This is a genomic window from Anoxybacteroides rupiense (assembly GCF_014196195.1).
GTDB classification, from domain to species: domain Bacteria; phylum Bacillota; class Bacilli; order Bacillales; family Anoxybacillaceae; genus Anoxybacteroides; species Anoxybacteroides rupiense.
Genome location: NZ_JACIDF010000001.1, coordinates 1 through 57,671 on the forward strand (window position 1 = coordinate 1; position 57,671 = coordinate 57,671).

Sequence of the window (57,671 nt, forward strand, 5' to 3'; positions counted from 1 at the left end):
AGCCTGTCCTTGTCCGAAGTCGATTCATCTCCCACTTTCATCAAGCTTCGCAAGATTTAGAAGTGGGAGACTTCTCGACTGAAGAATGTTAAAAGGCGACTATCCGGTAGATTTTAAAGACGTAAACGCTAAGTTCTGGGCATATTCCTATATCGATAAATTGGCCGCAAACGAGGTCACTAACGGATATATGGATTTAACCTTCAAGCCCAACCATTATGTCACGCGAGCCCAAATGGCAGCGTGCATTTATCGCGCTTTAACGGGCAGTCCTTTTAATCCGGAAAAATACAAAGACCATCTCTCATTTGAAACCTTCCAAGTGAAAAATGGCGCTTTCTATTTTGACAACATGAATCCAAAATTGCCTGGCAGCAAAATCAACCCGTACATCCAGCGGCAAATTTACAGTGTGGTACAGGCACTGATAGATACCCGCTATTACACAAAAGTATCCTACAATTCTAGCAATGCGGCAGAGTCGAGAGTGGCGATTCAATTTGGGAGAAATCCTGCCTTTATAGCAAAAGCTAATTATAATTTTTCTTTTCTAATGTGGGACCAAGCCTATCAAAAGCCCCATTATTCTAATCACAGTGATAAAATTGTCATCTCCTTGTTCATCAATCGTCTTTGGGATGACTATCACAATCGGATAAAAGGGGAATACGCCGAAACATACATCAAAGACAAATTAAAAAACAGTTTGGAAGCCTTGTTTGGACAAGGAACAGGGGAAAAGGTATTTGCGTATGTGTACCCTCTTTATCACTCACATCAGGAGTTTTGGATGAATTACAATAGCCGAGAGACTTTCATGAAAAATTTAGGAACTAAAAAAATTGATAACCTTCAAGTAAACGTTGAAGCTTTTCAGTCCGAAATCATTGTTACATTTAGTTATAGATAAGAGGAGAAGAAATGGGTCAAATTCATACAATAAACGAGGAATCGAAAAGCAGAATTGTTATCTAACTTTCCCATCATATATGATCCCTAATTGGTTATTTTTCTTTTATAAACTAAAATCCATGTTTTAAAAAAAACTTGACAGGAGCAAATAAGCTTCCTGTCTTATTTATTTAGGAATGGCCAAATCGTGCTTAATCCATAATTAAAAGTAGTATGCATAAACGACATGATTTTTATTTATGTTATTTTATAAATCAACGGGAATAATACCACATATGAGAAATCTGTTTCTGTGCATAATAATACATACACGAAACAAAGAATGGTGGAGGGATACAACATATGAACCAGGAGATTGACAATGTAAGCAAACAAACACCCCATTATATAAGGCTAACCGCCCCAGAAATTGCTGCCCTTTGGTCGCAATATCAAAGTGACACAATGGCCATTTGTGTTTACAAATACATGTTGAATATTGTGAAGGATGCATCTATTTGTCCTATTCTAGAGTTTGCCTTTAAATTAGCAGAGAGCCACATAACAAAAGTAAAGGACTATTTAAGTCAAGATGAGTTCCCGATTCCTCACGGATTTAATGAGGCCGATGTCAATCTGAGTGCTCCTAGGCTGTTTTCAGACGAAATTTGTTTAACTTACACGTACTTGATGGCGGTTAACGGGATGGCTTTGTATGCTGGTGCCATCGCCACAGCGATACGTAAAGATGTAAGGGATTACTTTATTCAATGTGAAGATGAATCGATGGAACTCTTTAATCAGTCCATCGATCTACTATTGCAAAAAGGATTTGTATCAAGGCCCCCATACATCTATCCTCGTAAAGAGGTGGAGTTTATTGAAAGTAAACGTTTTATGGGAAGCTTTCTAGGAGGAAAAAGGCCGCTCAGCTGTATAGAGATTAGCCATGTATATTGGGATTTGAAAAAAATTCAGCTAAGCAAAGCCTTTACGATGGCTTTCGCTCAAGTAGCTCAATCCAAAGAAGTCAGCAAACATTTATGGAGAGGGGTAGAAATTTACACGAAACAAGTTGAAGTCATGGAATCCATCTTATCTCAAGAACAGCTCTCTACTCCAAAATCAGAGGAAGCGGAAATTACAAATTCTACCGTTGCCCCTTTTTCTGATCGCTTGATGATGTATCATAAGACCCTTTTTGGTTCTACTACCTTGTCTCTGTATGGAACAGCGATAGGATCTTGCCAGCGCGCGGACTTATCCCTTCATTATGCAAGGTTCATGGCGGAACTTGCGCAGTATATGAAGGATGCGTTTAGTTTGATGATTAAAAACAAATGGGTGGAACAGCCACCAATGGCGGAGGATAGAGAAGCACTTGCCACAGAACAATAATAAAAGAAGAGGAATGTGATGTGATTTCAAAAAAGCAAAAGTCACCAAATTAACCATCGCGTGATTACTTTTCAAGACGTTCACCATTAGCAGTTGATGTTTTTTAGCTTCGTTTATATTTTTAGCCATGCGGAGGTTCCCTTCAAATAGGCAGAAGGGAACTATAATTGTATTTAAAGGGAGATGCTAAAGAAGCAAAAAGTTTGATAAACAAATTAGAACATGAATGAAGTTATATGAATGGTCAAAGTGTATATCATGTCGAAAAAGATATCTTAACAAAAATTAAGATTAAAATAATGACATAATGCTTACAAATTTAACGAAAATGAAAATAAGGAGGGATTTTTAATATAGAGGATTGCTGCAAGTTAAGGAAATTTACAAGCAAGGAATTGCGGCAGGACAAGCAACGTTGAAACGACAGTACCGTCATTAGAAAAATGGGAATCGACTATTGCCGCAAATTTATGTGTAGTCGCTGAAGATGAAGAAGGCATTAAAGGCTGGTGTAAAAGTAAGGTATCAGATCGCTGAGAGGTGAGTGCGTATGTTCGAGATGTGAGCCGGGGAAAGGGAGTTGGAAAACAACTTCTTAAGACGAAATAATAATTCTTGTTCCTTTTTACCTTCCTTGCCACTTACCGTCTTGACAAGAAATAACAGACAGAATATTATAAAAATGACTTCGTTGTTGGTGTTTCAATCTGAGGGCAATGCTTGTTTTCATTGATTGGAGATGGAAACACAACCCCGTCGTATCTTTATTGATATGACGGGGTTTTTATATATTAGGAGGTGAGGTCATCCTTAGCAACTCTACCATTTTAAAAGCTATTATTAAGTATAAGGAGGATCATTGCATGAAAAGATGGCTTTCGGTGGTTTTGAGCATGTCACTTGTATTCAGCGCATTTTTTTTGGTTTCTGATACACAGAAAGTTACCGTTGAAGCAGCTGGAAATCTTAATAAGGTAAACTTTACATCGGATATTGTTTATCAAATTGTGGTAGACCGCTTTGTGGATGGAAATACATCTAATAATCCAAGTGGATCCTTATTTAGCTCAGGATGTACGAATTTACGCAAGTATTGCGGTGGTGATTGGCAAGGTATTATTAACAAAATTAACGATGGATATTTAACAGAAATGGGTGTAACAGCGATATGGATATCCCAACCAGTGGAAAATGTATTTGCTGTTATGAACGATGCCGATGGCTCTACATCATACCACGGTTATTGGGCACGTGACTTTAAAAAGACGAACCCCTTCTTCGGTACCCTAAGTGATTTCCAACGCTTAGTCGATGCCGCACATGCTAAAGGAATAAAAGTAATCATTGACTTTGCACCGAATCATACTTCTCCTGCTTCAGAAACTAATCCTTCTTATATGGAAAATGGTCGTCTTTATGATAACGGTACGTTAATTGGTGGTTACACAAATGATACCAATAGTTATTTCCATCACAATGGCGGAACGACGTTTTCAAACTTAGAGGATGGTATTTATCGGAATTTGTTTGATTTGGCAGACTTTAATCATCAAAATCAATTTATTGATAAATATTTAAAAGATGCGATAAAATTGTGGCTCGATATGGGGATTGACGGTATCCGCATGGATGCGGTTAAGCACATGCCATTCGGCTGGCAAAAATCGTTCATGGATGAGGTTTATGACTATCGTCCTGTCTTTACATTTGGGGAATGGTTTTTGTCAGAAAATGAAGTTGATTCCAATAATCACTTCTTCGCGAATGAAAGTGGAATGAGTTTACTTGATTTTCGTTTCGGACAAAAGCTTCGCCAAGTATTGCGCAATAACAGCGATGATTGGTATGGATTTAACCAAATGATTCAAGATACAGCATCGGCATACGATGAGGTTATCGATCAAGTAACATTCATAGACAATCATGATATGGATCGGTTTATGGCTGACGAGGGAGATCCACGCAAGGTTGATATAGCACTCGCCGTTTTATTGACATCCCGTGGTGTGCCGAATATTTATTATGGTACGGAACAATATATGACTGGAAACGGTGATCCTAATAACCGTAAAATGATGACTTCATTTAATAAAAATACCCGTGCTTATCAAGTAATTCAGAAACTATCTTCCCTTCGACGAAGCAATCCGGCGCTCTCTTATGGCGATACAGAACAGAGATGGATTAATAGTGATGTATACATTTATGAGAGACAGTTTGGAAAAGATGTTGTGTTAGTCGCTGTTAATCGCAGTTTAAGCAAAAGCTATTCGATTACTGGCCTATTTACAGCATTACCATCAGGAACCTATACGGATCAGCTTGGCGCTCTTTTAGACGGAAATACAATTCAAGTCGGTTCAAATGGGGCAGTTAACGCATTTAACTTAGGACCAGGGGAAGTTGGTGTATGGACATATAGTGCAGCAGAAAGTGTGCCAATTATTGGTCATATTGGACCGATGATGGGGCAGGTCGGTCACAAATTAACCATTGACGGTGAAGGATTCGGAACAAATGTTGGTACCGTGAAATTCGGAAACACAGTCGCATCCGTAGTGTCTTGGTCTAACAATCAAATCACTGTAACTGTACCGAATATACCTGCAGGAAAATATAACATTACCGTCCAAACATCCGGAGGGCAAGTGAGCGCTGCCTATGATAATTTTGAAGTATTAACGAATGACCAAGTATCTGTTCGTTTTGTTGTAAACAACGCCAACACAAACTGGGGAGAAAACGTTTATCTTGTCGGTAATGTGCATGAACTTGGCAATTGGAATACAAGCAAAGCAATTGGTCCATTATTTAACCAAGTTATTTACTCCTATCCTACATGGTATGTTGATGTCAGCGTACCAGAAGGAAAGACAATTGAGTTTAAGTTTATTAAAAAAGACGGAAGTGGCAATGTTATTTGGGAAAGCGGTTCCAATCACGTTTATACTACACCTACGAGTACAACAGGAACAGTAAATGTAAACTGGCAGTATTAATTAAGAAAGATATACAATCCTTTGTCCGAAGAATAGCTGAAGCTTCCTTGTATCCTCACAAACATATAAGCAGTAAGATATCAAAATCCCCTTTAGGCTAACTAAAGGGGAGGTCTTTTATCTTTGCTTCTCTTTTTCATTGGGATAAAACTCATGAAACATCTTCATCAGTAACTCATCGAGATCGAGATTATTTATGTAAACATTAGCAAATGCGTTCTTATTTGTCTATATACAAGATAGTAAAATATGTAAAATTCAGAAACTAAAAAGAACAAAACAGGCTGTTGATTATAAAGAAAGGGAAGTTAAGTAGCGAATAACTATTTTTATATTTTCAGATTTTAGTTTACATAATATAAATTATAGGAAGTTATACGAGAATTATCTCAAATATGAAGTAAACTCATTAAATTGAGACAAAAAAACTCATTAAATTGAGACAAAAAAGAAAAATGAAACGTGCAGCGGCTTTCCATGATGATTTCTACACGGATCCACTGCACGTCAATGTCTTTTACGCTGTTGATGTATGGATGCGTTTGAAGCATTGCGATTCAATCCTTCCAAGAGAATTAAGCAATATCGATACTGTGGTAGCGCACACCTTTATATTGAACACGAACGGAAGCCTGTTTTTCTTTTTCGTATGCTGCTAAAAGTTTTTTTGCTTTTAAAAACGCTTCCATCATGCCAGCTGCATGAATTGTTTCTTCCCACATCGATCCCTTCGGATGATCTGTATAAAAAACAAATACATACTGTTTCAATAATCTCACCTCCTATCTACTATTATAGAGAAAATCTGTGTCCATTAAAACTAATAAACTGTTACAGTTGTGTTAACTTTTTATCAACCATTTTTACATTAAAGCATTTTTCCTAATGGAGACTGCTCGTTAATGAGCGGTTGAATTTCATACACAGAAATCGGAAAGTAAGGGATTCCATATGCATAGGCGGTCAATTCATACAATTGATAAAAAAGCACAAGAGCCTTATCTGAGATATAAAAGTCTTGATTTGAAGATATCTCCTTAAAAGGCGGATTTAAAAGAAAAATATCCCGCTCTTTAATTTGTTTTGCTACGATACTTGATAATGCCTTAACATAATCGGTTTGAGGTAAAAATAACTCATGAAGGGAATATTTCTTGCCTGTTTTCGTATCAAAGGTCAGACCTTTTACGACGGTCATTCCATGAGCTCCTCCTGAATAAGCATAGTTGCTCATAGTTAAGCTTAACACGCCTCTTTCGTTCGTTTTCAACTCATAGCTTCCTGTGATCTCCGTTAGCGGATTTTGATAAAATCCTTGCTGAACCATTAATTTTTTCATTAACAACGTAATTTCATAATTGATTTTGTGCTCTGCCTCTTTATTTGGCAATCCGTATACAATCGGATAATATAACTCCATTCGCTTTTGTTTTACATGTGCAGTCCGAATTTGGACAGGTATATCTACAACCATATGTGGTTTCCTCCCTTTCCATTATTTATTATTTAATATTAAGAAAAAAACGATCTCTTCCGCTCCAAGCTTTTCGTGTTGTGCTACTTCCCTGTTTTCCACCATATTCAATCGCAATAAAAAACGTGTAGCGAAAGCGCCACACGTTAAAAAAGTTGCTGAGATCTTTTCACTCTCAGTTGTGTTGGTTTTTATATTGTTCCACAGCTTCTGTATAGCGGGCCATTACTTCATCCTTTGACCACGATAATTGCTGGCATAAATAATCGATCACCAACGCATCATCCGCTATGCCTGCAGCAAAGCTTCGTTTCATCCATCGTTCCGCTTCTTCAAACGTAGAAAAAGAAACCGCAGGCACTAAAGCAGCTCCCCATACCTTCCATTTTTTCTGCTCATCGCAAAAAGCAGCCAAAAGCCACTGATCTTGATGATTTTTAAAGAAGATTCCCGCAACATGCTCCTTCTGATTGAAACGGTTTTGTTCAGCATCAAGATAAACCGGAGGAAGCTGAAAAGCAGGTGCGGCAAAGCGCAGAAACGCATCCGCATCGGCTGAACAGCCTGAAGCTTTTGGATGGCCGCCTCCGCCAAATCTTTGGGCAAATTCTGCGACGTTCACCTCATCATGGGTAGTGCGAAAGCCGATATGCTTTGTTCCCGGATTGACCATCGCAATCATATCTAGATGAGGAAGTCGTTTAGATAAAGCATTTCCTAATTCTGATATATACTGTTCTGCAAAAACAATCCCGACACAACGACCTTCAATCCATGTTTGAACGATTTGCTTTTGTTTAAGGCGAATATAGCGTTGGATTTTCTTTTCTTCGATTTGCAGCACAAACGCTTCTAAATCAGTAAACGCAAACGATGACTCCTTTTGTAGTCGTTCGAGCATTTGCCTAACAAACTCATCAATGCCAAGCATAGATAATAAATCATTTAAATGCTTCGCCTGTACATTGTTATTTTCATCCCATTCCCACGTGTCATATTGACGGACAAGTTCAACGAATTCATCCAATATTTCTTTTCTTTCTAATCTTTGTTCCCGGATGAGATATTCATAAAACAAAGAAGTAGCACATGTCTTCTTTCCGCATTCATCTACAGGTACCACCCATCCCCATGGATGTCGATTAAAATGAAGAGCCGTGATGTGATGATCAATCATTTGTACATGCTTGCCGGTTTTAAATCGGTGGTCCAGCATTTCTTCTATCTCATGATTGACAGCTAAATCGGTGATCCATACAAATGCGGAATCATGCTGACGATTCTCAAGAAAACTCCTTACCCGTTCGTTCAAATTTCGATACGAACAGTAGGAAACATCAACCTCGCTTCCAAAGGCAAGAGTAGCTAATAAACCGCAACCTACCCCATCTAAATCGCTGTCAGTAAATAATTTCATCATCAGCGAAACATCCCCCTTATCTTCTTTATTTATACCAAGCTTTTATGCAGTAATTTTTTCAATAGAGGGAACAGAATGTCTGGCAGCTGTTCAACATTCGAGACGATGATGCAATGTTTTCCGTAAATATTCTGGATCGTTCGCTGCTGTTCTTCCGTAATTTCTCCATTTGCTAAAAATACATTCAGCACTTCAATTCCTCTTTTTCGTGCCTCAAGCACTGCTTCATGAGTGTCGATAATGCCGTTTTGTTCATAGTGATATGCCGCCGGCTCTCCATCTGAAAACACTAATAAAAATTTTTGTTTCTCCGTACGCCGCAGCAGCTTCTCTGTCATAAGCCGGATGGCAAAACCGTCGCGATTATCCTCTTGAGGCTCAAGCTGAAGAATTTCTGGTCCTGTCTGTTTCTTTAACGATTCGGAAAAGGAGATCACCGTTTGGAAATAATTCGGTTGCTTCGTTTCCATCGCTTCGTTGGAATCTTCCCAAAAGCCGACAACTTCGTGGAACACCCGCACGGATTTTAGTGATTCATGAAATAAAATAATTCCCCGCTTCGTTTCCTCCATCTTATCGTACATGGAGGCGGAACAGTCGACTAAAAGGGTAAAGACCGCGTCCAGTTCCGGAGAAGGGGTTCGCTTTTTATAAAAAAGGCGCGGCTGCTCATCTGTCCAAAGCCGGAGAAGCTTTTTATGCAAGCGGCCAAAGTGCAGATCGGTTCGTGGCAATGCTTGCTTATGCTCTAATGTTTTTTCTATCATTTTTTTCAACTTTTTTTGATAAGCGATAATCTCAAGCTTCTTTTTCTCATATTCTTCCTGTTCTTGGACAGAAGGAGAATGCGGAGTGAGAAAGATCGCTTCCGCATGCCGGTTTTCTTTGCCATAAGCTTCACCGCCGCCGGATTGTCGGACATCCTGCTTCCTCTCAAGGCTGATTGGTCTTGTGTACTCATTCCGGCTGCTTTTTTGCGCAGAGCCTTGAACCATTCCTAACGCCTGGTCACCATCTTCTCCCGGCCGGCCGCCTTTTCCTAACAAATGGGTCCGAGATCCTTGTTCCAATTCAAACTGCAAAAAGCTTTTTGTCATATCGCTCGTTTCGCGGTGCCACGTCGGCAACTCTTGATCGTGAATGTCTTCATCCCCGCTTTTTTGCTTATCAAGCACATCGCAGTTGTTTAAACGGCTGCTTCGTTTAAGATCTGCCAATGTCATATGTGCTTCTTCTTGATTATACGCATGCTGTGGCAAATAAAAATACGTGTTTAACATATCATGTTCCAACACATCCTCTAGTGCTTCCGTAAGCAACAAAACGAGACGAGCGATGTCTTTCGTGGAAGAAGCATCAAACAGATGGCCGATCGTCTGCCGAATCCATGGGATCATTGGATCGATGCGTTCATGGATGAACGGTACATCCTCAAGCGGGGATGCAGATGTCAAAAGCAAGTACAGCACTGCAAAAAGAGCATCCGTATAGACGCTCTTTATCAGGTTGGCTTGCGCTTGACTTTGAAAGTAGCGGCGATACACATCTCGGCGAGTATCAAACCACTTTTTCGTGCCGGGACGCTCTTTTTTGCAAAGCTCCTCTAGCCGCAAGTCTTCAGCCAGCATCAATAGTTGCTTCGCAAAGCTGGGAATCGATAATCGATTGGCTTTTTGGATAAATGCTGTCACTGCGTCGATATCGGTATAATAAAGGGTTCCGATGGCGCGAAGGCATACATCCGTTTTTAAGCCATGCAGCTTTTCTGTTTCCGGCCGATTATCCCAAAAATAGCTCACATACAGCTTTTGAGCTGGGAAGTCAACATATGATTGAAAGCCGAACTCAACTTCCCACTCACTTTGTTTTGTCAGCGTCTTAGCTAAATCGGACAGCTGCATGAATAAAAAGGAATCGATTTTTTTATCGTTAAATTGAATGAACCGTTTCATTTTCACACCCTCACTCAAAGAGAGTTTCTGCGATGTTTCTTACAGCCGCCTTTTCACGCTCGTCTTCAAGTTTATCGATAATGGCCCGTTCAATGGCTCTGAGCGGCGGCAAATAGACCGCTAAATCACACGCATCGATTAAAGCGCGGATCGAAGCGGCTTCTTCGGAAATTTGCCCATTTCTTACTTGAGCGATTAAGTCAGACGATAGAGTAACAAAACGATGGATTAAAGCCTCGTCTTTCAAAAGGCTCTGTGTCTGTAACACATCTTTTAATGCATCGCCTTGAACATATGGAACATCGATGACAACAAAACGGTTTTTCAACGCTTCATTAAGCGGAACCGTTCCCACATATCCTTCATTGATCGCCGCAATGACGCCAAATGTTTTTTCTGCCTTTACTACCTCTCCAGTAAACGGGTTCGTAATCATTTTTCGGTAATCAAGCACGCCATTTAAAATAGGGAGCGTTTCTGGTTTAGCCATATTAATTTCATCAATATACAATAAATGCCCCTTTTTCATCGCTTGGATCACTGGACCAGGAATAAACTCGATCGCTGTTTTTCCATCATGTTCATTAATCGTCTTAAAACCAAGAAGCGCTTCTGCATCCAAGTCCACCGAACAATTCACACTATGCATCGGCTGGCTGAATAAGTGGGACAGCGTCTCGGCAAGTTTTGTTTTTCCAGCCCCTGTGGGACCTTTTAACAACACGTTTTTCCCGAGTGCCAAAGCAATGATCGCATCGTACACAATCGTTTCATTTTCGGCTGTATAGCCGCCTTTTCCAATGAGATACGCATCTTTCTCACGAGCAAACTGCTCGTTTCGCTCTCGAATCATTTGCTCAATCATGGGAGGCAATGATAGAACGTTCATGGTGTCCGTCGCCCTTTCTTTATAAATACATACGATATCATTCTACTAAATGCCAAGCCTAGATGCAAAGAAACCGCAAGTATTACATAAACATATTATGTAAACAATTAGTGATATGGAGGAGAACAAGTCCTCCTCTCAACTAAAATTATCTTGAATGGCTTTGCGAATCAATGCCTCACAGCGGTCTAATTCGGCTTTTAATTGCCGCTTGTATAGCTTTGCTTTCTCATATCCTCCATCAGCAAAACGGTAATACACTACCTCTTGATACTTCATTCCTTCTTTTTTTTGTTTCATTTGCTTCAAAATTCCGTCCTCAATTAAATCATGAAGCGCTTTATATACTTCGGAGTGGTTCGGCTTATATCCATACGGTTTAAATTCTTGGCGCAGAACATCTAATATTTTGAGGCCATAAAGGCGTTCCTGCTCAGTTAATGTAATTAAGTACAGCTTTAAAAAGGCTCGCTGCTTCAGCAAAAACCCGCTTGACGTCCGCTTTTCCCGCATTCGCCCTCCTCCTTTTACTTTTCAGGTTGTATTTATATTCATTCCATTTTATTTATAGAAATCCTGCTTTTTTTTATGTTTTTATTTAGAACATAGTTTATTTTAACATAAAATAAAACGGAACGCCTCGATCATGGAGACATTCCGTTTTGGGTCAATATCAAGAAAATACAATGGTTTTATTTTCATGGATGATGACTCTGTCTTCTAAATGCCATTTCAAGGCTCTGGCAAGGACCGTTTTTTCAATAATGCGTCCAACCCGTTTTAAATCGTCTGGATGATAGCGATGATCCACTCTCGCCACATCTTGTTCAATAATCGGTCCTTCATCTAGGTCATCCGTAACATAATGAGAAGTGGCTCCGATCAGTTTCACCCCTCGTCTGTAAGCTTGTTCATATGGTCTGGCGCCAATAAAGGCCGGTAAAAATGAATGATGGATGTTAATAATTTGAAACGGGAATTCCGCTACAAAGGCTGGTGATAAAATTTGCATATAACGGGCAAGGACAATCGTATCTACCTTATGTTCCTTCAATAACGCGATTTGCTTTCTTTCCGCTTCGTTTTTTCCTTCCTTCGTCACGGGTATGTAATAGTAAGGAATCCCGAGAGCTTCCACGCTCTCGCGCATATGTTCATGGTTGCTTATCACAAAAGCGATATCGGCCAGCAGTTCTCCTGCCTCCCATTCCCATAACAGCTCGAGCAAGCAATGCTCTTCTTTTGAAACAAAAATGGCCATTTTTTTTAAATCGTTATGTAAACTTAAACGCCACTTCATTTCAAATGTCTCAGCAATTTTCGCAAATTCCTTTTCCATTTCTGCTTTCTTTGCCGTCATATCCGGGCAGTCAAATTCAATCCGCAAGAAAAAGGTGCCTCCCTGTGGATCGGTCGAATACTGGCTTGATTCGACAATATTGGCTCCTTGCTCATATAAAAAGCTCGTCACCGCCGCTACGATGCCCAGCTGATCTGGGCAAGCAATCAATAAACGGGCACGATTTTGATAGTTTTGCAGAAATGTCTGCAAACGACGTTCTCGAAAAATATGCATAAAAAAATCCCCCTCTTTTTTCATTTCTTCTCATCATACAAAAAAACAGTTGGCATGCCAACTGTTTTTACTGAAATAACGATACATATTCGCCATAGCCCTCTTTTTCCAAATCCTCTTTTGGAATAAACCGCAGCGCTGCTGAGTTGATGCAATAGCGCAGTCCAGTTGGCGCCGGCCCGTCATTAAACACATGCCCCAAATGCGAATCGGCTCCGCGGCTGCGCACTTCGGTCCGAATCATGCCGTGGCTTACATCTAGCTCCGTTTGGATATTTTCCGGACGAAGCGGTTGCGTAAAACTTGGCCACCCGCAACCTGAATCAAATTGGTCAAGCGTGCTAAATAACGGCTCTCCCGATACGATATCGACGTAAATCCCTTCGCGTTGGTTATTCCAGTAAGGATTATCAAACGGAGGCTCTGTCGCGTTGCGCTGTGTCACCTCGAACTGAAGCGGCGTCAGTTTTTTTCTTAGCATTTCCTCTCTTTTTTCATCACGCCAATGCTTTTTCAAAAACGCATCTCGGCCGGAACCGATCCGATAAAGCTTATAACGAAGCGGATTTTTTTTATGATAGTTTTGATGGTAATCTTCCGCCGGATAAAATATAGAAGCAGGCAAAATTTGCGTCACAATCGGTTTCGAAAACCGGCCGCTCGCTTCCAGCTCCCGTTTGGATTGCTCGGCTAATTGACGCTGTTGCTCATTATGATAAAAAATGGCCGTACGGTAGGATTCCCCTCGATCGTGAAATTGCCCGCCAGCATCCGTTGGGTCGATTTGCTGCCAATAAATATCCAGCAGTTTTTGATAAGGGAAAATAGCAGGATCAAATGTAATTTGGACAGCTTCGTAATGCCCTGTCGTATGCGTACACACTTCTTCATATGTAGGATTTTCTTTATGACCGCCTGTGTATCCAGATACGACCTTCATAATCCCCGGCTGCTCCTCAAACGGAGACACCATGCACCAAAAGCAGCCGCCAGCAAATGTAGCAAGCTCATATTCCATGTGGACCATCCTCCTTTATTTTTATCATACCAAAATAGGCAGCTTCCTTAAACAAAGAAGCTGCCTTAAACGTCACGCTATTTTGTTAAATCGCCGGCTGGACCGAAAAATTCGTAGTGAATCCTATCATCTGCTATGCCCCATTGTTTCAGTGCATGATAGACGGTTTTCATAAATGGGACGGGTCCGCATACATAAAAGTCAGCATGAGAATCTGGAACCATGGATTGGATCAGTGTCAAATCAACGAATCCTTCCTTCACAAAGTAAGGATTTTCGCGATCATGATTTTCAGGCGTTTGATAGCAAACTCCATATGAAAACGATGGATGTTCCTTCGCTAGGCGTGCAAGGTGAGCATCAAACGCGTGAACACGGCCATTGACAGCAGCATGAATGAACGTTACACATCGCTGTGGCTGTTTCGCTACTAATGTATTCGCCATGCTCAATAGCGGGGTCATGCCGACACCTCCGCTGATCAATACAACCGGTGTTTCTTTTGTCAAATCAAGGGTAAAATCGCCAGCTGGCGCGCTCAGCTCAAGCACGTCGCCTTCCTTCACCGAATCATGCAAATAATGAGACACAACGCCAGCCGGCTGAGCATCCGTTCCTGCTTCCCTCTTGACACTAATGCGGTAATATCCTGTTCCTGGGGCGTCAGACAAACTGTATTGGCGAATATGTGTATACTCTTCTCCAGGAATATGGACTTTCACGCTCACATATTGTCCCGGCAAAAAATCGCTAATGCCCCCGCCGTCTTCCGGTGCAAGATAGAAAGAGGTAATCAATGAGCTTTCTTTGACTTTCTTTTGTACGACGAATCTTCGAAAATCCTTCCATCCCCCTGCTTTCATCGCCGCTTCATCATATAATTGCTCTTCCACTTGAACGAAAACATTGGCGATCACTCCATAAGCCTCTTTCCACGCCTCGATGATCTCATCCGTCGCAGCATCTCCTAACACATCTTTAATTGCCAGCAATAAATGTTTCCCAACAATCGGATAATGCTCTTTTTTTACTCCTAAGCTGCGATGTTTATGGCCAATTTGCTTGACAACTGGCAAGATGGCTTCTAAGCGATCGATATGCTTGGCTGCCGCATAAACAGAAGCAGCGAGCGCTTTTTGCTGACGCCCTTGCTGTTGATGAGCATGGTTAAAGATGTTTAATAGCTCTGGATGATTGGAGAACATCAACTGATAAAATCGTTTCGTAATTTGCTCTCCGTATTTCTCCAACACTGGAACGGTTGATTGAATGATACGGATTGTTTTTTCATCTAGTAAGGAAGCTGTTTGATTCATCGTTCTTTCCCCTCCGCAAAAACATGTATTTTATATACATCTTTATTGAACCATAGGATTTTAGATAAAAGCAATATTTCAAATACACCTTTAACAAAATGTTCATATTCTTCTTTCGTTCAAAAAAAGAAAGCAAGTATGGTAAAATGACAATACGAAAAGTATTTAAAGGTGTGTGAAATCTTATGCAATTAACCAACTATACGGAATATGCCCTGCGCGTTCTGCTGTTTTTGGGAACACTTGAACCCGGGGATAAAACGAATATTAAAGAAATTTCCGAAGCCTACGCGATCTCTGAACATCATTTAAGCAAAATTGTATACGAATTAGGAAAGCATGGATGGATTGAAACCATTCGCGGGCGCAATGGAGGCATTCGCCTTGCCAAAAAACCGGAGGAGATTCGGCTAGGTGCGGTTGTTCGCCAAACGGAGGATAATTTATCACTCGTCGAGTGTTTTGCGGCTCATGGCAATCATTGTGTCATTACTCCTGCTTGCCAACTAAAGCACGTTCTTCACGAAGCATTAGAAGCGTTTTTGCATGTACTGGATTCTTATACATTAGCCGATCTCCTTGCCAATAAGCAACAGCTCCATCAAATATTTCATCGGCTTCCGTAATGCAAATCATAAAGCTTAGCCTTTCATCTCTTCTCGCATGTTTCCGCACCGAAAACCAGTTTCGCTTCCATTGAATTCATTTTTCCTCTCGATTCATATAAGCCGTTCTGTCCTTATGCACAGACGGCTTTTGATATTTTTGTTGCATTTACGACATACTATGAAAAATACGTGCCTCATACATAAAATAGAGGATCGAAAAAAAGGAGGAGAACGATGAACAAAAAAGGGACTCTATGGCTAATCACACTGCTTGCAGCAACGATGCTTACAAGCTGCAGCGGCGATCAAGAAAAGCAGCAGAAACAAAACCAATCAACGGATTCGACAGGAGGCGGCATGCACTCCTCTGATCATGGACAGTAGCTCTTTATTTCATGTTTTGATATTTGTCACATGAGGCAAAATGTATTACTATTAGAAAGGTGTGAAAAAAACGGAATATGCTTGAAGGAGGTTGCAATGAAGAAACATCTACACGATTCACTACCGCCTTATTTAAAAGTCGAAAATGAAGAGCTGTGGCTTACGGAGGATGATCGCGAAAATTTAAAAATCAGCTATCGCATAAAAGAAGTGATTTTTTCTCAGCAATCGGCTTTTCAGCACGTCATGATTTTGGACTCATACGATTTTGGGCGAATGCTTGTGCTTGATGGTGTTGTACAAACGACATCGATTGACGGACATATTTACAATGAAATGATTTCCCATATTCCGCTACAGCTTCATCCAGCTGCTAAAAAAGTGCTGATTATCGGCGGCGGCGACTGCGGCGCTGCAAAAGAAGCGGCCAAATATCAGCAGCTTGAGCAAATTGATATGGTAGAAATTGATGAAGTCGTCGTGCAGTCCTGCAAGGAGCATCTGCCGGCTGTTTCCGGAAACCTTTCTGATCCGCGCGTCCGCTTTATTTATACGGACGGAGTTGCGTTTGTCAAAGAGCGCACGAAAGAATATGATGTCATTATCGTTGATTCATCTGATCCAGTAGGACCGGCTGAGGCGCTATTTTCCCGCGATTTCTACGCTAGCATCCGTCAAGCTCTTAAAGACGATGGGCTGATGGTTTGTCAAAGCCAATCACCTATTTTCCACTTAGACATCTTAAAACAAACACACACCAATATTCGTCAGTTATTTCCGCACGCTGCTGTGTATACAGCGACAGTGCCAACCTATCCAGGCGGACTATGGAGCTTTACGATCGGCTCTAACATTCCGCTTTCACTTCCGGAAATCGCCGCGGTGCCAACTGATACAAAATATGTAAACGAAGCGGTGCTAAAGCAATGCTTTCAGCTTCCTGAGTTTATGCGAAAAGCACTTTAATTTTAATAGAAGCCGCCTTCCTAAAATAGTAGGAAGGCGGCTTTTGTTTTGTTACCTCGGTCTTTATACTATTCTCTGACTAGTAGCAAGCTAGTTTTTCTGCTGTGTCCGTACCGCAGCAAGCATGTTTTTTCTATTTCTCTTCTTTTTCCTACGCACGTTATTTCAGCGCACGTGTTGCCAGCATGGAAAGGGTGATATCATCAGCCGGCGGGTTATGCAGGCCGGCACGGACATCGCGGTAATAACGCTGTAAGGAATTCGTTGCAAATAAGCTTTGAGCGCCGACAATGCGCATCGACCAATCGACTATACGAACGGCCGCATTCGTAGCCACATATTTCACAGCCGCCAGCTCCTCTTTCATCTCCGGTCGTTTGGCCGGATCGCGATCCCACCTATCAGCGACCGCATACATAAAATGACGCGCTGTCATTAGTTCAAGGTCGATTTCAGCGATTTTCCGCTGCACTTCCGGCACTTCAGCAATCGGATGAGGAAGGCTATTAGGCTTGTATGCTTTTGCAAAATCAACGGCGTCGTTGCGAGCTGCTATCGCAATTCCTAAATAGCATGCCGGGATATGAAGTAGCCAGCCTTGCGCTTTCGCTTTTGTTTTCGGTGTACGAAGAATCTCGACAAGCGCTTCTTCTTCAACCTCGACACGATCTAAAATTAAGTCGTCGCTTCTGGTCCCCCGCATTCCAAGGGTGTTCCATGTTTCTTCGATTTTAAGCCCACACGCCGTCTTAGGAATGAGAAAATGACCGACTTCCCCCGTCTCTTTGATGGTGGCTGAGACAATAAAATAATCGAGCGCAGGAGCCAGCGATGTAAATGTCTTCCGTCCCGAAATCCGCCAGCCGTCTTTTCGTCTTTCAGCCGTTGTCTCCGGTTTTCCGCCACGTGCCGGACTTCCTGTTGCCGCTTCTGAGTGGGCACTGTTCAGCAACACCTTTTTTTCAACAATTTCCTGACAAAGTCGAGCAAAGATCGATGGCGGCCACCTATCTTCTTCAGCTAAACTCATGACAATGCCTAAGTGCCAGCCAAGCGACAATGCTGTAGCCCCATCGCCTTGGGCCAGCATTTCTTGTACTAGTAAAAACTCGTATAATGAACTACCTTCTCCGCCATATTTTTTCGGTACCGTCAGTGCAAGCAATCCAGCTTCTTTTAACTCAGCAAAATTATCAAAGGGAAACGCCGCCTGCTCATCATGCCAAGCTGCGCGCGTCCGAAACTGCTCGGATAGCTGCCGCGCCTGTTCGTACAGCATTTGTTCCCGTTCGGTGCGGAGAAATAAATGGTATAGATGATTCATCTCGGTTTCTCCTTCTTCAATAAATATAGGTTTCTATGTTTTATTGTACCTGTTCTCCAATCGGAATGGAAACCATATGCCATTAACATATGCCTAGAGTTCTATTCATTCCGGCTTCAAGTTGTAGAATCGATCCATCTAAAAAGTAAAAAGATGGCGGACATGACGATCGTCTTCACGATGATAAAATTCATTTTTTGCTTCATCATATTCATATGCCGTTTTCAAGCTTTCCTTATGCTGTACAATGTAGCGAATCGCACGAATGATTTGGTACATATCATGATTCGTCATAATGGGATGCAAGGAGATGCGCACCCATCCTGGTTTGGCTAACAAGTTTCCCTCCTCCATGCTTTTGACCATGCTTGCAGATTGTTTTTGATCGATCCCAAGCAAATAATGGCCATACGGCCCAGCACATGAACATCCTCCACGTGCTTGGATGCCGAAATAATCATTAAGAAGTTTAACAACTAAATTATAATGCAAGTCTTCGATAATAAAGGAAATGATCCCGAGCCGATCCTCCCGCTCTCCTTCCAGCACATGCACGCTAGGAATGGTTTTTAATGAAGGCAAAAGCAGTCTTATTAACTCCTGTTCTCTTTTTATGATTGCCTCTATCCCCATTTTTTCCTTCAATTTGATGGCTAGCGCCGCTCGAATCGCTTGCAAAAACGGCGGGGTGCCTCCATCCTCCCGCTCTTCAATATTTGTCACATATTGATATTCTCCCCATGGATTCGTCCATAGCACCGTTCCTCCTCCCGGATGATCTGGAATGCGATTTTGATATAAGCGCCCATCAAAAACTAATATCCCCGCGCTTCCGGGCCCGCCTAAAAACTTATGGGGCGAAAAGTAAATGGCGTCTAATTTTTGCAGCGGATCATCGGGATGCATATTGATCGAGACATATGGAGCTGAAGCGGCAAAATCAACAAAGCAAAGCCCGCCATGCTCATGCATCATTTTGGCAAGGGTGTAATAAGGGGTTTGCAGCCCGGTCACATTGGAGCATGCAGTGAAAGCGCCAATTTTTAAAGAACGGTCCTTATATCGGTGTAATAGCGCTTGCAAATGATGGACATCTACCTCTCCTGTGGCGGTCGGGCGAATCGTGATGACTTCGCCAATTGTCTCCATCCACGACAACAAATTGGAGTGATGCTCCATATGGGTAACAAAAATAACAGGTACTTTACTTTTGGGGAGTTCGATATAGGGACGAAACTGCTCCGGTATACGCAAGCCGAGAAGGCGCTGAAGCTTGTTCACGGCGCTTGTCGTTCCTGCTCCTTCTAATAAAAGGACATCATGGGGACCCGCATTGACATGTCTTTTCATCACATCTTTTGCGTACTGGTATGCTAAGGTCATTTTAGTGCCTGTAATATTCGACTCTGTGTGGGTATTGGCGACATATGGGCCTATTTCCTCCATGATTTTACGTTCGATTGGCGCATATAAGCGGCCGCTTGCTGTCCAATCGGCATAAATCATTCTCTGCTGACCAAATGGAGTGGCAAAGGAAAAATCCGCTCCGATCGTCGCTTGACGAAATGGCTGAAAGTAAGTTTCTAATTCTCCGTGGGAAGTAAACCGTTGACTGCCGATCACTGCCTTAATTTCCATAAGCATACTCCCCCTTCCATTATGTTTATGATACAGTATGTATAAACAGAAAAAGGGGTTCATAAAAACAAGCTGCCTAATAATTAGGCAGCTTGTTATGATTTCAAGTGGTTTTCGATGTCAGACACGCTATATTTCTCGAGTCGGCTGCGCAAATCCTCTGGAATTGGCTCACTTTTTTGCGTCGCAAAATTAAAATAAACACCGACTACCTCTCCAAGCGCAATTAATGTTTGATTGTTCGCGTCTACAATGCGATGAACAAGCGTAAAACTTTTATTTCCGATTTTGGATACATTCGTTTCCACCTTGAGCGTTTGGCCAAAATATGCTTGGTTGATAAAATCGCATTTAGCAGAGGCGACGATAAACTTCCATTCATGAGGATCGGCAGAGCCAAAGCCGAGCTGCTCAAATAAGCGAATTCTCGCCTCCTCTAAATATACAAAATAATTCGTATTGTTGACATGGCCAAGCGCATCTGTTTCTCCAAAACGAACGGTGATATGAGTAATATGCGTAGCCATTTTTCTCCCCCTTTCCCCTATAAAAGCTTATCCATATGCTTTCCTTCATCATAACGGAAATTTTTGTCTTTGGCAATTATTGTTTGAAAATATTTTTTGATTATTTAGAACATAGTTTAAGAATATAGGGATAAGCTGATAGCTTTTATATTCCCCGAAGCATAAGGGAATGGATCTTGTGTTTTCATTTTTGAACAATAGATCAGTAAATAGAAAGCATTTTTATAAAATAAAATCGTCTTTTCCTATCTATTTATGGAGCGATTGATTCTGCTAATCAGGGCAAAAGCCAAGCGGCGGCCAAATAGCTGAGTAATGAAAGAACACCACACACAAGCGAAATTTTTAATTTATATTTGGCATATTCCATTAAATCCAAATCCATAATGGAAGAAGTTGTTATCGTTGTATCGCCCAGCGGTGAAGCAAAAGCGCCGAATGTGCCACTAGCAAATACAGCACCTACGGTCATCGGAAGCGAAGCGCCCGTCGCTGCGGCCAGTGTGACACCGAGCGGCATAAACAGACCCCATGTTCCCCAAGATGTGCCGATAAAATAAGAAATAAACGAACCAAGCGCGAATATCATCGCCGGAACCATTTCTTTTGGCAGCATTCCGCCAAAAGTGGAAGCAATATAGTGCGAAAAGCCCAACTGCTCTGCCGTAGCAGACAGGGCCCATACAAGAATAAGCATACCGATCGGAGCCATTAGCTCATTTCCCCCCTCAAAAAGATGATAAATTAATTCATCCAGCTTTTGGCGGCGGAATAAATAAAATAACATGGTCACAATAATGGTCACAAATAGTGACACCACCATCACAAATGTTGCGTCCGCTGCGGTAAAGGCGGCGATCAGGTTGTCAGCTCCCCGCTTTGTGCCATCATACCAAAAGAAAAAAAGCGTGAAGGAAAGGACAAGGAGAAGCGGAAAAAATAAGTGCAGCGGCTCTCCCACTACTAAAGCGAGCTCTTTTTTCAGACCGAGACGATGGAAATAATTCTGTTCGTCTCCTTTTTCCTTTTCTTCTTGGCCGATGCCGATATTTTTAAAAGTAGTCACCACTCCGATCAATAGCGCAATAATGGCAAAAAAATTATAAGGCAAGCTCGCAAGAAAGAGAGAAAACGCATTTTCTTCCATTTGGTTTTGCTTGAGCGCCCCATCTACAACCGATGTCATAAAACCGACAAAAGCCGTTGCCGCTGGAAGCAACACAATGATAGGCTCCGTCGAGACATCAATCATATACGCCATTTTTCGTTTATCGATATGAAACTTGTCGAGCAACGATTTCATAACAGGACCGATCAGCATGATACGAAACATCGGTGTAAAAAACGTAAAGGGAATGGTAAGCCAAATAAACCATAGCAAGCGGCGCCGAGAATGGATTTTTTTGCTGATCCATTGCACAAATCCTTTCATTCCGCCGGTAATCTGCATCATTCCGACTAAGGCGCCAAATAAATAAAGAAAAGCAAGCACTTGGATATGACTCATTTCCGTTGCGGCCTGCAGCGTTGCCTGAACGGCTTGCTCAATCGCTAAAAGGAAATGTTGTTCTAGAAAAAATGCTCCGATCAACAAACCGGCAACGAGTCCCGGCAGAATTTCTCGAAGCCAAATAGCAAGCGGGATGACAATGAGAAACGGCAATAATGAAACCCATGTTCCTTCCAATTTGATATTCACCATCCTTATGTTAGAAGGATAGCCATAAATGCTTTAAACTATTACTCCATTTATTGATTATTTAGCACATAGTTTTATTAAATTGTATTACCGAAAAAAAACGCACGTGCTTATGGAAGCAGGTGCGGGTGATGAGTACGCCGGGCAAAATCAACAAACCGAAATTTATCGAGTCGATGTCTTGACTCAGTAAACTGAAATAAGCTCGCATCTTCTAAGTAGACAAAATTTTTCACAACGACTACATGTTCATAGCCGTTTAAATCCAAATATTTTTGATCCTCAGCTGTCACTCGGTCAACAAACATTTCTTTTTTAGCAAAGCTAATGCGAAGCTTTAGTTCGTTTTCCACATATTCATAAATTGAATTTTCACAAATGTCGCGAGTCAATATTGGAACAAATTTTTGGCAAAGAAAGTCCTTGTCTAAAATAATTTTCTCTCCTTCAATTTCCCGAGCACGAATCACTTTCCATACTTTTTCCTTATTTTCGGTTTCCAATTGCCGTTTAATATATTCATCAGGCTCAATCAGTTCCAGTTCATGTACGATCGTTCTTGCCGGCTTGTTCATTTTTTGCGCCAATTCCTTAAAGCTGACAAGTCCAGAGACAGGAAAGTCATATTTCCCGACATCTAATACGATGGAACCCTTTCCTTTTATTTTTTGAATATAGCCATGCTCTGACAAAAGATTGAGCGCTTTGCGAATGGTTTCGCGCGATGTTCGATATTGCTGGGACAGTTCATTTTCAGAAGGCAGCTTTTCGTTCGGTTGAAAAGCGCCTTTGCGAATCTGAAGCAAAAGATCGTTGTAAATCGCTAAAAATTTATTTTCCTTCATGGTCATCACCGAATTGTATTGTATCATTTTGTTAAATAATACACAATCGCCTCATATGGACGCAACATAATTTCTTGTACATGCTCAGAGGAGTCATTATAGTTGGAAAGCAAGATGCGGCTTGTATATCCGCTTATATCTAACTCGTCTGGCAAAATAAAGGTCGCTTGGCCGCCAAAAAAGTTGGCTACTACCAGCAGCTTTTCGCCATCTCCATTGCGCGCATAAGCAAAAATTCGCGGATGATCCTCTAGCAATAACTGATAGTTTCCTGTTGTAATAATCTCATAGTTTTTTCGCAATTCAATCAAACGCTTGTAATGATAGAAAATCGATGTCGGATCCTCTAATGCATTTTTTACATTAATTTCTTTAAAATTCGGTGCGACAGAAATCCAAGGAGTTCCAGTTGTAAATCCCGCATGCGGACTATCGTCCCATTGCATCGGTGTCCGTGAATTATCCCGCGATTTGCATTTTAAAATTTCAAGTACTTCTGCTTCTGTTTTTCCTTGCTCCAGTAAAATTTTATACATATTTAAGGTTTCCACATCGCGGTATTCTTCAATTCTCTCGAACTTCGGGTTGGTCATGCCGATTTCTTCACCTTGATAGATGTAAGGTGTTCCTTGCATCATATGAATAACGGTCGCCAGCATCTTCGCTGATTCTTTATGATAGACTTGATCATCACCATAGCGCGACACGATTCTCGGCTGGTCATGATTACACCAGAAGAGGGCATTCCAGCCTCCTCCTTTATTCATTTCCACCTGCCAAGTAGATAAAATTTGTTTTAAAGCCAGAAAATCGAATGGAGCCGCCGCCCATTTCTCACCATTTGGGTAGTCTACCTTTAAATGGTGAAAGTTAAATGTCATATTCAATTCGTTTCGCGCTGGATTGGTATATTGAATACAATGATCAATGGTGGTCGATGACATCTCCCCCACCGTCATAATATCATATTTTGCAAACACTTCCCGATTCATTTCCTGCAAAAACTCATGAATGCGCGGACCGTCTGTATAAAATCGGCGGCCGTCCCCCAACGGCAAGGATTCATCATCATCGAGAAAACGTTGATCTTTCGAAATCAAATTAATGACATCCAAGCGAAAACCGTCGACGCCCTTTTGAAACCAAAAATGCATCATTTCATAAATCGTTTTGCGCAGTTCTTCATTTTCCCAATTCAAGTCCGCCTGAGTGACGTCAAACAAGTGCAGATAATATTGCCCCGTTTTCTCATCATACTCCCAAGCCGATCCGCCAAATTTGGACGTCCAGTTTGTTGGAGGGCTGCCGTCTGGTTTAGGGTCCTTCCAAATATAAAAATGACGGTAGCGGTTTTCTTTTGACGAACGCGCCTGCTGAAACCACTCATGATCGGTTGAGGTGTGGTTGACGACCATATCCATAATCACTTTGATACCGCGTTGATGAGCTTCAGCAAGCAGACGCTCGAAGTCCGCCATTGTTCCATAATCTTGATGGACACTAAAATAATCACTAATATCATAGCCGTTATCTCGCTGTGGCGAAGCATAAATAGGCGTCAGCCAAATGACGTCAATCCCTAATGTCTTTAAATAGTCTAATTTTTCGATAATCCCTTGCAAATCTCCTATTCCATTTCCCGTCGTATCTTTAAAGCTCTTCGGATAAATTTGATAAACAACGGATTTTTTCCACCATGGTTGCTTCAATGAATATCACCTCGTTTATAATTTTGCGACTATCGGGAAAAACGATACCATTGGCGGTCATTCACCAATGGTATGAATCTTTAGTTATTTATATTGATTATTTAGAACATAGTTCTATTAATTATAGTCTTTGCGAATTTTTCCCAACACAAACGTTAGAACAAATGGCAGCACAATCGCGATCGCCATTCCAATGAAAAACGGCGCCCATTTTTGCGGAACGATTGATAAGAAACCAGGAAGACCGCCCACGCCGATGGAAGCTGCGATCACTTTATTGAGCGTGATGAACATTCCGCCAACCGCGGCCCCAATCATCGCTGAAATAAATGGATAACGGAAGCGTAAATTCACTCCAAACATGGCCGGTTCCGTGATTCCTAAATAAGCTGAAACAGCAGATGTGAATGATAACCCTTTCAGTTTCTCATCTTTTGCTAAAAACATCATCGATAACGCTGCTGAACCTTGAGCGATATTCGAAAGAGCAAGAATCGGCCATAAAAATGTTCCGCCCGTGTTGGTGATCAGCTGCAAATCAACCGGCAAGAACGTATGATGCATCCCCGTGACCACAAGAGGGGCATATAACGCTCCATATAGAAGCCCGCCAATCGCAGGAACATTATGAAACACGGAAACAAATACACTCGTAATTCCGTTGCCGATGGCAAATGTAATCGGCCCGATCGCGATAAACGCTAAAAAGCCGGTAAAAAGCAACGAAAGCGGAGCAACTAGCAACAATTGAAACGCATCAGGAATTCGTTTGCGCAAAAACAGTTCTGTTTTCGCCAGCACGTACGATGCCACTAATACAGGCAATACTTGCCCTTGGTATCCTACCTTTTGAACATCCAATCCAAACAGATTCCATACAGGAATTTTTCCTTCTTCTTTCGCTGCTCCCCATCCCCATGCGTTTAACAAATCTGGATGAACGAGCATTAAGCCAAGCACAATACCGAGCAATGGACTGCCGCCAAATTTCGTTACCGCTGACCAGCCGATTAAACCTGGTAGAAAGACGAACGCCGTGTTGGCAATTAAGTTAATGATGCTAGCAAAATCGGCCCACTCTTTATGCACTTCCACAAACGATTTATTTTCGTAAAAAATCCCTTGGCCTGTTAGAATGTTATTAATCCCCATCAATAAACCCGCTGTTACAATCGCCGGCAAAATCGGAATAAAGATATCCGCTAATGTTTTAATCGCGCGCTGAAGCGGGTTTAGCTTCGCTTCCGCTGCATCTTTAATCTCTTGCTTTGTCGCGCGGCCAATACCCGTCAACTCCACCATTTCGTTGTACACTTTATCAACGAGCCCTTGTCCAATTACGACTTGAAACTGGCCGTTTGCGGAAAAGGAACCTTTGACGAGATCAATACTTTCTAAAGTCTCTTTATCTACTTTGCTCTCATCCTTTAATGCAAATCTTAAGCGGGTGACACAATGTGTTGCCGCCACAATATTCTCTTTTCCTCCAACAGACTCTACAATCTTTTCGACTGATTGTTTGCTGATGCTCATGATGATCCCTCCGTAACCGTTTACAAAATAAATGCTACTTTGCTACGACAAATAGTAACCAATCCGTTCCTGCCTGCACGTTTTCAAGCGGCTTCTTTTCAAGTGATTGAATAGCATCCATATTGGTAATGACAATCGGTGTGATCGTGCTTGCCGCCTTTTCCTTAACCAACTCCAGGTCAAACGTCAATAAGCGGTCGCCTGCCTTGACTTTGTCGCCGACTTTCACATGTCCAACAAACCCTTCCCCATTCATCATGACGGTGTCTAAGCCAACGTGGATTAATAGCTCCAGCCCTGCATCTGAACGAATGCCAATCGCATGCTTTGTATGGAAAAATTGAATCACTTCCCCATTAACCGGCGAAACGACAATCCCCTCTGCAGGATCAATTGCTACTCCATCCCCCATAAGCTTTTGGGAAAACGTTGGGTCAGGAACTTGTTCGATCTCGACTATTTTTCCAGTTAAAGGCGCTACGAGCGTTTCTTCTTTTTTGCGAAACCATTTTTTTAACATCATGAACTCCCCTTTTAACCGCTTTCAAAACTTGTATATACAAGATGTTTTTATTTTAATCTGTATATACAAGTTCGTCAATAAAAAAATCGCCTGTATATCATCATGTTCGTTCTCTTTTCACGATATGATTCATCTGCGCAAGGCATAGAGTATTTTTTAAGATAAAGGTGCTTATAGACATCAAGTTTGGATTCATTTTCGGCGGCCGGACGGTTGAATAACCAATCGCTTCTTCTTAAAGCCCTTACAGGAGCAGAAAAAAGAATATGATTCAAGTCTTTATCATGCATACATGATAAAAAAGCAAATCATTGAACCTTTTCCAACCGCCCATATCCAGAGATCATTCGTTTCATCTTTAAAGAGACGTTTATGTACTCTCTCATTCTCACATCGTTCGAATAACAAAATCGATAGAATAGAGCGATTTAGTGAGGGGGATCCAAGAAACTCAACCTACATCTATATATTTTTTACAAAAGTGCAAATATTCAGACTGAACAAGCAACAAAAATCCCTCTTTATTTATTTCACACGAAACAGGCATGTTCTTGTGACCATTACCCGCAGCAGCGCGCTTTGTCCTGCGACGCATGTTGGCCGTGAAGCAATTTTCGTAATCTCTGCCTGCTCATGATTGGTGATAATAACTGGCGTTAGAAGGCTAGCCGCTCTTTTTTTGATCGTTTTTAAATGAAATGACAGCAGCAAATCCCCTCTTTTCACCATTTCTCCCCTTTTAACATGGACGGTGAAGCCTTCTCCGTTCAACAGCACCGTCTCCAGCCCTACATGAATCAAAATCTCTACTCCTTTGTTCGATAAAATTCCAATGGCATGTTTGGAACGAAAAATATTAGCCACTCTGCCATCCACTGGAGCAACGACTTGTCCATCGTTTGGCATAATCGCGATGCCGTCTCCTAAAAATTTATGCGAAAACGTGGGATTCGGTACCTCTTCCAGCGGTATAATCCGACCATTCAATGGTGCGAAAATAATCTCTTCCTCTTGCCAAGGTATCATTATGGTTCACCCTTTCATTCATATAAAAATGAACATGTATATACATGCACTTTCTTTAGGCATCATTTTAACCTGTATATACAAGGTAGTCAATCCTATTTTTATTCGGAACGAAAAACGAAAAAACAAAAAAAGCAAGCCACAAAAAGACTTGCTGTTGATGATGATAAAGCCGTGTACACACTAATAAACACTAATAAAGCGATTGGCCCATGTTGCGGCACGATGTCTCGCGGGCTTTCTAAGAGCCTTTCTATTTTTTATTTTCGCCAAAAAGTTGGACAGTCTGCCTTATCCTTGACATTAAAATCCCCCCTCCTAACATGAGGATGGGGGGCACACGCCTATTGATTGCTAATCGCTCTGGCGAAGTGTCACATATCGCTTAAGTTCGCGAATCATGATTTCCTCCTGTTCATGTGACAGGTGCAGCTGCAATCCATAAAAGTAACCTCTAAAGTCCCTCTTTTGCCACACGATGATTCCTAATAAATTGAATTCGACATCGTTAAGCATAAATGTCACTTGAATACAGACATCCCGCGGGCGCGGAGGAATGTCAAATACCGTGCGGATCTTCATCCCCTTTGGACTGATATCGTAAATTTCAACAGCTCCTTTTTCGCTGTCCATCTCTTTTCCATCAATATAAGCGATGCGGAATGTGCCCAAAAGCGGCTGTCCGAATTGATAGCGAAAGGCTTCGTTTCGCTTAAATCGCATCGTCGTTCCCCCTCCCGCTCATCCTTCGTCTATCGATTCCATGTCCATTTCTAGCTATCTGTCAGCTTCCGTGATGGAAATCGGTGAGCCACATTTCTTTAACATCTCCTGCTTCTTCATGATCCACGACAAATTTCCCGCTATTATATCGATCAACCAGCTTCAGCTGCGACAGATCAATCACTTCTATTTCTCCTTTTTCCGTCCGCACCACCATTTGGCTTGGGTCGCTTTCCACTATGGCCGCCGCCGCAATTCGGTGAGGGTTCGTTTTTAATTCACGAATCATCACCAATCCCCGCTTAGCGCGCGAAGATTTTTCAAATTCGCCAAGCCCCATCTTTTTCACTGCTCCCCGTTGCGTAGCGATGACAATTTTGGCTTGCTCCGGTGAAAAAATAGGCTGTGCTGCGACAACAAAGTCGTTTTCTTTTAATTGAATGCCCTTCACCCCTGCCGCTCGGACACCGACCGGATTCACTTCCTCTTCGCTAAACCATAGCCCATATCCTTGGTGAGTCACAAGAAAAAGATCTTGATGTCCGTCCGTCATGTAAACATGGACAACCTCATCATGCTCTTTTAAATTCAACGCAACTAACGGTCGGCCATAACGCTGCACTTTATATTGTTGGATCGGCGTTCGTTTGACCATCCCTTGCTTGGTGACAAACATCAAATCATGCGGCTGATCAAAATCCTGAACGGAAACCGCTGCGACCAGCTCGTCCTCCCGATCAAGCGGGACCATATGGGAAATATGCTGACCAAGCTCCTTCCAACGAATATCCGGCAGCTCATGAACAGGACAATATATATAACTTCCCTGTCGTGTAAACAAAAGCAGCACATCCGTTGTATTCATCTCAAACTGCGCCAGCAGCCGATCGGATTCCTTCATGCCAAAATCCTGTCCATTAGAGGCTGTATATGAGCGAAGGCTCGTTCGTTTCACATATCCTTCTTTTGTGACAGTAACGATGACATCTTCCGCCGGAATCATAACTTCCAAATTAATTTTAATTTCTTCAATTTCCTCTTGAATGGCGGTTCTTCGTTCATCAGCATATGTCTTTTTTAATTTTCTTAATTCCGCTTTAATGACGGACAACAGTTTTTTTTCACTGGCCAAAATCGCGCTTAGCTCGCTGATTTTTTTCTCCAGCTCTTCCGCCTCTTGCTTTAGGGCCGTAATATCGGTGTTAGTCAAACGATAAAGCTGAAGGGACACAATTGCTTCTGCCTGAGCTTCCGTGAACGCGTATTGAGCCATTAACCGGTCTTTTGCCTCCCGCTTATCCTTCGAAGCCCGGATTGTCGCGATGATCTCATCCAAAATGGATAATGCTTTCATCAATCCTTCGACGATGTGCTGGCGATCATGGGCTTTTTTCAGCTCATATCGCGAACGATTGGTAACCACTTCCTTTTGATGCTCAATGTAGGCATCCAGCAGCTCAAGCAATCTCAGCAGCTTCGGACGACGGTTATGAATGGCAACCATATTAAAATTATACGGCACCTGTAAATCCGTATTTTTATATAAATAGTTTAAAATTCCTTCCGCATCTGCCTCTTTCTTTAATTCAACGACAATGCGAAGGCCCGTGCGGTCCGTTTCGTCACGAACATCGGCAATTCCATCAAGCTTTCGGTCAAAACGGAGCTCATCCATTTTTTTGACCAAATTGGCCTTGTTTACTTCATAAGGCAGCTCTGTAATGATAATTTGCTGCTTGCCGCCCTTTGCGGCTTCAATCGTTGCTGTTCCCCGGATCATAATTTTTCCTTTTCCGGTTTCATACGCTTTTTTGATTCCTTCTCTTCCTTGAATGATTCCTCCCGTCGGAAAATCCGGACCGTGAAGAACGGTCATGATCTCATCCACTGTACAATTTGGCTTATCAATTCGCATAATGACAGCATCAATCACTTCTCCTAAATGATGGGGAGGAATTTCAGTAGCATATCCTGCCGAGATTCCGGTCGAACCGTTCACTAATAAATTCGGAAACATCGCCGGCAGAACGACCGGTTCCTCGCTTGTGTCGTCAAAGTTAGGGACAAACTCTACCGTTTGTTTTTCAATATCTCGCAGCAACTCTACGGCAATCGCAGAGAGGCGCGCTTCCGTATAACGCATCGCTGCCGGAGGGTCTCCGTCGATGCTGCCGTTATTTCCGTGCATTTCAATCAAAATGTTGCGCAGCTTCCAATCTTGGCTCATTCGTACCATTGCTTCATAAACAGACGAATCCCCATGTGGATGGAAGTTGCCAATCACGTTGCCGACCGTCTTCGCCGCTTTGCGGAAGCCCTTATCCGCTGTATTGCCGTCGACATACATGGCATACAAGATGCGGCGCTGCACCGGCTTAAGTCCATCGCGAGCATCAGGCAGCGCGCGCTCCTGAATAATATATTTACTGTATCGTCCAAAGCGGTCGCCCAACACATCCTCCAATGGCAAATCCAATAACCGTTCGGTCATCTGACTCCCTCCTCTGCTGCTACGACATGTTCGTTATCTAAAATGTTCAGATCTTCTTCTAAGCCAAATTGGACATTCGCTTCAATCCATTTGCGCCGCGGTTCGACTTTATCTCCCATCAGCGTTGTGACGCGCCGCTCCGCTCTGGCAGCATCATCAATTCGCACGCGAATCAGCGTACGCGTTTCTGGATTCATTGTCGTTTCCCATAGCTGGTCAGCGTTCATTTCGCCAAGACCTTTATAGCGTTGAATCGTGTAGCCTTTGCCGAATTTTTTCACCGCTTCTTTTAATTGCTCATCCGTCCAAGCATATTCTATGATTTCTTTTCTTCCCGCTCCTTTGCTAATTTTATAGAGCGGCGGAAGCGCGATATACACCTTGCCTGCTTCAATTAGCGGCCGCATATAGCGGTAGAAAAATGTAAGAAGCAGCACTTGAATATGGGCGCCGTCGGTGTCGGCATCGGTCATAATAATCACCTTATCGTAGTTGATATCGGCCAAGGAAAAATCGGCTCCCACGCCGCCGCCGATCGCGTGAATGATCGTGTTGATTTCTTCATTTTTAAAAATATCAGCCAGCTTCGCTTTTTCTGTGTTAATGACCTTCCCCCTGAGAGGCAGCACAGCTTGGAAGCGGCGATCTCGTCCTTGCTTCGCGGAGCCGCCTGCCGAATCCCCTTCGACTAAATACAGCTCATTTTTGTTCGGATTGCGCGACTGGGCCGGCGTCAGCTTGCCGCTTAATACCGCTTCTTTTCCTTTTTTCTTTTTTCCACTTCGCGCTTCCTCGCGTGCCTTGCGCGCTGCTTCTCGCGCTTGGTAAGCCTTTATCGCTTTTTTGACGAGCATCGCACTGATATCCGGATTTTCCTGTAAAAAATAAGTTAAATGCTCCGCGACGATCGCATCGACGGCTGAACGAGCTTCACTCGTTCCAAGCTTTCCCTTTGTCTGGCCTTCAAACTGCAATAAATGCTCGGGGATTCTTACAGAAACAATCGCTGAGAGTCCCTCGCGAATATCGGAACCTTCTAGATTTTTATCTTTTTCTTTTAATAAGCCGGTTTTGCGAGCGTATTCATTAAACACGCGGGTCATGGCTGTTTTGGCGCCCGCTTCATGCGTTCCGCCATCCTTTGTGCGGACGTTATTAACAAATGAAAGCACGTTCTCCGAATAGCCGTCATTAAATTGAAACGCAAACTCCACCTCGATGCCATTTTGCTGCCCTTCAAAATACACGACTGGATGCAGAGCATCCTTTTCCTCGTTGAGATAAGCAACAAACGCTTCAATTCCGTTTTCATAATGAAATTTCTCTTTTGCGCCGGTCCGCTCATCGATTAGTTCAATTTTCAGTCCTTTTAATAAAAAGGCCGATTCTCTTAGCCGTTCGCTGAGCGTTTCATAATTGAACGACGTCGTGCTAAAGATGCTGGAGTCCGGCTTAAATTGGATCATCGTCCCCGTTTTCGATGTCGTTCCGATTTTCTCCAATGTCGTCACGGGCGTTCCACCGTTTTCAAACCGCTGCCGATAGATAAATCCATCGCGATGAATCGTGACAACAAGCCACTCCGATAAAGCGTTGACGACCGAGGCCCCGACTCCATGCAAACCGCCACTTGTTTTATACCCGCCTTGTCCGAATTTGCCGCCTGCATGCAAGACGGTTAAAATCACTTCCGGAGTCGGCTTGCCAAGCTTATGCATGCCCGTCGGCATTCCCCGGCCTTCGTCAAGCACCGTGATGCTATTATCTTTATGTATTTTGACGAGAATATAGTTTCCGTACCCCGCCAACGCTTCATCAACGGAGTTATCGACAATTTCATATACAAGATGATGCAGGCCGCGGCTGTCGGTGCTGCCGATATACATTCCCGGACGTTTTCTCACCGCTTCAAGCCCTTCAAGCACTTGGATCGCATCATCGTTATATTCATATCGTTGCTGATTTGTCACGAACATACCCCTTTCAAAAACAAGAACGTTTGTTTCTGTTTTATTGTAGCATAAATTTGCAAAACGTCTATGCCTATTTTACCGTTTTCAGCCGAACACGCAAAATTTTTGTCGAAAATGGAAATGACCATCTTTCACAACTAAAGATGGCCGTTTTGATTCCATTCAATTCTTTTTCGTTAAAGCATGTTCTACTTTAATGCAGCGATCCATCACAACTGTATATCCTTTTTCTTTGAGAAATTCATAGGCTTCCTCATTGGCTACACCCAGCTGCCCCCAAAACACATCGGCATCGATTTGTGCAAATTCACGGGCAATTTCCGGCAAATGCTCTGAACGGCGAAACACGTTCACAATATCCACATGTCCGTCAATGTCCTTTAATGATTTAACAGCCGGAATCCCTTCCCATTCATCAATGGTTGGATTGACAGGAATAATCTCATATCCTGCTTCCTTCATCGCTTGAGCGATCATATATGACGTGCGTTCTGGATTATTGGACAGACCTACAACAGCAATGCGCTTTGCTTTTTGCAACATATCGCCGATTTCTTCGCGGCTTGGATTCACGATTGGCATATGTGTTCCCCTTTCGTCTCGTGTCTTGTGTGTACTAATTTCGGCATTGGTCAAAGGAATCCTGCTAGCTCGGACATTTTTCTTTTGGCCTCTTTTCATCGGAATTTCTATCATCCATTGTCGCCGGCGAACGAAAAAAATATTCTCAAGGGATTCAGCCGCAAAAACTCGATATAAGCCTATCATCCATTCCATCGTTTTCTGTTTTCATCACATTTTGTTGCGTATCCGTTCTGCTATTCGTCAAGTCTTCGGTCATTCTATTTGCATCATCCGCTGATTATGGTAAGTTATTAATAAATGATGAAAGGAGCTATTTCTATGAACTTTCAGTTACAAGAAGCCATTGAATTACTGCAGCGCACGCCGAAAACATTGGAGAATTTTTTATCCGGATTATCCGCTGGATGGTTGCAATGCCGCGAGGGAGAAGGCACATGGAATGCGACAGAAGTTATCGAGCATCTGATAGAAGCTGAGAAAACGAATTGGATTCCAAGGCTTGAAATCATTCTTCAAGAACACGGAGATAAAACCTTTCCCGTTTTCGACCGATTCAGCCATTTAAAAGAACACTCAGGAGAGACCATCGAAGAAAAGCTGCGTTTATTTCAAGAGTTGCGTGAACAAAATCTCGCCAAGCTAAACCATCTCATCGGCCCAGAAACCGATTTTGAATGGACCGGGATTCATCCAGCTTTTGGTCCTGTAAAGCTGCGAGAACTGCTGTCTACTTGGGCTGTCCATGATTTGACCCACATCGCCCAAATTGTCAGAGTGATGGCCAAAAGATACAAGGAAGATGTCGGACCTTGGATCGAATATTTAGGCATCTTAAAAAAATAGCAAGCCGCGCTTAGCTGAAATAAAATCAAAGATTCGTTTTGTTACGGCTCTGCTTTTCGCCGCAGAAGCGTGTTGTCGGATCACAAAAATCGATGCTTGTTTTCATTTCGCGCCAGCTAATGATCTCATGGATGTACTATATTTATGCTATGCTGTCATTTTGAGACATCATCTGGCTATCTCCTCTATCATACGGATTCACTCCAGCCGTTTGTATCTGCAAGCAGCTGAATTCACAATACCCTGACGCTCGGCGAAAAGCAACAGGCAGCCGCAAAAGCGGTCAAAGGCTCTTTTTCATCACGATCCGGTCAGCGCGGACGGTGTAGCCGTTTTTTCGATAAAACGCTGCCGCCGCTCCGTAAGCGGATGTTAACAAATAGATGCTCCTGACGTGTTGCTTCTGTAGTTCCTCCTCAAGAACTCGCAGCAGTTGAGAGCCATATCCTTTCCCTTGGGCTTTCTGATCGATGCACAACTCCGCCAGATAAAACGCCATCCCCTGATCGCTCGCTTTGCTGTGGCCAGCGATAAAACCAAGGATCGCTTCACGCTGTTTACATACAAATCCGATAAACTTAGGCGTATGCAATAAATCGGTGAGCCGCTCTCGAGCCGCCTCATACGTCCAATTCTCATTCCAAGGCTCACGATGAAACACTCTTATATACAGTTCGATACATTCCTGTAAATGTTCAAATGTCATTGGCGCCACAATTTCTTCCATTTACATGTCTCCTTTCTTTGATAGAGAGCGAACATCCAAATTTTCACATTAAATAAAAGCAGCGCTTATGATACCTTTTTTAATTTCGTTAAATCCAATCTTGGGTTTGCGCCACAGTAAAAGGGGCCGAATAAAACTTCATCATGTCTTGATCAAAAAAAATGCTATGTAAAGCGAACAGATCGCTATCGGTAAATGGTCTCCATATCAATCGTGGTGTTTCCAGAATCACCCCGTTCCTCCCCTTTCTTGCTACATAAGTTTTGCTTCAGTAACAGATGATAAAACCGATTCGTTTTATTGTTCTCTTGCTAGATGAATCGTTACTCGCTCACATAGAAACCCGTGTTGGCTTCTCAAGTTGTAGAAATAGAAAAATATAGAAACAATTTTCTATTCTTAACTACATGATGTATTACATTCATTATCATAAGAAACTGTCCAAAAAGCCCTATAAGCATATAACCGTTGTTTATCTGCTTGTTATTTTACTAAATTCCAGAAAACAGAGAGAATCAAACTTTTTCCTCTATCTTCCCTTTACAAAATTCGCAGCACCGCCCCCGCCCCGATTCTCCTGCTTTTTTGTCGCAATTTGCGCTTGCCGGGGAAATAGAACATTTCCTCTTTCGCTTTCCATATATTGTGTCATATGATCTATGCAACGATCCAGAAATAAATGGTAGTATAGAAAATGTACCCATGGTGTTCGTTGGATCCATTTTTTAGATTAACAGATTAAGAAGGGATCATGTTGGGCACACTTTTTTTCGCACTGATCGCCATCGGAGGAGCAGCCTCCTTTGTTGGCATATTAGCGGGCGGCGCGCTGATTACCTCGAGTCTAACGGAGCGGGTGATGAACGCCATCGCTTTTGTTTTGCTGTTATTCGCGCTCACGGTGTCTTTAAAATGGATATCAGTAAGGAGTGCGGTCATAAACATAAGGCTCATCCGGCTGTTGAACTTTTTTCACTGTTTTGATGTTGATACAAGGAAGGATATTTCCTTCATACGTTGTTTGGCCGATGACTCCTTTTACTTCTACCCATTCATCCGGCTTGAGCTCTTTTAGCTGTTCTCCGTTTGATAGCATTCCATAAACGGAAGCATCGGCAACACAGCAAGTAACAGCAAATCGCGCAATGACTGCTTCCCCTTTTGGAAAATCAGGTTCGCGATAGACAAATCCGGTAAGTTGAATCTCTTTCCCAATAAACTCTTGAACATGATTATGAATGATTTCCAGAGTGGCTAAATAGTTTTCATTCGTAAACTCTATCTTTTTCGCAGATTTTAACTTCTTAGCGAGCTGCTGTTTGTCAATGCTTTTTTCGGCTGGCTGCTGTTCGGTCTGTGCTGATTCGGTTAAGGATTGCGTTTGAGCATTCGCTGATGGATCGCTTTGCTTCTGCCCCCCACCCATTTGCACACCGCGCTTGGCAGCGACCGAGCTGTCCAATACTTGACTTGAAAACATTAAACCTGTGATGATGGGCACAATGAATAAAAGATAAATCATCCACGTCTTTAGAGGATGCTTATCCTTATGATGGCCGCATTCACAACCAACCGCATGATCGTGATGATCACTTCGCCAAATTTGAAAAATGCCAAGAATAAACAATACGCCCATCGCAAAATAAAGGAAAGGAAACATCTTTGGTGCAATAAATTGCTGGATTTGCCCTGTTACGATTAATTTAAACATGACTAACGCAAAGCCCACGAGCAGAACTCCCCGCAAAAAAAGCTGATTATTCAACTTCCTTCACCTCCTCATCCATGGATAAAGATTGTTTGATAGAGCCAAACAACCAAATAAACAACACATGTCAACACGAGAATAAACGCAATGACAAACCGTGTTCGAAAATAAGCAAGCAGCAGCAAGGTATTTTTCAAATCAAGCATGGCTCCATAAATAAGAAACGCTAAAATCGCGCCTGTAGAAAAGGTGTGACTAAACGAAGCAGCCACAAAAGCGTCGGCCTCCGAGCAAAGCGAGAGCAAATAAGCAAAACCCATCATCACAACAGGAGAGATGAGTTCATTGGCTCCAATTTGCAGCAATTCGTTCCGATTAAGAAACGTTTGCAATAAACTGGCTAAAAACGCGCCAATGATTAAATATTTTCCCGTGTCAAAAAATTCTTCGCTGGCATGATGCAACGTTTCTTTCCATTTATTTGTAGAATGAATATGTTCGTGCGAGGAAGAGGCTGTTGGTTTGAGCGGAGTCTTATGTTGAAAAAAGCGGTATAAAAGCAAGCCTACCAACACAGAAACGCAAAAAGCAAGGCCCACGCGAGCAAAAGCGATTTCGCTTTTTTGCTGAAACGCATAGTAGGTCGAGAGGAAAACAATCGGATTGATGATGGGCGCACTCATCAAAAATGTCATGCCAACTGCTGGCGGCATTCCTTTTTTAATCAGCCTTCTTACAATTGGAATAATCGCACACTCACAAACGGGAAAAATGATTCCGAAAAAGGCGGCAGATACAATGGCCACATACGGGTTTTTCGGAAGCCAACGCCGCAGCGTATCCTCTGAAATAAAGGTTTGAATCAAAGCGGATACAAAGACGCCTACTAAAATAAACGGAATCGCTTCTAAAACAATGCTTAAAAACATAGTATGGACAATCGCCCACTCTTTCGGCAATGTAAAATTCATATTCCCCATTCCATAAAAAAAGAATAAATATAAAAATAACAATAAAAGAACAAACGCTAGTCCATCATTGATTGTATGAGACATCTCCTTTTTCACATTCATTTCCTCCATTCATGCTCTCATTTCTTCTTAACAAATCGTAATTTTTCCTATTAACATATATACATAGATTGTCCACAAAAATATGACTATGAAATATCAATTGCTCCGTCAACATTTGTCGCCAAGTGCGCAGATGATCTGATTTCGCTAGTCGGGCGACCGTTGGAAAATTTGAATCGGTTAGCTATAAGTGTAATTTTCTCATCGTATCTCTCTATAATAAAAAACGATGAAAGCGATGAACTGATCTTGAAAAATCTATCCGATCATGGCAGCTCAAAGATAGAATGAACGATATCTATACCTCCCTTTCATTCTCGTAGTTGCTATTTTTCTTATTTTCTTGTATGATTGACGTTGTTAAAACGTAATAATTACGATTTACTAAAGGGAGGAGTTACTTATCATGAAAAAAGTGCCAGTTACTGTATTAAGCGGTTATTTAGGCTCTGGAAAAACCACCTTACTCAATCATATTTTGCATAATCGTGAAAACAAAAAAATTGCCGTTATTGTGAATGATATGAGTGAAGTGAATATCGACGCGGAATTGATTAAACAAGGGGGATTCTCCCGAACAGAAGAAAAGCTTGTTCAAATTCAAAACGGCTGTATTTGTTGTACATTGCGCGATGATTTAATGAAGGAAGTAGAAAGATTAGTAGACGCAGGGGGAATTGATTACATCGTCATTGAATCTTCAGGAATCAGCGAGCCGATTCCGGTAGCGCAAACTTTTACCTACATAGATGAAAATTTAGGAATTGATCTCACTAAAAAATGTCGTTTAGATACGATGGTCACCGTTGTCGACGCTAACCGATTTTGGAATGATTTTTCTTCTGGAGAGAGCTTGCTCGATCGCAAGCAAGCTGTCGATGATTCAGATACACGCGAAGTAGCTGATTTGTTAATCGACCAAATCGAATTTGCTAATGTCATTTTGCTTAATAAAATCGATTTAATTCATCCCGAAGAGGCAAAAGAGCTTGAAAATATGCTAAAAAAACTGAATCCGGAAGCGAAAATCATCCCTACGACATTTGGCCAAGTAGCGTTAGACGAAATTTTAAACACGCATTTATTCGATTTCGAAAGTGCCAGCCAAGCGGCCGGCTGGCTCAAAGAGTTGAATGAAGAGCATACTCCAGAAACCGAAGAATATGGCATCTCCTCTTTTGTATATCGGAGAAGACAACCTTTTCATCCGGAACGATTTATGAAATGGCTTGAGAATTGGCCAATTGAAGTGATTCGCGCCAAGGGCTTTTTTTGGCTTGCGTCAAGAAATGATGTATGCGGCCTTCTATCACAAGCGGGCACATCGATCGTGATCCAAGGAGCGGGCGAATGGGTCGCTGCTTATCCTGAAGCTGAGCGCCAACAAATTTTAATGGAGAACCCTGAACTTCTTGAAAAATGGGATCAAACATATGGCGACCGCATGACCGAGCTCGTCTTTATCGGCATCGAGATGAATCAAGAAGAAATAGAAGATTCGTTAGACCAATGTTTACTTACCGCTCAGGAAATGAGCCAGAATTGGGAAACATTTTTCGATCCCCTCCCTGCATTTGTTGGTTCCTGATAAATGAATAAAGTTCAAATCGTAATATTTACGATTTAACACCAACCGTCTCACCTGCGGCTTCGCACAAAGAGAAATTCCTTGTCATTCCGACACTTTTATGCGTATAATAAACGTATAAAGCATAAAATAAAAATAGGACATTGGCGGCAACCAATGTCCATTCAATACACAGCTGACTGCAAGACGTGCAGCGGCCGAAAACAGGCGGTTGTAACCCACCCTCACTTAAGGCGAGCAGGGTGGGTTATTTTTTGTCTCTCGCTACAGCGATAACAGCTACCATTAATGATGCAAAAGCAATCATTAGCGTCAGTGTATCGGTCACAGATATCATCAGCGGCACCTCCCTTCTCTAAGGGAGTAGGCCGCTCCCACCCTGCATATAGCTGTGCATCTTTATTATAGCATAGATTCATCAATACAGGAATATATGTTCTTGTTTTTTATTCTATTTTTCCTCTTCCCTTTCCTTCTGCTCTTTTTCCTATTTTTTTGATTGCCTCAAACGTTTTCTTATCGATCATACCATACCGTTTCTAGATGGAACGATCATTTCTGAAAACCGACGGGCAAAGGCCCATCTATGTGAACTTGCTTTTGTCAAAACGCTTTCAGGTCCATTGATGGGATTGTCAAACGGTTCATCATTTACGCGTCTGCCCCGCCGAAACATCACATCTTCAAAGATTACGTTTCATCGATAGTGAAAGTTGATCGAACGTCAAAGAGTATTTCTATCCTTTTGCCGGCGGCGGTCACTTCCACGCCCCTTTTCTAACCAAGGTTTGATGGCAGCGGACAAACACGGTGCCATCAGTTCTAATCTACTCTCATCGCAAATAAACTTTATAACAGCAACATTAGCTTATCCATTTGAGGAGGATTGAGAAGTGTCCCGTTCCCGATTCAAAACGATCGTATTAGCCTTAGCAGCTACTTTTATTGCCGTCTCCCTCGTCTCCTTCCCGCAGGAATCCGTCAATGCTTCAAAGCAGGGACTGAAAATCTGGTGGGGGACCGTCTTTCCTTCGCTGCTGCCTTTTTTTATTATCTGTGAATTGCTGATTAATTTTGGGGTTGTAAAATTTATCGGTGTTATACTTGAACCTCTCATGAAGCCCCTATTTAAGGTTCCCGGCGTCGGGGGATTTGTATGGGCGATGGGAATGGTTTCTGGCTTTCCGACAGGCGCAAGACTCACTGTACTATTGCGGCAAGAAAAACAACTCAGTAAAGTGGAGGCAGAAAGGTTGGTCTGTTTTACAAATTCATCCAGTCCACTTTTTATCATCGGTGCCGTATCCATCTCGTTTTTTCATAATGCACAGCTTGGCGCCGTCTTGATTTTATCGCATTATTTAGGAAACATATGTATTGGCCTTATGATGAGGTTTTACGGAAAGGAGCAGCCACAAGATCCAAAGGAGGCCAGAGACGAAGCACTATTGCGCAGAGCCTTTTCCGCCTTGCATACCACACGTATGAAAGAAAAAAGACCGATTGGCAAGCTGCTCGGGGATGCCGTCATCTCTTCTGTTCATACTTTATTAATGATCGGCGGTTTTATCATTTTGTTTTCTGTCATCAATAGGCTGCTATCGAGTCTACATATTACCCAGTTTTTAGGAGAACTAGTAGCATATGCGCTTCGTTTGTTCCATTTGCCAGAAGCATTGAGCACCCCTCTTATATCCGGCTTATTTGAGATCACGTTAGGCGGGCAAATGACAAGCCAAGTCCAGGGAGTCTCTTTAATGCATAAAGCCATTATTATAAGCTTTATTCTTGCTTTCAGCGGTCTTAGTGTACAAGCTCAAGTCGCCAGCCTTTTAGCACAAAGCGATATCAGCTTTAAGCCTTTTTTCATTTCTCGCATTATTCACGGATTTTTAGCAGGATTTTTTACTTTTCTTTTATGGGAACCCGTCTATCATGCCAACAGCTCGGCCCATGCTTTGCCGGTTTCCTTATTCGCTCAAGAAGGATGGTTTTACGGCAACTTTTTAACCTTAATGAATATAGGTCCTGCGCTCACCATTATTACTCTAATGATTTATATCATCATTTTTATCAAAAGAATGAAAAATGTCTAAGTGAGCAGCCGATCTCCTTGCGCCCCATCTGCAAGGGGATTTTCTTTGCAAATACCTTTTGGAAAAGAAAGTAATGGATTTTTTCCGATCTCTACAAACTTTTCATGAATCGCTCATCGTAGGCAAGGGGCAAAATGAGCTTTGTCTCCCCTTTTTAAGCAGCTGATTTTCCCGATCGAACGGGCTTGAAAACGGTTAGACAAGATAAAAACGGGCGAAGCTAAAAGAAGACCGTGAGCGGACGTGCGAGGCCAGTGACGCGAGATGAAAGCGAAATGATCTGTCTGTATTCATCTCCGACGACAGCCGGGGAGGTAGGCCTACAAACGTTTTCCTCATCTCCATCTTCCTCATTCTATAGCAGCTGCCGCGATTGACCACCAACTATTTCGGGAAATGATTGAAATAAAAACGATGATCATTTAACATGGTAATAAAGCGTACAATGCCGTTGCGCTCCAAGCACAGAAGCAGCTGAAACATAAACATATGGGTGGAAGTGATCAGCACGGTTCAAACGCTAACAAAATAAAACGATGAACTTTAGGAGTCGCAAGTGAATGAAAAAGTTTTTTTATCAAATGTTCGTATGGCTATTTTGTCTCTATTTATTTATTCTCACGAAAATGGTCTTATTTAAATATGTCTCTTGGAAAGAAATGATCTACCATTTCGACTTCAGCGCCATTCAAAACCAATGGCATTCAAGCAACTTTACTCCCCTGAAAACCATTATTTTTTATTTATTCTTTGCCGATGTCAATTTAAACATTAAAATTGAAAACTTAGCTGGAAACATTATCGGTTTTATTCCTTTCGGATGGATGCTTCCATTGCTGTCGACACGCTTTCGCAGCTTTTCTGCTACCATGCTTGCAACCTTGTGTTTAAGCTTTACATACGAAGTGATGCAGCTATTATTTGAATTAGGAAGCTTTGACATCGATGATTTAATTTTAAATACGTTAGGCGGAATACTTGGCTATAGTTTAAGCCGACTCATTCAGCCAATATGGCACCCAAAAAACATGTGGCTTAAGCAGGCCACAGCTCACCGCAAAGAGGAAAAAGTGTAACATTTTCAGCTGTCAGTTTCCGCGTAATAAATGCCGCCTGTCTATTTTTGAGACGATTTGGCAGTTGGGCCATCCCCATGCCTTCGCTCAGCCTCATCAAAAAAACATACTAAGTTTTGCAGGAGTTTTTCTTCTTTTCCATCTAGAGGCTGTGTGTGATCCTTTTCCGGAGTAATCATTTGATTGCTCATAAACAATCGTCCTTTCTGTCAAGTCTTGTCGTAACTTTACTTTACTAGAAGACAAATTTTTATGCTCTTTTTAAAATAAAAAAATGGGGGCAACAAAAAGCCAGTTACCTTTGACTTTTTATTGTCCCTGCCTTAGGCATATGTGATCATGCTTTATGATTCGTACTCATTTCTTGCCGCAGCTGATTTTTCCAGCAACAGCGCTTCTTTAACAAAGACGAAGCGCGGCTTAGCGGACGGCTCTCATCCTACACAAAAGATGATCCGATCTTCTAAAGAGCCTCTCCCGCTTGTTTTTTGGTTTGGTTAATCGCCAGCCAGCTATATACTAACGCGACGATATAATAAATCAATCCCGGTAAACGGAAATGGAACAGCTTAAAGATCAGATCAAGGATGATCGGCAAGGATAATGAATAAATGCTCAAGCTGTATAGCCGGCCAAAAGACAAGTTCGCTTTTTGTAGCTTAGAAATCATCAGATTGATAATTGCTAAAAATAAAGCGCTGAATATTTTGCCAATGAAAAAGCCGATCCAAGCAATCACCGCCACAATGGGAGCAAGCCATTTTAAATATGGCAAAAAGCCGACCAGATCTTGTTTATCAAACGTTACGCCTTGAAAATCGCGAAATAAGAAAACTTGTGTTTGCCCTCCAGCTTGCTTGCTAATCATCCGGTCCTTTAAAATCAGCACTCCCGACGAGTACGGATTTAAACGATCTTCTGTTGTTTGGCCCGTTGTATCGATAATGACAGCGCCATTTTTAGAATCATCCAACACAATCGGCATCGTTCCTTCTACATTCAACTCTCCGTTTTGAAAGGTGAATTCCGGGATTTTGCTTTCTAATGTTCCGGTAAAATGACCGATGCTTTGATTAAATTGATAGCCGACAATGATGCTATTCAGCGTGCCAAACAAAAGCGCAAATAAAAGCAAATATAAAAAAGCTTTTCCTGCGCCTTGCGCCACCATGTCCGGATAACGTCTGACATCCCCTACGCTATAGCTCAATTTTTTAAAAAAGTTCATTCCTCATGCACTCCTTCGAATTTCATAAATAGACGGCATTCGCTCCAGCTTTAAGGGACAGGAACCGTATGCTCATGTTTTCCATCAGCTGATCTCCGGTTTGAAACATAGATCACATGCTGCAACACATTCCATATTTTTTAGTTCTCAACCTCGCCGCTTATCTTCCATAATATTAACGTTCAAAACGCAAAAAGGTTTCAATCGATATTGAATTTTTTGTAATAAATGAAAAAGTTCCCTTTACAGACGAGTGAAAACGCGAATCGGACAACAGAATTTTATAAGCAGACAAGCATCTTCTTTCTTTGCCCGCACTATTAAAAACGGAGAGCGATACACATCAAACAGCTGCATCATGAACCGTCATTTTCTTTCTCCGTTTTAGAGAGGATGAATAATCTGACAAGCATCGTGCACGCTAAACATAAAAAAAGAAAGGTTTTATTATATATGAAAAACAGATGGATCACTTTATTCGCTCTCAGTGTCTGGTCAGTTGCGGGGATGGGCATCCAACCGATTGAAATCGTCCATCACGCGATCGCCCAAACCGAAATGCCACCATATGCCAAATGGGGAAGACTCGCTCTTCAAAAAACAAAGGAAAAATATCCAAACGCCCAAATCGTCGACTACCTCCATATTGGCCGCGACCAACAAGCGAATGTGACGACGGAAAAATTTAAGCTATGGCTGAGAACCAACCAGAAAGAATTTGGTGTTTTTGTCAATATCCAATTTAACACCGCAACAGAGCGAGTAATAGGCATTACCTTTCAAGAAACGCCAAGATAAATGGCGCGGTGATTTGACCGCGCCGTTTTCGGTTCACTTGATTCTTATAAATCAAATTACTCACTCGGATACTTGCAATTGTATGAGATATTTCGGTGTCAAATGTTCAGACTGAACAATCATCGCGGCTATTCCTTGATCGCTTCCCGATTCGTGCCATTCGCCTTGTTCCCAAAACACCGCCTCTCCACTTTTGACAAACACTTTTTTGCGATCCGCCCCCGTCACTCAGCCTTCCCCCTGTACAAGAAGAAACAGCTGCGGCACTGGCGCTTCATGATAGCCGACCACTCCGTTCGCTTCAATGTACATGCAGCCGATGACGGCAGATTCGGTTAGTTTCGTTATTCTCGTATAGCTCGGTAACTTGGAGTTGTATTTTGTCATGGCGGTGCCGGCTTTTTTAGCAAATGTGAATAGGTTCATCATACAAGTCCTCCCAACGTTCTCTTCGCCTTTTCGAACATTCAACAGATAGAAAGAAAATCCTGCTTCCAATCGACAATCGCTATGTTACTGCCTATTTTTCTTACGGTACTATAAAATTTCGTTTTCACTGTTGATTCCGTTAAGCCAGTGGCAGAAGCAATTTCAGCAAAAGTATATTCACCAAACAATTTAAGACGGAAAATTTGCTGGGCAGACGCTTCAAACGTATTCAACACCGCTAAAATCCGCTCAACCTCCTCCTTGTATTCCAGCTTCAATGTAAAATCTTCTTCTTGTCCTAACTCGTGATCGATCTCCGTCACAATTGGTTGCTGTTTGTAATATTTTGAACGATAGTAGTCGATCGTTTGATAAGTGGCAATCCGATATAACCACGTTCGAAATGACGCCTTTCTCTCGTCATACGAATGGATCGAACGAAGCATGCTGATAAACGCTTCCTGGGTTAGATCCATTGCTAAATCCTTGTTTAATGTCTGCCTGTAAATATAAGCATATAGATCCTTATAATAAAAACTGACAAGTTGGTTAGCGGCATCGCGATCTCCTTTTTTGACCTTGGTAATCCATTCCTTTATTTTCTCCATTGACTTCTACTCCTACTTCTTTCAAAGGCTAGCCTTTCATTCATATATTCGTCATTTATTAGAAAATAGTTTGAAAGTTTCTCCATTTTATTTCAAAAAACATAGCTGTTATGTTCTAAATGTCACTTGACATTTGCATTAATTGATAGAAAGTTTAGGTCGTGTTTCGACGATCAGGAGTCAGTACTCTAGTACGCTTTGGCGTAACAAAAGCAAGTCACCGCCTTGCCTCCCACCTCCGCTCTACTTTTGAATGAACAATAAATTCCATTTATATGTAATATAACATTTAAATAATCCCCCAGTTGTCAAAAAAACGGTCCTCCGTTCTTGTTAAACAGTCGAGCCCCCTTTTTCCCATTCAAATCTGCCATCATTTTTTGCTTCCAAAAAACGTTTTTTCTAAACAGAAAGATAGGTAGCTACACACGAACATATGTGCTATAATCAAATAGATAGTGGCCATACACAAGCAAGCCTAGAATCGTTTCTTTATCTTGAGATGGGAGGAAAATCAATGAATCACCAAATCATTGAAAAAGATCGTTTTCAAGTAGTGGGAATCAAGCGGACATTTTCGCTAGTCAATGGAGAGAATCATACAGGGATTGCTAAGATGTGGGAGGAAGTTCATCAAAACGGCACCGTTAAGTTATTATCATCACTGAACAACGGCTCATTAAAAGGCTTGATCGGTGTATGTACCGCACACAGCGATGACCAGTCAGGACAAACGATCGATTATTGGATAGCCGCAGAGTATAATGGCGAGGTGCCTAACGGGCTGTTGGCGTTAGAAATACCCGCTTCTAAATGGGGCATATTTGAGGTGCGCGGATCGATGCCGGAAGCGATACAAAAAGCATGGGAGCAAATTTTTTCAGAATGGTTGCCATCCCAGCATTACAAGCTTGCAGGCACGCCGCAATTAGAAGTATATCCGGATGACGATCCAACCAGCCCTGATTTTTATTCCGAAATATGGGTTCGTCTTCAATGAAGAGCGTTTGCTATTGAGGCTGTATGTGCATAAAATGGCTGACAAATCCCCCATACTAAAATGATAGAGGGGGTGAAAGTGATGAGTGAAAAAGTGGTAGCAGTCCGAAAAAATGGCGATGGCGATATTGTTGAGCTCAAGCTATCTTCTGGACGGATTGTCGATTACAAACAGGCACAAGTGATGGCACAAAACGGCGAGATCGAGGGTGTAAATACATTTAGAGGGAAGGACGGCGACTGGCATCTGCGTAGCAATGCCGATGGAGATCCAAGCAACAATCTCGATAACTTGCCGACATTTTAAAATGAAAACGGCCCTGTTTCGAACGGCACTTCGAATGATGAGTCATGATTTCTACGTTTGAGGTGCCGTTCGTTCTTTGGGACTTTTTAGTAAGGTTATGGAAATGATGGAGTCACTGATATAAAATCGTTGAATAGTCGGCAAGCCATTCGCTTGCCGCTGGGATATGCCCACCGATCATTGATCACTTATTTTCTGATTCAATATGCTTAAGCTTTGTGTGAAGATATGATCGAATCTCCTCTATGTTTTTCAGCTCTCGCTTTGGAATAATATAAGCGCTGACAGCACTATTATAGAGATAAAAGCTGTGCCGGTCTTCCTTGAAAGCCTTTATGCCTCCCCAGCTTACTTTTGTTTCTCCATAAGAAGTCGAGTCAACGATTCCTTCTTCTGTCATCACAAGATGATGCTCTCCTAATAACCCTTCATTATTTCCATCTTTCATCATTCTCTTTGCGCTGCGAATAATGGCTCGATCAAAGTAACTCGGATAAAAAATCACCCATAAAACCGCCACAATCGAAAATGTAATCAGCAATCCTAAAAAGGAAGCATGTCCGATTTCAGCAAATACCCAGGCAACCAAAAGAAAAAGAACGGGAGGGATAACTCGCTGAATCGCCAACGTTCTCCGGGCTGCTTTCGAATGCTTGATATGAAACAAATTAAACTGCACATAATCTTCTTCCGTTAACCGATAACGAATTTCCATGATTTTGTCTCCTTCCCTATGCTGCAATAGAAAAATCATTGTCTCGCGTTTTTAAGCATTTTTTAGCGTCACGATTGTTAGCTTGTGCCAAATGCTTGTCCACTTCTTCCTCCGCACTCGTTCTTCATACATTTGAGCCCGTTTTTTCGTTTCACAAAAATATGGAGTTGGCTTGACAAGAAGCTGACAAACATCTTCGACTCCCCAAGGTGCCGCCAAGACAACAACGCCTTTTTCATCAAGCCTTACCCCTAGAGCAGTGGCAGTTTCCGGAAATTTGGACATGGCATCGACGGAAGATAAATAAGGAGATCCGCCATTTATTGCATGCATTCGCGCCTGATTTTTCACCGACCATGGACGATCGGGGAGGAGATGGTACAGCTTCTGTTCCAGCTTCTTTTCTGCCGCTTTCTCCGTATGCTTGCGGTCAAAATAAATGACATCGATATCTGGAAGCGGCGTTCTTTCTTGAAATCCATGCAGCACATCCCAAATTTTCGCACGGACAAATCCGGCACACACCCACCAATCGGGCAAATTCAGCGACTGTACGGCTTGCAATGTTTCCATCATCCACTCGTCCTTCTGAATCCTTTGGATGATATCACGTTCGTTTTTCATCACGGTATCCATTATTTTAGCTCCTCACCTCGCCAACACTTTGCCCGAAGCACAGACAAAAGAGCCATTGCTGCACTTCCGGCACCCGCAGTCATAAAAAGCATTGTAAAATAATGCCCACCGATCGTCGGGGAATCGGCTACCATCGCCCCCAGTATCCAAAATAGCAGACTGCCGGCATAAAACAAGCGAAATCTTTTGTTGCTTCTCCGGCATAGCCAATACCCTGTTAGCATCACTATATAAATAATGCTCAATGCCATAAGCAAAGGAAAAGCAGGCTTGAATTTAGCAGCATAAATAAAATGATCGAGCTGTGAAATATCGCTGCTATTGGTGATGGAACCATGGAGCATCTGTGAAAAAAAAGCAGAATACTTCCACTCCCATGGGTTAGACCTTATTTCGCTTCCTTCGTACCAAGAAGCAAGAGTGGAAAAAACAAACACAAAAAAGGCGAGAATATACTGAATCATCCAGCTCACTGCCTTGTTCCCCCCTTGTAAATGGAAATAGGTCGCTATTGCATCCATTACCATTTAAGCATATATACGGGAAAATAAACAAGATATTTCGATTCATACCACCTCATAAACAAGCTCCTATGTCACAATCGCAAACGTTCCATTCGAATCTCCATAAGAAATCATTACGATTCACATAAGATCCAACGTTTCGCCTAACACGCTATGTCCGATGCTACTCAAATTTTCCAAGAATAAAAAACGTAATAGAATCTCGATTAGTGCTACAGTAAAAAAAGAAAATTAGCCTCCCCAATGCCCCTTAACTCACCAAGTACTTATTGATCGCTAGCTGCTCTGTCTTGTTTATGTATGCGGTAGTAACGGAGCGTTAAAATGACATCATCAAAATCAAGATAAGCCCTCTCCGTTTTCTGAATCCCTGCTTGCGTTTTGGTTACGTGAAAAGGGAGTGTTCACCTACAGAAGCTTCTCCATATAATATTCATCGACATATTGCCCGTCGATTTTCAGCGAATGGCGTTTGATTCCCTCCTGAACAAATCCCATTTTTTTATAGAGAGAAATCGCGGGGACATTGTCTGTCACAACTGTCAGCTCCAAACGATGGATCCCTTTTGTCCTCGTCCAGCGCTCCAATTCTGTAAATAGCATCGTGCCAATTCCTTTTCCCCGATAGGAAGCATGCAAACCGACAACGATATATACAGTATGACGATTGCGCTTAGCACGTCCGCCTCTTGCCACTAAATAACCGATGAGCTCCCCTTCTTCTGTCTCCGCCAAAAAAATCGCGGCATTTTCTTCATGCTCGATCGCCTCAAGCTGGCGGCGCTGCTCTTTAACCGTAAGCGGCCGTTCCCCCGCTTCAAACAACAAATAGGCTGATTCGCGCTCTACTTGCAAAATCAACGCTGTTAATCGTTCGGCATCATCCACCTTTGCCTGCCGAATGTTCACTCCCATCCCCTCCTTCTAAATAGATCTGTGCCAAATTCGCGCTGCGATAACGAGCGAACGCCGTCTTTGCTTTACGAAATCCTGATTGAATATAAAACGGTTCGTTTCCTATCGTCGAAATAAGATGAATGCATGAAATGGCGTCAAGCTGTTCGAGCAGATCTTTCATGATCGCTTTTCCAATACCTTTACCTTGATAATCGCGGTGAACGACGACATCATAAATCGCCGCATTGAATACGCCGTCTGACAGAGCGCGGCCAAATCCAACCAGACGGCCGGAGCAAAAAGCAAGCGCTACTATATGACTCGCTTGAAAAACTCGTTGAATGATTGGCCCTGTATGCTTAACCCAGCCAACAGATTCATAGATTTCTCTCATCTTTGTCCAATTCGCATTTGCGATATCACGCACAATCTGAACATGTTCCATTATTCTCTTACTCCTTGTCCTTACTTGAAGCTCTCTAACTTTCTTTTCATGCCTTTCAATGTCCGGTTTTGCATCCATATACTAACAATGAGAAGCACTAATATTCCCGAAACCATAAGCGTAGAAGCAAACGAAAGGAGCGAGCACTAGATATGCGGCGTCAAATCTCCATTCATAGGAACCCTCCTTTTTCATCGCCTTCTGCTTTCCAGAATATTCTACATCATTTGCCAATTTCCTTCCGGTTTGTATTGCATTTTCTCACAAATCTCCGTATGATGGTAAATCATATCATGTTGGAAGAAAGGGTGCAGAACATTGACAAAACAACTGCCTCCAGGGCAATTTGCAACGGAGAAATGGCCGATTCTTCACGAAGGCGATGTATACGAGTTTCATGAGGCTACATGGAAATTCACATTATTCGGCGAGGTGAAAGAAGAGGTTTCTCTTTCTTATCAGCAAGTTATGGAATTGCCAAAAACGATCTCAACCATTGATATGCATTGCGTCACAACATGGTCCAAGTTTGACACGACATTTGAGGGCATTGCTTTTCGCGAATTTTTGCGTTTCGTCGAGCTGAATCCAGACGTCGCTTATGTCAAAGTTTATGGATATTTAAACGGCGATCCCTTCGGCTATTCAGCCAATTTGCCTCTTCATGCTCTCATGGGAGATGACGCGCTTTTTGTGTACCGATGGAAGGACCCTCATCACGATTGGCAAGAGATCTCGCCAAAGCACGGCTATCCGCTGAGGTTCATTCCCCCTGCTTCTTTTTATTTATGGAAAGGGGCGAAATGGGCGACCGGCATCCGTTTTATGAAAACAGATGAGCCTGGCTATTGGGAAGTGAGAGGTTATTCAATGACAGCGAACCCATTTCAAGAGGAGCGGTTTTCCGATTCAACGCTGTCGAAGCTTTAACAAAAAGGCTACGTTCGTAAACGCAGCCTTTTTGCGGCTCAGATGCGGCTTGCCGCTCGTTTATGCAGCCATGGACGAAGCCGGAGAAAAAGAAGCATAAAGACAACGGTTATAAACACGCCTTTTAAGGCATTAAATGGAAAAATCGCGGAAACAATGAGCGCTTTCGCTTCCGGGGCGCTCATTGCCGGCGAACCGAGAAAAATGGTATAGGCCGGCAGAAAGATATAATAGTTCAATACGCTCATCGCCGTTGCCATCACGATGGTGCCAGCCACCAAACCGATGACCATTCCCTGTTTTGATGCTGCTTTACGATAAATATAATAGGTCGGTAAAATAAACGTTATTCCAGCCATAAAATTCGCAAAATGACCGACTGGAACGCCAGTCGCGCTGCCGACAAGGAAATAGTTGAGCACATTTTTAAATAATTCGACGAGCATCCCAGCAATCGGTCCATACATTAGAGCAGCGACTAATGCTGGAACATCGCTAAAATCAACAAGCAAAAAAGGAGGAAATGACGGAAGCGGGAAATTGAGCAGCATCAATAGATAAGCGATGGCGCTAAACAATCCAATCGCCGCAAAAGCGGATACGTTCATGTTTTTCATGGTGATTCTCCTCTCCTTCTCGTGACTCATCCTCACAAGAAGAAGGCTGCCGACTGACCATAAAAACCCCTTAAGCCTAAACGCTTAAGGGAGAATAGCAGGCATGCGCAAAGAGACGTTCAAGCGCAACCGCCGAACGCCGGCAAACCTTCATCTTCTCCCATCCAGACTATAACTGTCGGCTCCGGAATTGCACCGGATCCTGCCTTGCGGCTCGCGGGCTTAGAAGCTTATTCGCTTCATCACCGCCGGTCGGGAATTTCGCCCTGCCCCGAAGATGAATCAATCTAAATTTTATTTATTCCATTTATACTATACATGTTTTGCTGAATATTGTCTATGCATAAAGCTTCGCTTCTTAACGTTCAGGCTTTTATACATTTTCCACGATCAACCGCCGAGATAACATCATTCATTCGTAAATTCATCTACTCGGCTGCAGAAACACCCCCTGTTCAGAGCTCTTGTCACTCATTCGCATCAGAAAGCTTGTATCCGATGATCAATGGTCTAAATCAGGATTCCATTTTTTCTTGAAATAAGCGTTTTATGATAAAATAACATCGGAAAAAGATAGCAAATCATAAGGAGATGGACGATATGAAACAAGAAATCATTGAGCGCTTGACTAGATATGTGAAGGTGAATACCCAATCTGATCCAAACAGCGACACGTGCCCTTCAACTCCAGGTCAGCTCGAGCTAGCCAATATGCTGGCAGAAGAGTTAAAAGCGATCGGCATGACAGAGGTGACGGTTGATCAAAATGGCTATGTGATGGCCACACTGCCGGCCAATACAGAGAAAGAAGTGCCGACGATCGGATTTTTGGCACATTTAGATACGGCGACCGAGTTTACGGGGGAAAATGTTTATCCGCAACTGATTGAAAGCTATGACGGAGGCGATATCATCTTAAATCACCAGCTTTCTATTGTTCTTTCGCCCGCCGATTTTCCTGAGCTCGCTGGCTACAAAGGACATACCTTGATCACAACCGATGGAACGACCTTGCTAGGAGCCGACAATAAAGCGGGCATTGCTGAAATTATGACAGCGATGGCGTATCTTATTCAGCATCCAGAAGTGAAACACGGCGAAATTCGCGTCGCTTTTACACCGGATGAGGAAATCGGCAGAGGTCCGCATAAATTCGATGTGGACGCTTTTCGGGCGAAATACGCTTATACAGTGGACGGAGGACCGCTTGGCGAACTAGAATATGAAAGCTTTAATGCCGCACAAGCGAAAATTATCTTTAAAGGAAAAAACGTGCATCCTGGTACGGCTAAAGGCAAAATGGTCAACTCCATCAAACTGGCCATGGAATTCCATAGCCAGCTGCCAGCTCATGAAGCGCCGGAGCACACTGAAGGCTATGAAGGATTTTATCATCTGTTATCCTTTCAGGGAGATGTCGAAAAAACCACTCTTTCCTATATTATCCGCGATTTCGACCGAAACGCATTCGAAGCACGAAAAACAAAAATAACGGAACTAGCTGCACAGTTTCAAGAAAAATATGGTAAAGAGCGTGTCGAATGGGAAATAAACGATCAGTATTACAATATGAGAGAAAAAATTGAACCAGTGAAAGAAATTGTCGACATTGCATATGAAGCGATGGAAAACCTCGGCATTGAGCCAAAAGTTTCGCCGATCCGCGGCGGCACTGACGGTTCTCAGCTCTCTTACATGGGCTTGCCTACGCCAAACATTTTTACAGGCGGAGAAAACTTCCATGGCCGTTATGAGTATATTTCTGTCGATAATATGGTCAAAGCAACGCAAGTCATTATCGAAATTGCGAAACTGTTTGAACAAAAAGCCTAACATCTTACATAAAAAGAAAACAAAAGGGCATTGGCCGCCGGGCATGTCCTTTTGTTTTTTCTATTCGTTCCATATGCCCTAGCTTGTGACAACACATCACTCTTTTCGCTCAGACTGCGCAGCTATATTACTTAAAGAATCAATATTGTTGTCATTCAGCTGGGCTGCTTTCGCCGCTGGAAGTGTCGTTTTTGGAACGATTCGCGACAAAAAAGCGATGCGTTTATTAGGAATCGGATTGATTTTTTTAACATTGCTGAAATTGGTATTTATCGATCTGCCGATTGTTTCTTTATTGATGCGCTCTATACCTGTTCATCGGACTTGGCAGCATTGGCATCATCATTTCACGCCTGTTTTATAGACAGCAAAAACGATAAACAAACAAGCCGCTTCTTGCTGCATAAGCGGCTTTCTTTTTTCTCATACTATTAACGCAATCTTTTAACGTTTAGATTTAGGGCGGTTGTGCCGCCTGACTCCTATCATTCATTGGTCTGTAGAATCACCGTGTTGTTTGGCCGCGTTCATATGATCGAAAAAATCCAATACGCTCCTTTTTTGAATCGCTTTGTTCCATTTTCAAATTAGACTGAGCAGGCCGCAACGATACGATGGCAAGGAGGGCATGATATGGCTACATCCCAACATCTAAAAGAACATCTCGTTTTGCTATTCTTGGTGACTGCCGCATTGATATGGTCAGCGGTCAAGCCTGCAAGCTATTTAACATGGCTGCTGGAAGTCAGTCCTGCTGTTGCAGGGTTGCTTATTGTGATCCTCCTCTATCGCCGCTTTCGCTTGACCACCCTTTCATATGCTATTATTTCACTTTTAGCCATCAGCATGTTTATCGGGGGGCATTATGTTTATTCCAACGTTCCCTTGTTTAATTGGGTGAAAGACACGTTCGATTTAGAACGCAATCATTATGATCGTTTCGGTCATTTTTTAAAGGGGTTATTTGCCATCGTGCTCAGAGAAATTTTACTACGGAAAACCTCGCTGACACGAGGCGGATGGCTATTTTTGATTGTGATGAGCATGATGCTGGCGATTGCCGCATTGTATGAAATCATTGAATGGATAATCGGGCAATTGGCCAAACAGGTAAAGCAAGTGCAAGATTTTCTGGGCACCCAAGGTGACATATGGGATACACAATGGGATATGCTGTTTTGTCTCATCGGCTCCATATTAGCTTGGTTGGCTCTTTCAAAAATCCATGACCGGTTTTTAAAAAAACCCCTTTAGCCCATTCCCGCTTCATACAAATCCCAAATTCTTATCTGGCGTTTTTTTTAATGCATGGTAAAATAAAATCATGCATGAATTTGAACAAGTAAAGGGTGTATGAAGATTGGTGACAAAGCTATTGATTTTAATCGCCGCTTACCTTCTTGGTTCCATTCCCTCCGCGCTCATTGTCGGAAAAGTCGGGTTTGGCATTGATATTCGCGAGCATGGGAGCGGAAACTTGGGCGGCACAAATACGTTTCGGGTACTCGGTGTCAAAGCAGGATTGATTGTAACGATCAGCGATATTTTAAAAGGAACGCTCGCCGCTAGCTTACCGGTGCTGTTTCATGTAGACATTCATCCGCTCATTGCCGGAGCGCTGGCAGTGCTTGGACATACATACCCGATTTTCGCCGGATTCCGCGGCGGAAAAGCCGTTGCTACTTCGGGGGGAGTCTTGCTGTTTTATTCGCCATTTTTATTTTTCACACTGTTAATGGTCTTTTTTCTTGTACTATATCTTTCAAAATATGTCTCTCTCTCCTCGATGCTGGCGGGAGTTTACGCGATTATTTATACGATTTTCTTTACTAATGACATTCCGCTGAGGATCGGCGTTACTTTGCTCGCTCTCTTTGTTTTTTATCGCCATCGCGCCAACATTAAGCGAATTATAAATAAAACGGAACCAAAAATCAAATGGCTATAAATGCTCACAGGGCTGTCCCATTCACTCGGGCAGCCTCTTTTGCGGATCCTGCGACGATCGGATGATCGGGATGATCGCATTCGTTCTTTTTCAAACAATAGACGCACAAGACCAATGAAAGGAGTTTTATTTGTTGAAATTACCGGAGCCATTTCGCGAAAAAATGAATCGACTCTTACAGGAAGAAGCGCTTCCCTTCTTTCATACATATGAAGAAAACAAAACGAACGGGCTTCGTTTGAACCCCCTTAAAATAGAGCGGAGCACCTTTTTAGAGCGGATGCCGTTTTCCTTATCACCTGTTCCATTTTGTTCGACCGGCTTTTACTATGATGCTGCGGAACAGCCGGGAAAACACCCGTATCATGCGGCCGGCCTTTATTATATTCAAGAACCAAGCGCCATGTTTGTCGCTGAAGCATTGCGTCCTGAACCAGGAGAAAGAGTGCTTGATCTTTGTGCTGCTCCCGGAGGGAAGACGACACAACTGGCAGCTATGATGAACAATACCGGCTTTTTGCTTGCGAATGAGATTCATCCAAAACGCGTCAAAGCACTATCAGAGAATATTGAGCGATTGGGCATCACCAATGCGCTTGTCACAAACGAAACGCCAGAAAAGCTGGCAGAGCGCTTCACAGGATATTTTGATAAAATTTTAGTTGATGCGCCTTGTTCAGGTGAAGGAATGTTTCGGAAGGATGAGGAGGCCATCCGTTATTGGAGCGAAGCGCATGTAGCGCAATGCGCCAGCAAGCAGCGCCACATTTTGTCCTGTGCCTATCGCATGTTAAAAGAAGGAGGCATTCTTGTTTATTCGACATGCACGTTTTCTCCAGAAGAAAACGAGCAAACGATCGAAGCGCTTCTTGCAGAATATGAGGATCTGATTTTATTGCCGATTGATAAAACAGCGGGCATTCAGTCAGGAAGACCGGAATGGACAAATACTCATATGAAAGAAATGGCGAAAACAGCACGGCTTTGGCCACATTATTTAAAAGGAGAAGGACATTTTGTTGCTAAGCTGCAAAAAACAGGAAGATCCAACCAATGGAATGGCAAAACCGCTGCTTCCAACCTTTCCAAATCGGCGCAGCGTGACTATCAAGCATTTGCAAAAGAGGTGCTAAAAACCGAAATCACCCGCACTATTTATGCATTTCAACAACAGCTATTTGCGCTGCCAAAGGATTGCCCGAATTTTGAGGGATTAAAAGTGGTGCGAGCGGGCTTGCATTTAGGAGAGTTAAAGAAACAGCGCTTTGAGCCGAATCATGCGCTCGCCTTAGCCTTAAAAAAAGAAGTGGTCGCTCATTCGCTCGATTTAAACAGCAGCGACCAAGAGCCGATTATGAAATATTTGCGCGGCGAAACGCTTGAAACAGGCGAAGACCGCGGCTGGACTATGGTCACGATTGACGGCTACCCGCTCGGCTGGGGAAAGGAAGTAAAAGGAACGTTGAAAAATTTTTATCCAAAGGGGCTAAGAATTTAGGGGCTGTAGCTAGTTAGCTTTCGCAAGCCCCTTTTGATTCATCTGAACCTCTCTCGCCTCCACTCCGTTAAAAGATGGGAATTTTCTCGGTGGATTCTGTAAAAATGCGCAAAAAAAATCGTCCTTTCTTTGCTCAACAGCATTTTCAGAAAGGACGATTTTTTGATGAGCAAGCAAATGAAATGACCACTTGCATTTTCCCGTCCCAAACGGTTTTGAAAACGTCCATGAAACCAAAATGCCGCCAAATCAAAACGAGAATGAAACCAAGATGTTCATCGACGCGGACAAGCCATGCAGTATAAAAACATTTGTTAACCGCTTGTCTCCTTTTGTTATTTTACTGGAACGGTTAATGCAAACACAATTTTGTCATGCTCTAGATCAAATTCTTTTGCTGTAATGCGATATCCATTTTTCAACTGGATATTGGCTAAATCAATATAAATTCGGTGAGCATCGGGCTCAATCATGACTTCGTCAGGCAGTTTCGCATGCTTTTGCAAGTATGACAATGTATAGTTCACCGGAAGCTGCCATTCTCCTAACGATAAATCCGGATCCCTTAATTCTAAATTGCCGCCTTTCACGATTTTGGGCACAAACGAAACCGTTAAGTCCACATTTCTGCTAAAAAGCGGGACTTGACTCGCTACATATA

The 57,671-nt window shown here is 42.5% G+C and carries 56 protein-coding genes and 1 riboswitch (1 of these 57 running past the window's edge); of the genes, 19 read left to right on the forward strand and 37 right to left on the reverse strand.

The window, feature by feature from the left end; translation table 11 throughout:
• Positions 1–85: 85 nt before the first annotated feature.
• The 3 genes from GGQ95_RS00005 (at position 86) to GGQ95_RS00015 (ending at position 5,288) form a co-directional block, all read left to right on the forward strand.
• Positions 86–910, forward strand: a complete 825-nt coding sequence (locus GGQ95_RS00005; protein WP_183186171.1) for an S-layer homology domain-containing protein — start codon at positions 86–88, stop codon at positions 908–910.
• Positions 911–1,254: 344 nt separating this feature from the next.
• Positions 1,255–2,289 (forward strand): DUF3231 family protein, encoded by a 1,035-nt coding sequence (locus tag GGQ95_RS00010; RefSeq protein ID WP_183186172.1) that lies wholly within the window; start codon positions 1,255–1,257, stop codon positions 2,287–2,289.
• An 863-nt stretch (positions 2,290–3,152) separates the two neighbouring features.
• The gene (locus GGQ95_RS00015; RefSeq protein ID WP_183186173.1) at positions 3,153–5,288 is read left to right on the forward strand and encodes an alpha-amylase family glycosyl hydrolase; all 2,136 of its coding nucleotides are present in this window, start codon (positions 3,153–3,155) and stop codon (positions 5,286–5,288) included.
• A 575-nt stretch (positions 5,289–5,863) separates the two neighbouring features.
• On the opposite strand, the gene GGQ95_RS00020 is transcribed toward GGQ95_RS00015, so the two are convergent.
• The 9 genes from GGQ95_RS00020 to hmpA form a co-directional block, all read right to left on the reverse strand.
• Positions 5,864–6,058: a hypothetical protein gene (locus tag GGQ95_RS00020; protein ID WP_066149311.1), complete on the reverse strand. Its 195-nt coding sequence runs from the start codon at positions 6,056–6,058 to the stop codon at positions 5,864–5,866.
• A gap of 98 nt (positions 6,059–6,156) precedes the next feature.
• Complete coding sequence (locus GGQ95_RS00025) at positions 6,157–6,762, reverse strand: DUF3298 and DUF4163 domain-containing protein (RefSeq protein ID WP_183186174.1); 606 nt, start codon at positions 6,760–6,762, stop codon at positions 6,157–6,159.
• A 175-nt stretch (positions 6,763–6,937) separates the two neighbouring features.
• Positions 6,938–8,182, reverse strand: a complete 1,245-nt coding sequence (locus GGQ95_RS00030; protein ID WP_066149307.1) for a DHH family phosphoesterase — start codon at positions 8,180–8,182, stop codon at positions 6,938–6,940.
• Between the two features lie 29 nt (positions 8,183–8,211).
• Positions 8,212–10,134 (reverse strand): vWA domain-containing protein, encoded by a 1,923-nt coding sequence (locus tag GGQ95_RS00035; protein WP_183186175.1) that lies wholly within the window; start codon positions 10,132–10,134, stop codon positions 8,212–8,214.
• 10 nt (positions 10,135–10,144) lie between these two features.
• Complete coding sequence (locus GGQ95_RS00040; RefSeq protein WP_183186176.1) at positions 10,145–11,023, reverse strand: ATP-binding protein; 879 nt, start codon at positions 11,021–11,023, stop codon at positions 10,145–10,147.
• 138 nt (positions 11,024–11,161) lie between these two features.
• Positions 11,162–11,536: a replication termination protein gene (locus GGQ95_RS00045; protein ID WP_044742130.1), complete on the reverse strand. Its 375-nt coding sequence runs from the start codon at positions 11,534–11,536 to the stop codon at positions 11,162–11,164.
• Positions 11,537–11,696: 160 nt separating this feature from the next.
• Positions 11,697–12,599 carry a formyltetrahydrofolate deformylase gene (purU, locus tag GGQ95_RS00050; protein ID WP_066149301.1) on the reverse strand — a complete coding sequence of 301 codons (903 nt, stop codon included), beginning with the start codon at positions 12,597–12,599 and terminating at the stop codon, positions 11,697–11,699.
• A 67-nt stretch (positions 12,600–12,666) separates the two neighbouring features.
• Entirely contained in the window at positions 12,667–13,617 is a 951-nt protein-coding gene (gene msrA, locus GGQ95_RS00055; RefSeq protein WP_080861988.1) for a peptide-methionine (S)-S-oxide reductase MsrA, read from the reverse strand.
• A gap of 77 nt (positions 13,618–13,694) precedes the next feature.
• A complete protein-coding gene (gene hmpA, locus GGQ95_RS00060) occupies positions 13,695–14,933 on the reverse strand; it encodes an NO-inducible flavohemoprotein (RefSeq protein ID WP_066149297.1) in 1,239 nt (412 codons plus the stop codon).
• A gap of 185 nt (positions 14,934–15,118) precedes the next feature.
• On the opposite strand from hmpA, the gene GGQ95_RS00065 reads away from it, so the two are divergent.
• The 3 genes from GGQ95_RS00065 (at position 15,119) to speE (ending at position 16,891) form a co-directional block, all read left to right on the forward strand.
• Positions 15,119–15,559: an Rrf2 family transcriptional regulator gene (locus GGQ95_RS00065; RefSeq protein WP_066149295.1), complete on the forward strand. Its 441-nt coding sequence runs from the start codon at positions 15,119–15,121 to the stop codon at positions 15,557–15,559.
• Between the two features lie 216 nt (positions 15,560–15,775).
• Positions 15,776–15,925 (forward strand): hypothetical protein, encoded by a 150-nt coding sequence (locus GGQ95_RS00070; RefSeq protein WP_156450534.1) that lies wholly within the window; start codon positions 15,776–15,778, stop codon positions 15,923–15,925.
• Positions 15,926–16,021: 96 nt separating this feature from the next.
• On the forward strand, positions 16,022–16,891 hold the full coding sequence (gene speE / locus GGQ95_RS00075; protein WP_183186177.1) for a polyamine aminopropyltransferase: 870 nt from the start codon (positions 16,022–16,024) through the stop codon (positions 16,889–16,891).
• Positions 16,892–17,051: 160 nt separating this feature from the next.
• Here speE and GGQ95_RS00080 read toward each other — a convergent pair whose 3' ends face one another.
• The 13 genes from GGQ95_RS00080 to GGQ95_RS00140 form a co-directional block, all read right to left on the reverse strand.
• Positions 17,052–18,215: an acyl-CoA dehydrogenase family protein gene (locus tag GGQ95_RS00080; protein WP_183186178.1), complete on the reverse strand. Its 1,164-nt coding sequence runs from the start codon at positions 18,213–18,215 to the stop codon at positions 17,052–17,054.
• Positions 18,216–18,353: 138 nt separating this feature from the next.
• Positions 18,354–19,853: an aminotransferase class V-fold PLP-dependent enzyme gene (locus GGQ95_RS00085; RefSeq protein ID WP_183186179.1), complete on the reverse strand. Its 1,500-nt coding sequence runs from the start codon at positions 19,851–19,853 to the stop codon at positions 18,354–18,356.
• A gap of 95 nt (positions 19,854–19,948) precedes the next feature.
• Positions 19,949–20,380: an acyl-CoA thioesterase gene (locus GGQ95_RS00090; RefSeq protein WP_044742138.1), complete on the reverse strand. Its 432-nt coding sequence runs from the start codon at positions 20,378–20,380 to the stop codon at positions 19,949–19,951.
• Positions 20,381–20,657: 277 nt separating this feature from the next.
• Entirely contained in the window at positions 20,658–22,067 is a 1,410-nt protein-coding gene (locus GGQ95_RS00095) for a Na+/H+ antiporter NhaC family protein (protein WP_183186180.1), read from the reverse strand.
• A 122-nt stretch (positions 22,068–22,189) separates the two neighbouring features.
• Positions 22,190–22,924, reverse strand: a complete 735-nt coding sequence (gene treR / locus GGQ95_RS00100) for a trehalose operon repressor (RefSeq protein ID WP_044742150.1) — start codon at positions 22,922–22,924, stop codon at positions 22,190–22,192.
• A 23-nt stretch (positions 22,925–22,947) separates the two neighbouring features.
• Positions 22,948–24,633: an alpha,alpha-phosphotrehalase gene (treC, locus tag GGQ95_RS00105; RefSeq protein WP_183186181.1), complete on the reverse strand. Its 1,686-nt coding sequence runs from the start codon at positions 24,631–24,633 to the stop codon at positions 22,948–22,950.
• 117 nt (positions 24,634–24,750) lie between these two features.
• The gene (gene treP / locus GGQ95_RS00110; RefSeq protein WP_183186182.1) at positions 24,751–26,166 is read right to left on the reverse strand and encodes a PTS system trehalose-specific EIIBC component; all 1,416 of its coding nucleotides are present in this window, start codon (positions 26,164–26,166) and stop codon (positions 24,751–24,753) included.
• A 34-nt stretch (positions 26,167–26,200) separates the two neighbouring features.
• Positions 26,201–26,686 carry a PTS sugar transporter subunit IIA gene (locus tag GGQ95_RS00115; protein WP_044742141.1) on the reverse strand — a complete coding sequence of 162 codons (486 nt, stop codon included), beginning with the start codon at positions 26,684–26,686 and terminating at the stop codon, positions 26,201–26,203.
• Positions 26,687–27,214: 528 nt separating this feature from the next.
• Positions 27,215–27,715 carry a PTS sugar transporter subunit IIA gene (locus GGQ95_RS00120; RefSeq protein ID WP_044742142.1) on the reverse strand — a complete coding sequence of 167 codons (501 nt, stop codon included), beginning with the start codon at positions 27,713–27,715 and terminating at the stop codon, positions 27,215–27,217.
• A 354-nt stretch (positions 27,716–28,069) separates the two neighbouring features.
• Positions 28,070–28,438 carry a PilZ domain-containing protein gene (locus tag GGQ95_RS00125; RefSeq protein ID WP_044742143.1) on the reverse strand — a complete coding sequence of 123 codons (369 nt, stop codon included), beginning with the start codon at positions 28,436–28,438 and terminating at the stop codon, positions 28,070–28,072.
• Between the two features lie 61 nt (positions 28,439–28,499).
• Positions 28,500–30,929, reverse strand: coding sequence for a DNA topoisomerase IV subunit A (gene parC, locus GGQ95_RS00130; protein ID WP_183186183.1), 2,430 nt, complete (start codon positions 30,927–30,929; stop codon positions 28,500–28,502).
• On the reverse strand, positions 30,926–32,905 hold the full coding sequence (gene parE, locus GGQ95_RS00135) for a DNA topoisomerase IV subunit B (RefSeq protein WP_044742145.1): 1,980 nt from the start codon (positions 32,903–32,905) through the stop codon (positions 30,926–30,928). The genes parC and parE overlap by 4 nt, the downstream gene beginning before the upstream one ends.
• Before the next feature lie 159 nt (positions 32,906–33,064).
• On the reverse strand, positions 33,065–33,484 hold the full coding sequence (locus GGQ95_RS00140; protein ID WP_044742146.1) for a CoA-binding protein: 420 nt from the start codon (positions 33,482–33,484) through the stop codon (positions 33,065–33,067).
• 321 nt (positions 33,485–33,805) lie between these two features.
• On the opposite strand from GGQ95_RS00140, the gene GGQ95_RS00145 reads away from it, so the two are divergent.
• Positions 33,806–34,330, forward strand: coding sequence for a DinB family protein (locus GGQ95_RS00145; RefSeq protein ID WP_066149280.1), 525 nt, complete (start codon positions 33,806–33,808; stop codon positions 34,328–34,330).
• A 283-nt stretch (positions 34,331–34,613) separates the two neighbouring features.
• Here the strand turns inward: GGQ95_RS00145 and GGQ95_RS00150 are convergent, their stop codons facing one another.
• The 3 genes from GGQ95_RS00150 to GGQ95_RS00160 form a co-directional block, all read right to left on the reverse strand.
• Entirely contained in the window at positions 34,614–35,057 is a 444-nt protein-coding gene (locus GGQ95_RS00150; RefSeq protein WP_183186184.1) for a GNAT family N-acetyltransferase, read from the reverse strand.
• Positions 35,058–35,976: 919 nt separating this feature from the next.
• On the reverse strand, positions 35,977–36,822 hold the full coding sequence (locus GGQ95_RS00155; RefSeq protein WP_159719749.1) for a TIGR03943 family putative permease subunit: 846 nt from the start codon (positions 36,820–36,822) through the stop codon (positions 35,977–35,979).
• Positions 36,823–36,836: 14 nt separating this feature from the next.
• On the reverse strand, positions 36,837–37,838 hold the full coding sequence (locus tag GGQ95_RS00160) for a permease (RefSeq protein ID WP_044743512.1): 1,002 nt from the start codon (positions 37,836–37,838) through the stop codon (positions 36,837–36,839).
• A 406-nt stretch (positions 37,839–38,244) separates the two neighbouring features.
• On the opposite strand from GGQ95_RS00160, the gene GGQ95_RS00165 reads away from it, so the two are divergent.
• Positions 38,245–39,426, forward strand: coding sequence for a GTP-binding protein (locus GGQ95_RS00165; RefSeq protein WP_080861940.1), 1,182 nt, complete (start codon positions 38,245–38,247; stop codon positions 39,424–39,426).
• 247 nt (positions 39,427–39,673) lie between these two features.
• On the opposite strand, the gene GGQ95_RS18180 is transcribed toward GGQ95_RS00165, so the two are convergent.
• Positions 39,674–39,763 (reverse strand): putative holin-like toxin, encoded by a 90-nt coding sequence (locus GGQ95_RS18180; RefSeq protein ID WP_231734645.1) that lies wholly within the window; start codon positions 39,761–39,763, stop codon positions 39,674–39,676.
• A 556-nt stretch (positions 39,764–40,319) separates the two neighbouring features.
• On the opposite strand from GGQ95_RS18180, the gene spoVV reads away from it, so the two are divergent.
• Together spoVV and GGQ95_RS00175 are read left to right on the forward strand one after the other, a co-directional pair.
• On the forward strand, positions 40,320–41,522 hold the full coding sequence (gene spoVV, locus GGQ95_RS00170; protein ID WP_080861937.1) for a dipicolinic acid transporter SpoVV: 1,203 nt from the start codon (positions 40,320–40,322) through the stop codon (positions 41,520–41,522).
• Between the two features lie 560 nt (positions 41,523–42,082).
• On the forward strand, positions 42,083–42,598 hold the full coding sequence (locus tag GGQ95_RS00175) for a VanZ family protein (RefSeq protein WP_183186185.1): 516 nt from the start codon (positions 42,083–42,085) through the stop codon (positions 42,596–42,598).
• 463 nt (positions 42,599–43,061) lie between these two features.
• Here the strand turns inward: GGQ95_RS00175 and GGQ95_RS00180 are convergent, their stop codons facing one another.
• Positions 43,062–43,826, reverse strand: coding sequence for a DUF1189 domain-containing protein (locus tag GGQ95_RS00180; protein WP_080861934.1), 765 nt, complete (start codon positions 43,824–43,826; stop codon positions 43,062–43,064).
• A gap of 507 nt (positions 43,827–44,333) precedes the next feature.
• On the opposite strand from GGQ95_RS00180, the gene GGQ95_RS00185 reads away from it, so the two are divergent.
• On the forward strand, positions 44,334–44,624 hold the full coding sequence (locus tag GGQ95_RS00185; RefSeq protein ID WP_044743510.1) for a YqzG/YhdC family protein: 291 nt from the start codon (positions 44,334–44,336) through the stop codon (positions 44,622–44,624).
• A gap of 60 nt (positions 44,625–44,684) precedes the next feature.
• Here the strand turns inward: GGQ95_RS00185 and GGQ95_RS18185 are convergent, their stop codons facing one another.
• Genes GGQ95_RS18185 through GGQ95_RS00195 form a run of 3 tightly spaced genes read right to left on the reverse strand, consistent with a single transcriptional unit; the run spans position 44,685 to position 45,661 of the window.
• A complete protein-coding gene (locus tag GGQ95_RS18185) occupies positions 44,685–44,852 on the reverse strand; it encodes a hypothetical protein (RefSeq protein ID WP_236546418.1) in 168 nt (55 codons plus the stop codon).
• Positions 44,853–45,050, reverse strand: a complete 198-nt coding sequence (locus tag GGQ95_RS18190) for a hypothetical protein (protein WP_244963545.1) — start codon at positions 45,048–45,050, stop codon at positions 44,853–44,855.
• Positions 45,051–45,091: 41 nt separating this feature from the next.
• Positions 45,092–45,661 carry an RNA polymerase sigma factor gene (locus GGQ95_RS00195; RefSeq protein ID WP_080861931.1) on the reverse strand — a complete coding sequence of 190 codons (570 nt, stop codon included), beginning with the start codon at positions 45,659–45,661 and terminating at the stop codon, positions 45,092–45,094.
• Between the two features lie 517 nt (positions 45,662–46,178).
• Here GGQ95_RS00195 and GGQ95_RS00200 point away from each other — a divergent pair.
• Together GGQ95_RS00200 and GGQ95_RS00205 are read left to right on the forward strand one after the other, a co-directional pair.
• A complete protein-coding gene (locus tag GGQ95_RS00200; protein ID WP_066149267.1) occupies positions 46,179–46,661 on the forward strand; it encodes a GyrI-like domain-containing protein in 483 nt (160 codons plus the stop codon).
• Between the two features lie 81 nt (positions 46,662–46,742).
• A complete protein-coding gene (locus tag GGQ95_RS00205; protein ID WP_183186186.1) occupies positions 46,743–46,967 on the forward strand; it encodes a DUF3892 domain-containing protein in 225 nt (74 codons plus the stop codon).
• A 184-nt stretch (positions 46,968–47,151) separates the two neighbouring features.
• Here GGQ95_RS00205 and GGQ95_RS00210 read toward each other — a convergent pair whose 3' ends face one another.
• From GGQ95_RS00210 to GGQ95_RS00230, 5 genes are all read right to left on the reverse strand, one after another.
• Positions 47,152–47,682 carry a YcxB family protein gene (locus tag GGQ95_RS00210; RefSeq protein WP_080861929.1) on the reverse strand — a complete coding sequence of 177 codons (531 nt, stop codon included), beginning with the start codon at positions 47,680–47,682 and terminating at the stop codon, positions 47,152–47,154.
• 51 nt (positions 47,683–47,733) lie between these two features.
• Entirely contained in the window at positions 47,734–48,318 is a 585-nt protein-coding gene (locus GGQ95_RS00215; RefSeq protein WP_244963546.1) for a nucleotidyltransferase family protein, read from the reverse strand.
• Positions 48,318–48,782: a YjdJ family protein gene (locus tag GGQ95_RS00220; protein WP_244963555.1), complete on the reverse strand. Its 465-nt coding sequence runs from the start codon at positions 48,780–48,782 to the stop codon at positions 48,318–48,320. Before GGQ95_RS00220 ends, GGQ95_RS00215 begins: the two co-directional genes overlap by 1 nt.
• 468 nt (positions 48,783–49,250) lie before the next feature.
• A complete protein-coding gene (locus tag GGQ95_RS00225; RefSeq protein WP_183186188.1) occupies positions 49,251–49,751 on the reverse strand; it encodes a GNAT family N-acetyltransferase in 501 nt (166 codons plus the stop codon).
• A complete protein-coding gene (locus tag GGQ95_RS00230; RefSeq protein ID WP_236631827.1) occupies positions 49,723–50,184 on the reverse strand; it encodes a GNAT family N-acetyltransferase in 462 nt (153 codons plus the stop codon). Before GGQ95_RS00230 ends, GGQ95_RS00225 begins: the two co-directional genes overlap by 29 nt.
• A 318-nt stretch (positions 50,185–50,502) precedes the next feature.
• On the opposite strand from GGQ95_RS00230, the gene GGQ95_RS00235 reads away from it, so the two are divergent.
• The gene (locus tag GGQ95_RS00235) at positions 50,503–51,114 is read left to right on the forward strand and encodes a molybdopterin-dependent oxidoreductase (RefSeq protein ID WP_066149261.1); all 612 of its coding nucleotides are present in this window, start codon (positions 50,503–50,505) and stop codon (positions 51,112–51,114) included.
• Between the two features lie 38 nt (positions 51,115–51,152).
• Here GGQ95_RS00235 and GGQ95_RS00240 read toward each other — a convergent pair whose 3' ends face one another.
• Entirely contained in the window at positions 51,153–51,731 is a 579-nt protein-coding gene (locus GGQ95_RS00240; protein WP_080861923.1) for an ECF transporter S component, read from the reverse strand.
• Between the two features lie 148 nt (positions 51,732–51,879).
• A riboswitch (FMN riboswitch) is annotated at positions 51,880–52,014 on the reverse strand.
• Positions 52,015–52,331: 317 nt separating this feature from the next.
• Here GGQ95_RS00240 and pepT point away from each other — a divergent pair.
• The 5 genes from pepT to GGQ95_RS00265 all read left to right on the forward strand — a co-directional run bounded on the left by pepT (position 52,332) and on the right by GGQ95_RS00265 (position 57,010).
• Positions 52,332–53,564, forward strand: a complete 1,233-nt coding sequence (pepT, locus tag GGQ95_RS00245; RefSeq protein ID WP_066149257.1) for a peptidase T — start codon at positions 52,332–52,334, stop codon at positions 53,562–53,564.
• A 148-nt stretch (positions 53,565–53,712) separates the two neighbouring features.
• The gene (locus tag GGQ95_RS00250; RefSeq protein WP_183186189.1) at positions 53,713–53,928 is read left to right on the forward strand and encodes a hypothetical protein; all 216 of its coding nucleotides are present in this window, start codon (positions 53,713–53,715) and stop codon (positions 53,926–53,928) included.
• A 269-nt stretch (positions 53,929–54,197) separates the two neighbouring features.
• The gene (locus GGQ95_RS00255) at positions 54,198–54,818 is read left to right on the forward strand and encodes a DUF2238 domain-containing protein (RefSeq protein WP_183186190.1); all 621 of its coding nucleotides are present in this window, start codon (positions 54,198–54,200) and stop codon (positions 54,816–54,818) included.
• A gap of 109 nt (positions 54,819–54,927) precedes the next feature.
• Positions 54,928–55,512 (forward strand): glycerol-3-phosphate 1-O-acyltransferase PlsY, encoded by a 585-nt coding sequence (plsY, locus tag GGQ95_RS00260; RefSeq protein ID WP_183186336.1) that lies wholly within the window; start codon positions 54,928–54,930, stop codon positions 55,510–55,512.
• Positions 55,513–55,675: 163 nt separating this feature from the next.
• Entirely contained in the window at positions 55,676–57,010 is a 1,335-nt protein-coding gene (locus GGQ95_RS00265; RefSeq protein WP_244963559.1) for an RsmF rRNA methyltransferase first C-terminal domain-containing protein, read from the forward strand.
• A 335-nt stretch (positions 57,011–57,345) separates the two neighbouring features.
• On the opposite strand, the gene GGQ95_RS00270 is transcribed toward GGQ95_RS00265, so the two are convergent.
• Positions 57,346–57,671, reverse strand: the 3' portion of a protein-coding gene (locus GGQ95_RS00270; protein WP_066149252.1) for a YpmS family protein. The gene runs 238 nt beyond the window's last position; only the last 326 of its 564 coding nucleotides appear in the window; its start codon lies off the right edge, out of view — the gene reads right to left on this strand; it ends in the stop codon at positions 57,346–57,348.

What these genes read in the sequence shown, in the direction of transcription:
- GGQ95_RS00210 (WP_080861929.1), bottom strand. Translation starts at nt 47,682, where the DNA reads ATGGAAATTCGTTATCGGTTAACGGAAGAAGATTATGTGCAGTTTAAT.
- purU (WP_066149301.1), bottom strand. Translation starts at nt 12,599, where the DNA reads ATGCATATTTTTCGAGAACGTCGTTTGCAGACATTTCTGCAAAACTAT.
- msrA (WP_080861988.1), bottom strand. Translation starts at nt 13,617, where the DNA reads ATGGAATATGAGCTTGCTACATTTGCTGGCGGCTGCTTTTGGTGCATG.
- GGQ95_RS00115 (WP_044742141.1), bottom strand. Translation starts at nt 26,686, where the DNA reads ATGTTAAAAAAATGGTTTCGCAAAAAAGAAGAAACGCTCGTAGCGCCT.
- treR (WP_044742150.1), bottom strand. Translation starts at nt 22,924, where the DNA reads ATGAAGGAAAATAAATTTTTAGCGATTTACAACGATCTTTTGCTTCAG.
- GGQ95_RS00215 (WP_244963546.1), bottom strand. Translation starts at nt 48,318, where the DNA reads ATGGATACCGTGATGAAAAACGAACGTGATATCATCCAAAGGATTCAG.
- GGQ95_RS00140 (WP_044742146.1), bottom strand. Translation starts at nt 33,484, where the DNA reads ATGCCAATCGTGAATCCAAGCCGCGAAGAAATCGGCGATATGTTGCAA.
- GGQ95_RS00045 (WP_044742130.1), bottom strand. Translation starts at nt 11,536, where the DNA reads ATGCGGGAAAAGCGGACGTCAAGCGGGTTTTTGCTGAAGCAGCGAGCC.
- GGQ95_RS18190 (WP_244963545.1), bottom strand. Translation starts at nt 45,050, where the DNA reads ATGAACCTATTCACATTTGCTAAAAAAGCCGGCACCGCCATGACAAAA.
- GGQ95_RS00255 (WP_183186190.1), top strand. Translation starts at nt 54,198, where the DNA reads ATGGCTACATCCCAACATCTAAAAGAACATCTCGTTTTGCTATTCTTG.
- GGQ95_RS00125 (WP_044742143.1), bottom strand. Translation starts at nt 28,438, where the DNA reads ATGCGATTTAAGCGAAACGAAGCCTTTCGCTATCAATTCGGACAGCCG.
- parC (WP_183186183.1), bottom strand. Translation starts at nt 30,929, where the DNA reads ATGACCGAACGGTTATTGGATTTGCCATTGGAGGATGTGTTGGGCGAC.
- parE (WP_044742145.1), bottom strand. Translation starts at nt 32,905, where the DNA reads ATGTTCGTGACAAATCAGCAACGATATGAATATAACGATGATGCGATC.
- hmpA (WP_066149297.1), bottom strand. Translation starts at nt 14,933, where the DNA reads ATGAATCAAACAGCTTCCTTACTAGATGAAAAAACAATCCGTATCATT.
- GGQ95_RS00205 (WP_183186186.1), top strand. Translation starts at nt 46,743, where the DNA reads ATGAGTGAAAAAGTGGTAGCAGTCCGAAAAAATGGCGATGGCGATATT.
- GGQ95_RS00265 (WP_244963559.1), top strand. Translation starts at nt 55,676, where the DNA reads ATGAATCGACTCTTACAGGAAGAAGCGCTTCCCTTCTTTCATACATAT.
- GGQ95_RS00035 (WP_183186175.1), bottom strand. Translation starts at nt 10,134, where the DNA reads ATGAAACGGTTCATTCAATTTAACGATAAAAAAATCGATTCCTTTTTA.
- GGQ95_RS00230 (WP_236631827.1), bottom strand. Translation starts at nt 50,184, where the DNA reads ATGGAACATGTTCAGATTGTGCGTGATATCGCAAATGCGAATTGGACA.
- GGQ95_RS00185 (WP_044743510.1), top strand. Translation starts at nt 44,334, where the DNA reads ATGGGCATCCAACCGATTGAAATCGTCCATCACGCGATCGCCCAAACC.
- GGQ95_RS00165 (WP_080861940.1), top strand. Translation starts at nt 38,245, where the DNA reads ATGAAAAAAGTGCCAGTTACTGTATTAAGCGGTTATTTAGGCTCTGGA.
- GGQ95_RS00085 (WP_183186179.1), bottom strand. Translation starts at nt 19,853, where the DNA reads ATGGAAATTAAGGCAGTGATCGGCAGTCAACGGTTTACTTCCCACGGA.
- treP (WP_183186182.1), bottom strand. Translation starts at nt 26,166, where the DNA reads ATGAGCATCAGCAAACAATCAGTCGAAAAGATTGTAGAGTCTGTTGGA.
- GGQ95_RS00200 (WP_066149267.1), top strand. Translation starts at nt 46,179, where the DNA reads ATGAATCACCAAATCATTGAAAAAGATCGTTTTCAAGTAGTGGGAATC.
- GGQ95_RS00195 (WP_080861931.1), bottom strand. Translation starts at nt 45,661, where the DNA reads ATGGAGAAAATAAAGGAATGGATTACCAAGGTCAAAAAAGGAGATCGC.
- GGQ95_RS00040 (WP_183186176.1), bottom strand. Translation starts at nt 11,023, where the DNA reads ATGAACGTTCTATCATTGCCTCCCATGATTGAGCAAATGATTCGAGAG.
- GGQ95_RS00220 (WP_244963555.1), bottom strand. Translation starts at nt 48,782, where the DNA reads ATGATTCAGTATATTCTCGCCTTTTTTGTGTTTGTTTTTTCCACTCTT.
- GGQ95_RS00015 (WP_183186173.1), top strand. Translation starts at nt 3,153, where the DNA reads ATGAAAAGATGGCTTTCGGTGGTTTTGAGCATGTCACTTGTATTCAGC.
- GGQ95_RS00150 (WP_183186184.1), bottom strand. Translation starts at nt 35,057, where the DNA reads ATGGAAGAAATTGTGGCGCCAATGACATTTGAACATTTACAGGAATGT.
- GGQ95_RS00065 (WP_066149295.1), top strand. Translation starts at nt 15,119, where the DNA reads ATGCAATTAACCAACTATACGGAATATGCCCTGCGCGTTCTGCTGTTT.
- GGQ95_RS00080 (WP_183186178.1), bottom strand. Translation starts at nt 18,215, where the DNA reads ATGAATCATCTATACCATTTATTTCTCCGCACCGAACGGGAACAAATG.
- GGQ95_RS00145 (WP_066149280.1), top strand. Translation starts at nt 33,806, where the DNA reads ATGAACTTTCAGTTACAAGAAGCCATTGAATTACTGCAGCGCACGCCG.
- GGQ95_RS18180 (WP_231734645.1), bottom strand. Translation starts at nt 39,763, where the DNA reads ATGATATCTGTGACCGATACACTGACGCTAATGATTGCTTTTGCATCA.
- GGQ95_RS00070 (WP_156450534.1), top strand. Translation starts at nt 15,776, where the DNA reads ATGAACAAAAAAGGGACTCTATGGCTAATCACACTGCTTGCAGCAACG.
- GGQ95_RS00010 (WP_183186172.1), top strand. Translation starts at nt 1,255, where the DNA reads ATGAACCAGGAGATTGACAATGTAAGCAAACAAACACCCCATTATATA.
- GGQ95_RS00180 (WP_080861934.1), bottom strand. Translation starts at nt 43,826, where the DNA reads ATGAACTTTTTTAAAAAATTGAGCTATAGCGTAGGGGATGTCAGACGT.
- GGQ95_RS00160 (WP_044743512.1), bottom strand. Translation starts at nt 37,838, where the DNA reads ATGAATGTGAAAAAGGAGATGTCTCATACAATCAATGATGGACTAGCG.
- GGQ95_RS00090 (WP_044742138.1), bottom strand. Translation starts at nt 20,380, where the DNA reads ATGGCTACGCATATTACTCATATCACCGTTCGTTTTGGAGAAACAGAT.
- GGQ95_RS00005 (WP_183186171.1), top strand. Translation starts at nt 86, where the DNA reads ATGTTAAAAGGCGACTATCCGGTAGATTTTAAAGACGTAAACGCTAAG.
- GGQ95_RS00175 (WP_183186185.1), top strand. Translation starts at nt 42,083, where the DNA reads ATGAAAAAGTTTTTTTATCAAATGTTCGTATGGCTATTTTGTCTCTAT.
- GGQ95_RS00030 (WP_066149307.1), bottom strand. Translation starts at nt 8,182, where the DNA reads ATGATGAAATTATTTACTGACAGCGATTTAGATGGGGTAGGTTGCGGT.
- GGQ95_RS00120 (WP_044742142.1), bottom strand. Translation starts at nt 27,715, where the DNA reads ATGATACCTTGGCAAGAGGAAGAGATTATTTTCGCACCATTGAATGGT.
- pepT (WP_066149257.1), top strand. Translation starts at nt 52,332, where the DNA reads ATGAAACAAGAAATCATTGAGCGCTTGACTAGATATGTGAAGGTGAAT.
- speE (WP_183186177.1), top strand. Translation starts at nt 16,022, where the DNA reads ATGAAGAAACATCTACACGATTCACTACCGCCTTATTTAAAAGTCGAA.
- GGQ95_RS00025 (WP_183186174.1), bottom strand. Translation starts at nt 6,762, where the DNA reads ATGGTTGTAGATATACCTGTCCAAATTCGGACTGCACATGTAAAACAA.
- GGQ95_RS00240 (WP_080861923.1), bottom strand. Translation starts at nt 51,731, where the DNA reads ATGAAAAACATGAACGTATCCGCTTTTGCGGCGATTGGATTGTTTAGC.